Here is a 47480-nt window from a genome sequence, read left to right on the forward strand (position 1 = left end):
TGACTATACCGAAGGTCTGGAAGGTTCCCGCTTCGTTGTGACTAACCCGAATGCGAAAAGCACCTGCGGGTGTGGCTCTTCTTTCAGCATCTGATTGCTGTCTGTAATACCGATGGTCTGATGGTGTAGGCCCGGTAAGCGTAGCGCCACCGGGCAATGTGCCGGATGGCGGCGTAAACGCCTTATCCGGCCTACATGTTCTGTATCGTCACATCAACGTCCGTTATCATCCAGCGCAAACGTCGGCAATTTCAAATGCCAGCGAATGGCGGCAAGCCGAATCAGCAGGGTAACGATCATCCCCATCATACTGGCGTTTTCCAGCGATACATTAAAGGTATAAAACGCTGTCGCATGCACGATGCCGCCGATAATACACGCCGTGGCGTAGATTTCGGTGCGCAGAATCATTGGGACTTCACGCGCTAACACGTCGCGAATGATCCCGCCGCCAACGCCGGTAATCACCCCCATACAAATCGCCACTAGCGGTCCCGTCCCTGCAAGAAATGCTTTATTGACGCCAATCCCTACGAACACCGCCAGGCCCACGGCATCCAGCACCGGAAGGATCCACTTCGGTAAGCGTCGTGGCTGACGTACCAGCAGGATTGTCAGCATGCTGGTGATCATCGCCACAACCAGATCGGTCGGATCCTTAACCCAAAAAACCGGTCCGTGATCCAATGCCATATCGCGGATCGTACCGCCGCCAACCGCGGTAACCACGCCGAGGACCAGAACGCCAAACGGATCCATACGTAATTTTCCGGCCAGTAAGACGCCAGAGATAGCAAATACCGCGGTGCCGACAATATCCAGCCAATAGACGAGCATTTTTAAATCCTCACAACAGACCTGGTGGGGGCAGGCGCTAATTTATCTGTGAAAGCGCATTACAGAGTTGTTTTGCGGCGAGGATAATACGCGGGCTCGCGCGTTCGAACCAGTCACTATTAAGTGTAATAATGGGTATTTTTAGCTGGTTTCCCCAGTATTGCTCAATTTTCAGAGTTTCGCCCGGGCCTCCGGTTGCAACAATCGCCTGGGGCGCTCGTGCCAGGACCTGCTCACGGCTAACCTGCGGCCAGGGAACTCGACTGCCGGCAAAGATGTTTTCTCCGCCGCATACCTCAAGAACCTCGTGCTGAATGGAGCCTTTTCCACTGGTAAACAGAGGATTAGCGCCAAACTGGAGAAACACGCGTTTTTTCGGTTTGTTGGCATATCGAGATTTAAGTAAAGCATAGTCATCAAGCAGGGTTTGCGCCGCCTGTTTGGCTTGCTCAGGCTTAGGGCTCCATGCCGCCAACTGGCGGAGCGCATCGGCAACCTGCTCGATGGTAACGGCGTCTACCCAGATGACCTTAATTCCCAGGGCGGTCAGTTGATTCACCTGCCGCTCTGCATTTCCCCCGCGCCAGGCGATGACTAAATCCGGTTTGAGCGCCACAATGCGTTCCAGATTCATGCCTTGCCAGGTGGAGACCTCCTCGATATTTTTGGCCTCTGGCGGGTAATTTGAATAGCTACTGACGCCTACGGGGGTAATGCCAGCGGCAAAAGCGAGTTCAGTATTGGCAGGAGAAAGCGTCACAACGCGCGGTGCGGCGTAAAGGAACGCCGGGAGAGTGAAAAGCAGGGCGACCAGCGCCCTGGAGAGTAATTTAGCCATGCGCCAGTTTCTGTACCAGCGTTTCAACCATCAGGCTTGACTGTTTCGCGGCAACGACCAGGAACTCGTCAAAGCTGAGATGGGACTGCTGATCGGCGACGTCAGAGATGGCGCGAACCACGACGAACGGCACATTAAAGTTGTGGCAAACGTGCGCAATTGCGGTCGCTTCCATCTCAACGGCGATCGCCTGCGGGAAGTTATGCTTGATTTTAGCCAGGCCCACAGAGCCATTAATAAAGGCATCGCCGCTGACGATAAGACCGCGAACGGCGTTCAGATTAAGTTCTGCAATGCAGGATTCTGCTGCAGCAATCAGCGCCGGGTCGGCTTTAAAACCAGCCGGGCAGCCCGGGAGTTGGCCAAATTCATAGCCAAAGGCGGTAACGTCAGCATCGTGATAGCGCGCTTCGTCAGAAACCACGATATCGCCGACTTTCAGCGTTGAGGCCAGGCCGCCCGCTGAACCGGTGTTAATAATGGCGTCCGGCTTGCAGCGTTCAAGCAGCAGCGTAGCGCCCAGCGCTGCAGCCACTTTACCGATACCTGATTTCAGTAGCGCAACCTCTGTACCGTTCAGTTGGCCGGTGTAAATTTCACAACCGCCGAGAGTGATGGTCTGACGGTTTTCGATTTTGTCACGCAGCAGCGTAACTTCTTCTTCCATTGCACCAATGATGCCGATTTTCATAGATTTACTCGCGATAAGCCAGATTTGAGGGCATAGTCTATCATGCGCTTAAGGGGTAGCGCATTTCTCAGGCGGGAGAGGATATGGTACAGATCGATTTCCGAAAAAAAATAAACTGGCATCGCCGTTACCGTTCGCCGCAGGGCGTGAAGACGGAGCATGAGATCCTGCGAATTTTTGAAAGCGATCGTGGACGTATTATCAATTCTCCGGCAATTCGCCGACTGCAACAAAAAACCCAGGTCTTTCCGCTGGAGCGTAACGCGGCGGTGCGTACGCGCCTGACGCACTCGATGGAAGTGCAGCAGGTTGGGCGCTATATCGCGAAAGAGATCCTCAGCCGGCTGAAAGAGCTAAAGCTGCTGGAGCTGTATGGTCTGGATGAACTGACGGGACCGTTTGAGAGTATTGTCGAAATGTCGTGTCTGATGCATGACATCGGTAATCCGCCGTTTGGTCATTTTGGCGAAGCGGCGATTAATGACTGGTTCCGCCAGCGACTGTATCCGGCCGACGCGGAAAGTCAGCCGCTTAGCGATGACCGCTGCCTGGTAGCGGCGTTGCGTTTGCGCGAAGGTGAAGAGTCGCTGAATGATATTCGCCGTAAGGTGCGCCAGGACCTGTGCCATTTTGAAGGCAATGCGCAGGGTATTCGTCTGGTGCATACTTTGATGCGTATGAATCTTACCTGGGCGCAGGTCGGCGGTATTTTAAAATATACCCGTCCGGCGTGGTGGCGAGGCGATACGCCCGCGACGCATAACTATTTAATGAAGAAGCCGGGCTATTACCTTTCCGAGGAACCGTATATTGAGCGATTACGTAAAGAATTATCATTAGCACCTTACAGTCGTTTTCCATTAACCTGGATTATGGAAGCTGCCGATGATATCTCATATTGCGTGGCCGACCTGGAAGATGCCGTTGAGAAAAGAATCTTTAGCGTCGAGCAACTTTATCACCATCTGCACGAGGCGTGGGGGCATCACGAAAAAGGCTCTCTGTTTAGTCAGGTTGTTGAGAACGCCTGGGAGAAGTCACGTTCAAATACATTAAGCCGGAGCACCGAAGATCAGTTCTTTATGTATTTACGCGTTAATACGCTGAATAAACTGGTGCCGTATGCGGCCCAGCGGTTTATTGATAACTTACCGCAGATATTTGCCGGCAGCTTTAATCACGCGCTGTTGGAAGATGCCAGTAGCTTTAGCCAGTTGCTGGGTGTCTATAAAAATGTGGCGGTAAAACATGTCTTTAGTCATCCTGACGTAGAGCAGCTGGAATTGCAGGGCTATCGGGTGATCACCGGATTGTTGGAAATCTATCAGCCTTTATTAAAAATGTCCCAGCCAGATTTTACTGAACTGGTCGACAATGAAAGAGTAAAACGTTTTCCTATCGAATCCCGATTATTTCAGAAGTTGTCAACTCGCCATCGTCTTGCTTATGTTGAGGCGGTTAGTAAAATATCAACGGGTTGCGCCGAGTTTCCTGTTCTGGAATATTATTATCGCTGTCGGCTGATTCAGGATTATATCAGCGGGATGACAGATTTGTATGCATGGGATGAATATCGTCGCTTGATGGCCGTAGAACAATAAATACTCATTTGTAAAGACGGCCAATAAAATTTTACTTTTTCCTTAAACTCAATTCTGGAACTTAGCGCTATAAAACGACTCTGACGTATACAGCAATTTTGCGTTATCTGTTAATCGAGAACGAAACACATGAAAAAAACCACATTAGCAATGAGTGCACTGGCTCTGAGTTTAGGTTTGGCGTTGTCCCCCCTGTCTGCCACAGCGGCTGAGACGTCGTCTTCAGCAATGACCGCCCAACAGATGCCAAGCCTGGCCCCGATGCTCGAAAAAGTGATGCCATCGGTGGTAAGTATTAACGTCGAGGGGAGCACGACGGTAAATACGCCGCGTATGCCGCGTAATTTCCAGCAGTTCTTTGGTGATAACTCACCGTTCTGCCAGGACGGTTCTCCGTTCCAGAGTTCACCGTTCTGTCAGGGCGGCGCGCCGGGCGCTGGTAACGGCGGCGGCCAGCAGCAGAAATTTATGGCGCTGGGTTCTGGTGTAATTATTGATGCCGCGAAAGGGTATGTCGTAACCAACAACCACGTGGTGGATAACGCTACGGTGATTAAGGTTCAACTGAGCGATGGCCGTAAATTTGACGCGAAGATCGTGGGCAAAGATCCGCGCTCCGATATCGCGCTGATCCAAATTCAGGATCCGAAAAATCTGACGGCGATTAAGCTGGCAGATTCCGACGCGCTGCGCGTGGGTGATTACACCGTAGCAATCGGTAACCCGTTTGGCCTCGGTGAGACCGTGACCTCCGGCATCGTTTCTGCGCTGGGTCGTAGCGGCCTGAACGCGGAGAACTATGAAAACTTTATTCAGACGGATGCTGCGATCAACCGTGGTAACTCCGGTGGCGCGCTGGTCAACCTGAACGGTGAGCTGATCGGCATTAACACTGCGATCCTCGCGCCGGACGGCGGTAACATCGGTATCGGTTTTGCAATCCCAAGCAACATGGTGAAAAACCTGACTTCGCAGATGGTTGAGTTTGGTCAGGTTAAACGCGGTGAGCTGGGTATTATGGGGACCGAACTGAGCTCTGAGCTGGCGAAAGCGATGAAAGTTGACGCTCAGCGCGGCGCATTCGTCAGCCAGGTAATGCCGAACTCCTCCGCAGCGAAAGCCGGTATTAAAGCCGGGGATGTGATTACCTCCCTGAATGGCAAACCTATCAGCAGCTTCGCCGCCCTGCGTGCGCAGGTGGGTACGATGCCGGTAGGCAGCAAAATTAACCTTGGCCTGCTGCGCGACGGTAAGCCGGTCACCGTGAATCTGGAACTGCAGCAGAGCAGCCAGACTCAGGTTGATTCCAGCTCTATCTTCAAAGGCATTGAAGGTGCCGATATGAGCAACAAAGGCCAGGATAAAGGGGTCGTAGTCAGCGACGTGAAACCGAATACTCCGGCTGCACAGATTGGCCTGAAGAAAGGTGACGTGATTATCGGTGCTAACCAGCAGCCGGTGAAAAACATCGCCGAACTGCGCAAAATCCTCGACAGCAAACCGGCTGTGCTGGCGCTGAACATTCAGCGTGGTGACAGCTCCATCTATCTGTTGATGCAGTAATCTCCCTCAACCCCTTCCTGCACAGGAAGGGGTTTCTTTTTGTGATATTTGCCACAACTCCATACTTCTCCCTTCTGCTTTGTGCATTTGCACAATGTCGGCGCTTATTATCTTCCCTATGCTTGAGCTCTGCTCACAGGAGGGATTTATGGCTGGCTGGCATCTTGATACCAAAATGGCGCAGGATATCGTTGCGCGCACCATGCGCATCATCGATACCAATATCAACGTAATGGATGCCCGTGGGCGGATAATCGGCAGCGGCGATCGCGAGCGTATTGGTGAATTGCACGAAGGGGCGCTGCTGGTGCTGTCGCAAGGTCGGGTGGTCGATATTGACGATGCGGTAGCCCGGCATCTGCACGGTGTGCGTCAGGGGATAAACCTGCCGCTGCGTCTGGAAGGCGAAATTGTTGGCGTTATCGGCCTTACCGGCGAACCGGAACATCTGCGCAAGTATGGCGAACTGGTGTGCATGACCGCCGAAATGATGCTGGAACAGTCGCGTCTGATGCATCTGTTAGCGCAGGATAGCCGTCTGCGTGAAGAGCTGGTGATGAACCTGATTCAGGCGGAGGAGAATACTCCGGCGCTGATGGAATGGGCCCAGCGACTGGGCATTGATTTGAACCAGCCGCGCGTGGTAGCGGTGGTGGAGGTCGACAGCGGCCAGCTTGGCGTTGACAGCGCGATGGCAGAGCTACAGCAATTGCAGAACGCGTTGACCACGCCTGAACGTAATAATCTGATTGCGATTGTTTCCCTGACCGAGATGGTAGTGTTGAAACCGGCGCTCAATCAGTTTGGTCGCTGGGACGCTGAAGATCATCGCAAGCGCGTTGAGCAGCTTATTACCCGTATGAAAGAGAATGGACAGCTGCGTTTTCGCGTGTCGCTGGGCAACTATTTTACCGGGCCTGGCAGCATTGCCCGTTCGTATCGTACGGCGCGCACCACCATGATGGTCGGCAAGCAGCGGATGCCGGAAAGCCGTAGCTATTTCTATCAGGATTTGATGCTGCCGGTACTGCTGGACAGTCTGCGCGGCGGCTGGCAGGCCAATGAGCTGGCGCGCCCGCTGGCAAGGCTGAAAGCGATGGATAACAACGGTTTGCTGCGTCGGACATTAGCGGCATGGTTTCGGCATAACGTTCAGCCGCTGGCAACCTCAAAAGCATTGTTTATTCACCGCAATACGCTGGAGTATCGTCTGAACCGTATTTCAGAACTGACCGGGCTGGATCTGGGGAATTTTGACGATCGACTGCTGTTGTATGTGGCGTTGCAGTTAGATGAGCAGCATTGATTAATTGCCTGATGGCGGCACGCTTATCAGGCAAAATGCCGGGTGGCGGCATCGCCTTACCCGGCCTACAAATACATCCACTCACGGTTATTTACGCGTTAGTTTTTCCAGATCGGCTTCAATTTCGCTGATCTTATTGGTCACAACGCTTTCCAGATGACGTAAATCATCGAGGATCTTGCGTTTAAGATCGACTTCGCTGCGATCGCGCTGGCAGATCTGATCCAGTTCGTCGATCACGTAGCGCAGGTTGGGGCTGATCTCCTGCACCTCTTTGTAACCCTGGCCGACGCCATCGGCGACAACCGTTTTACGCTGACGGGGATATTTGAACTTCACGCTCTTGGCAAAAAACTCGCCTTTATCCTTCTGGAAATAGATTTTCAGGATATCGTTGTTGGCTTCTTGCCGCAGGCTGTAACGATCGATTTCTTCAGGATTAGTAATGCCCAGACTTTTCAGATTGTCATACATAGCGGTACCCTTAAGCTCACTATAACCATTGAATAATTAACGAAAAGCCTTGTTTATGCCACTCGCAGATGTAAAAAAAGCGGGCTAAGCCCGCTTTTTCAAATCGCTGTTAGTCGATGGTGCGTAACAGTTCGTTGATTCCCACTTTGCCGCGCGTTTTGGCATCGACTTTCTTCACGATGACCGCGCAGTACAGGCTGTACTTGCCATCTTTCGACGGCAGGTTGCCGGAGACAACCACGGAGCCCGCCGGAACGCGGCCGTAGAAAACTTCGCCGGTTTCGCGGTCATAGATTTTGGTGCTCTGGCCCAGGTATACGCCCATAGAAATAACAGAGCCTTCTTCGACGATTACGCCTTCAACCACTTCAGAACGTGCGCCGATGAAGCAGTTGTCTTCGATGATGGTCGGGTTAGCCTGTAACGGCTCCAGTACGCCGCCGATGCCAACGCCGCCGGACAGGTGAACGTTTTTACCGATTTGCGCGCAGGAACCCACGGTCGCCCAGGTATCAACCATCGTGCCTTCATCCACATAAGCGCCGATGTTCACGTAAGACGGCATCAGCACGGTGTTACGGGCGATAAACGCGCCCTGACGCACGGCAGCTGGCGGAACCACGCGGAAACCTTCTTTCTGGAAGCGCGCTTCGTCGTAGTTGGCGAATTTCATCGGCACTTTATCGAAGTAACGGCTTTCCGCACCCTCGATAACCTGATTATCGTTAATACGGAAAGAGAGCAGGACCGCCTTTTTCAGCCACTGATGCGTGACCCACTGACCCTCAATCTTTTCTGCGACGCGCAGTGCACCGGAATCCAGTAAGGAAATAACCTGATTCACCGCTTCGCGGGTTACGGTATCTACATTTGCCGGAGTAATGTCGGCACGGCGCTCGAAAGCGGACTCAATAACGTTCTGTAACTGCTGCATTGTTAAACTCTTTCCATAATAAATAAAAACATTACCCTTTATCGTTTGGATTGAGGGCCTCTGTCAACCGTTGATGCACTTCCTGCTGTAGCTCATTATTAAGAGCGCGCCGGTCGGCGGTGGCGATTATGAATAAATCTTCTACTCGCTCGCCAATAGTTGTAATTCGGGCGCCATGCAGCGAAATTCCCAGATCGGCAAAAATCTGCCCGACCCGCGCCAGCAGCCCAGGCTGGTCGAGAGCGATAAGCTCAAGGAATGATTTTCGGTCGGTATGGGTCGGCAGAAAGGTGACCTCGGTATCGACGGTAAAGTGACGTAATTTTGCCGGCTGGCGACGCGGTTGCGGCGGCTGCCAGCTACGCTGGGTGATCGCCTGTTCCAGTCCAAAACGGATCGCTTCGTGTCGGTCTGACGACAGCGGACTGCCGTCCGGTTCCAGTACGATGAACGTATCCATCGCCATCCCATCGCGTGTGGTGAAGATCTGCGCGTCGTGGACGCTAAGATTACGCCGGTCCAGTTCGGCGCAAACGGCGGCAAACAGGTAAGGGCGGTCAGGGCTCCAGATGAAAATCTCCGTCCCGCCGCGGGTGGCCTGCGGGCTTAGCAGGATCAGCGGCTTGCTGAGATCGTGTTGCAGCAGATGACGCGCATGCCAGGCCAGCTGATTTGGGCTGTGACGCACGAAGTAGTTGGCGCGACAGCGTGACCAGATGTGGTGCAGCGCTTCTTCATCGATGTTGTCCATGCGCAGTAGCGCCAGCGCCTGAAGCTGATGATGGCGCACGCGCTCACGCATATCTGGCGTGTTTTGCATCCCACGACGTAACTGTTTTTCCGTGGCGAAATACAGCTCACGCAGCAGGCTTTGCTTCCAGCTATTCCACAGCGTTTCGTTGGTGGCGCAAATATCCGCGACGGTCAGGCACACCAGAAAGCGCAGACGATGTTCCGTTTGCACTTCTTCGGCGAATTGCTTGATCACTTCGGGATCCTGAATATCGCGACGCTGAGCGGTAACCGACATCAGTAAATGCTGGCGCACCAGCCATGCGATCAACTGCGTTTCGCGGGAGTTCAGACCGTGCAGTTCGGCGAATTTGAGCACGTCCTGAGCGCCGAGAACCGAGTGATCGCCGCCGCGACCTTTGGCGATATCGTGGAACAGCGCGGCAATCAGAATCAGCTCCGGCTGTCGCAGACGCGGCCACAGATCCACACACAGCGGATGGCGCTGGCGGGTTTCTTCATTGGCAAAACTTTCCAGCTTGAGCATTACGCGGATGGTGTGCTCATCCACCGTATAGGCATGAAACAGGTCAAACTGCATTTGGCCGACAATATGCGACCATTGCGGCATATAAGCCCACAACACGCTGTGGCGATGCATTGGCAGCAGGCCGCGACTCACCGCGCCTGGATGGCGCAACATACTGAGAAACAGCGAACGCGCTTCCGGGATGTAGCATAGCGGCTGGGTTAAATGACGGCGGGCATGGCGCAGATGGCGCAGCGTGGTGGAGTAAATCCCGCTGATCGCGCTGTTGCGCACCATGATGTAAAACATCCGCAGTATCGCTTCGGGTTTGCGGATAAACAGGTCGTCGTTGCGCAGATCGATCAATGTGCCGCGTAGTTGAAAGTCGTCATCAATCGGACGCGGCTTTTCGTCGGCGGGCATGGCGAGGATCGCCTCGTCGAATAGCTGCAACAGCATGTGGTTCAGCTCGCTGACCCGTCGGGTAACGCGGAAATAGTCTTTCATCATCCGCTCGATAGGCTCGTTGCCTTCGCCGCCGTAGTTCAGGCGTTGCGCCACGCTGAGCTGACGGTCAAACAGCAGACGATTGTCGTAACGACTAACGACCAGATGCAGGGCAAAACGTATGCGCCACAGGATATGCAAACATTCATTGAGCTCGGCACGTTCTGCCAGCGTCAAAAAGCCGAAACCGACCATTTCATCCAGCGAGGTGGCGCCAAAATGGCGGCGGGCCACCCACTGCAGGGTATGGATATCGCGCAGGCCGCCGGGACTGCTTTTGATATCTGGCTCCAGGTTGTAGCTGGTGCCGTGATAGCGCTGGTGGCGCTGATTTTGTTCTTCCACTTTGGCGGCGTAAAACTTATCGGAAGGCCAGAAACCTTCGCTAAAAATATGTTTTTGTAGCTCAAGAAACAGCGCCACGTCGCCAATCAGCAGGCGTGTTTCAATCAGGTTGGTGGCGACGGTTAAATCTGACAATCCTTCCAGCAGACACTCTTCCAGCGTACGCACGCTGTGCCCCACTTCCAGCCTTACGTCCCAGAGCAGCGTTAACAGTTCGCCGACTTTTTCGGCCTGCGCGTCAGGTAGCTTTTTACGACTGAGGATCAGCAGGTCGATGTCGGAAAGCGGATGCAGTTCGCCGCGCCCGTAACCGCCAACGGCAACCAGCGCCAGGTCGGCAATTTGGCCGAACCCAGCTTCTATCCATAAACGCTGTAACAGTTGGTCAATAAATTCGGTGCGGGCCTCAATGAGCTGTTCTGCAGAAATTCCACTGTCAAACGCGTCACCTAACCAGAGCTGGAACGTGTCGATATGCGCTTTAATTCCGGGGCAGTTGAGATCGTGCTGCGGCCATGTGCCGGGGTTTTGCGGTTGGCCTGGCAGGGTGGGGAGGGCCGTATTTGCGTGCTGTTCAGGAAGAGTATTCATTGTTACCACCCATTAAAAAGCCGGATGACGCTTGCGCTTATCCGGCCTACGGGAGAGTGCCATTTGTAGGCCTGATAAGCGACAGCGCCATCAGGCAATAAGTTATTTGTCGTGCGTAATAATCGCCGGGATGGTGTCATCCTTGCGCAGCGTCAGAATTTCACAGCCATTTTCCGTCACCACAATAGTATGCTCGTACTGAGCAGACAAGCTCCGGTCTTTGGTTTTCACCGTCCAGCCGTCTTTCATGGTGCGGATGCGGTAATCACCAGCATTCAGCATGGGTTCTACGGTGAAGGTCATACCCGGTTGCAGAACCACACCGCCGTCGTCTGCATCGTAGTGCAGAACCTGCGGCTCCTCATGGAAGCCGCGACCAATGCCGTGACCGCAGTATTCGCGGACCACAGAGAAACCTTCGCCTTCCGCGTATTTCTGAATCGCAGCGCCCAGCGAGCGCAGGCGAATACCCGGTTTTACCATCCGCAGCGCCAGGTACAGGCTTTCCTGCGTGACGCGGCACAGACGCTCGCCCAGAATAGTTGGTTTGCCGACGATGAACATTTTCGAGGTGTCACCGTGGTACTCATCTTTAATCACGGTAACGTCGATGTTGACGATATCGCCGTCTTTCAGGAGCTTGGCGTCGTCCGGGATCCCGTGGCACACCACCTCATTAATAGAGATGCACACGGATTTCGGATAACCGTGATAGCCAAGGCAGGCGGAAATGGCCTGCTGCTCGTTCACGATGTAGTCATTACAGATGCGATCCAGCTCGCCGGTGCTGACGCCCGGTTTAACAAACGGTTCGATCATTTCCAGAACATCAGCGGCCAGGCGGCCAGCGACGCGCATTTTTTCGATTTCTTCAGGGGTCTTGATTGAGATAGCCATGAATTCTGTCCATCAGTGTCGATTATTTCGACAATAATTGTGTAAGTGCTGTCAATGGTATCAGTCCCGCATACATGCTGCCAAATTGAGAATCATTCTGAACTTCGCCTTTCGTGCCACAGATGCGTTGGCTACATTTTTTCACCCCGGTCACTTACTGGTCGTAAGTTCCCGGGGATTCAAAAATTTGCCGCCTGTCTGTAACACGAAATTCATTGTTCAATACAGCACAGACCGCCAACAATTATTGGTGTCGGTGGCGTATTTGTGGTATAAAGCGCGCCGGACTTCCGATCCATTCGAAGACTACACACGATGGACGGGAGCGACAAATCTCACTTTGTGTAACAACACACACGTATCGGCACATATTCCGGGGTGCCCTTTGGGGTCGGTAATATGGGATGCGTGGAGGCTTAACCCCAACTTTTATATATAGAGGTTTTAATCATGGCAACTGTTTCCATGCGCGACATGCTCAAGGCTGGTGTTCACTTTGGTCACCAGACCCGTTACTGGAACCCGAAAATGAAGCCGTTCATCTTCGGTGCGCGTAACAAAGTTCACATCATCAACCTTGAGAAAACTGTACCGATGTTCAACGAAGCTCTGGCTGAACTGAACAAGATCTCTGCTCGTAAAGGTAAAATCCTTTTCGTTGGTACTAAACGCGCTGCAAGCGAAGCGGTGAAAGAAGCTGCTAACAACTGCGACCAGTTCTTCGTGAACCATCGCTGGTTGGGCGGCATGCTGACTAACTGGAAAACCGTTCGTCAGTCCATCAAACGTCTGAAAGATCTGGAAACTCAGTCTCAGGACGGTACTTTCGAAAAGCTGACCAAGAAAGAAGCGCTGATGCGTACTCGTGAGCTTGAGAAACTGGAAAACAGCCTGGGCGGTATCAAAGACATGGGCGGTCTGCCGGACGCTCTGTTCGTAATCGATGCTGACCACGAGCACATTGCTATTAAAGAAGCAAACAACCTGGGTATCCCAGTATTTGCTATCGTTGATACCAACTCTGATCCGGACGGTGTTGATTTCGTTATCCCGGGTAACGACGACGCAATCCGTGCTGTGACCCTGTACCTGGGCGCTGTAGCTACTACCGTTCGTGAAGGCCGTTCTCAGGATCTGGCTTCCCAGGCGGAAGAAAGCTTCGTAGAAGCTGAATAATAAGGCTTGATAACTTCCCTGAGATAGTTCGAGTTGCAGGAAGGCGGCAAGCTCGAGAATTCCCGGGAGCTTACATAAGTAAGTGACTGGGATGAGCGAGCGAAGGCAACGCACCTGCGGCTCGGAATATGAAGGGGAAGAGCCCTTATAAACCAGGTAGTATCATGTTTGGTTAGGGGCCCTTTAGGCCCCTTTTTCACTTTTAAATCTGTGCGGTTTCATGCCGGGCAGATCAAATCTTCCGAGGATTTTAGAATGGCTGAAATTACCGCATCCCTGGTAAAAGAGCTGCGTGAGCGTACTGGCGCAGGCATGATGGATTGCAAAAAAGCACTGACTGAAGCTAATGGCGACATCGAGCTGGCAATCGAAAACATGCGTAAGTCTGGCGCAATCAAAGCGGCGAAAAAAGCAGGCAACGTTGCTGCTGACGGCGTAATCAAAACCAAAATCGACGGCAACATCGCTTTCATTCTGGAAGTTAACTGCCAGACTGACTTCGTTGCTAAAGATGCTGGTTTCCAGGCATTTGCTGACAAAGTACTGGACGCTGCCGTTGCTGGCAAAATCACTGACGTTGAAGTTCTGAAAGCACAGTTCGAAGAAGAACGTGTTGCTCTGGTTGCTAAAATCGGTGAGAACATCAACATCCGTCGTGTTGCTTCCCTGGAAGGCGAAGTTCTGGGTAACTACCAGCACGGTGCTCGTATCGGTGTTCTGGTTGCTGCAACTGGCGCTGACGAAGAGCTGGTTAAACAGCTGGCAATGCACGTTGCTGCAAGCAAACCAGAATTCGTTAAGCCGGAAGACGTTTCTGCTGAAGTAGTAGAGAAAGAATACCAGGTTCAGCTGGACATCGCGATGCAGTCTGGTAAGCCGAAAGAAATCGCAGAGAAAATGGTTGAAGGCCGCATGAAGAAATTCACCGGCGAAGTTTCTCTGACTGGCCAGCCTTTCGTTATGGATCCGAGCAAATCTGTTGGTCAGCTGCTGAAAGAGCACAACGCTGACGTAACAGGCTTCATCCGCTTTGAAGTGGGTGAAGGTATCGAGAAAGTTGAGACTGACTTTGCAGCAGAAGTTGCTGCGATGTCCAAGCAGTCTTAATTTTTAAAGGAGCCGCCTGAGGGCGGCTTCTTTTTGTGTCTGGCTTGTAAATTCAGCGAACCGCTATAGTGGTCATGCTGAAAAGCGACATACAATGTCGCCGGAATTAACTCATCTCATTCGTTGACAGTCTCAGGAAAGAAACATGGCTACCAATGCAAAACCCGTCTACAAACGTATTCTGCTTAAGTTAAGTGGCGAAGCCCTGCAAGGTTCAGAAGGCTTCGGTATTGATGCAAGCATCCTTGACCGTATGGCTCAGGAAATCAAAGAGCTGGTTGAGCTGGGTATCCAGGTTGGCGTAGTGATTGGTGGTGGTAACCTGTTCCGTGGCGCTGGTCTGGCGAAAGCAGGGATGAACCGTGTTGTGGGCGACCACATGGGCATGTTAGCCACCGTCATGAACGGTCTGGCGATGCGCGATGCGCTTCACCGCGCCTATGTGAACGCTCGCTTGATGTCCGCAATTCCTCTGAACGGCGTGTGTGATAACTACAGCTGGGCGGAAGCGATCAGCCTGCTGCGTAACAACCGCGTTGTTATTTTGTCTGCGGGTACTGGCAATCCGTTCTTTACTACCGACTCTGCGGCCTGCCTGCGCGGTATTGAAATTGAAGCGGATGTTGTACTGAAAGCCACCAAAGTCGATGGCGTATTTACTGCTGACCCGGCTAAAGATCCAACCGCGACCATGTACGAACAGTTGACCTATGCTGAAGTACTAGATAAAGAGCTTAAAGTGATGGATCTGGCGGCGTTCACGCTGGCTCGTGACCACAAATTACCGATTCGTGTCTTTAACATGAACAAACCGGGTGCACTGCGCCGCGTTGTTATGGGTGAAAAAGAAGGCACGTTAATCACGGAATAATTCCCGTTGCGGCTAAATGCAGGTAATATTCCGCTTTAATGTCGCGGGATACGTCCCTCAAAATTAATCAAGACTATACTTGTCACATCTTACGTGGTGGGTATGGTCTGACTGAAACAAGCTTTCAAGGATTCGTAACGTGATCAACGATATCAGAAAAGATGCTGAAGTACGCATGGAAAAATGCGTCGAAGCGTTCAAAAACCAAATCAGCAAAATTCGCACGGGCCGTGCTTCTCCTAGCCTGCTGGATGGTATTGTCGTGGAATATTACGGCACGCCGACCCCGCTGCGCCAGCTGGCAAGCGTAACGGTTGAAGATTCCCGTACCCTGAAAATCAACGTGTTCGACCGTTCTATGGGTCCAGCCGTTGAGAAAGCAATTATGGCTTCCGACCTCGGTCTGAATCCAAGCTCTGCCGGTTCCGACATCCGCGTTCCGCTGCCGCCGCTGACTGAAGAACGTCGTAAAGATCTGACCAAGATCGTGCGTGGCGAAGCAGAAGGCGCGCGCGTTGCCGTACGTAACGTTCGTCGCGATGCCAACGACAAAGTGAAAGCGCTGTTGAAAGAAAAAGAGATCAGCGAAGATGACGATCGCCGTTCTCAGGACGACGTGCAGAAACTGACTGACGCAGCTATCAAGAAAGTTGATGCGGCGCTGGCAGAGAAAGAAACGGAACTGATGCAGTTCTGATTCGCCTGTACGCTAAAAACGCCGCTTAGAAGGCCTGAGAAGGCTGGATGGCGGCGTTTTGCTTTTTTCTGTCTATATACCTTAAAGGGTAAAATTCTTCTGGATGTCTCATGAAGCAATTAACCATCCTGGGATCAACCGGTTCCATTGGTTGCAGTACGCTGGATGTAGTACGCCATAACCCGGAAAAATTTCGTGTTGCTGCGTTGGTGGCGGGTAAAAATGTCGCCCGCATGGTAGAGCAGTGCCTGGAGTTTTCTCCTCGCTATGCGGTAATGGACGATGAAAAAAGCGCTGCGTTGGTAAAAGCAGCTCTGCTGGAGCAGGGCAGCCGCACTGAGGTCATGAGCGGTCAGCAGGCTGCCTGTGATATGGCTGCGCTGGATGATGTTGATCAGGTGATGGCGGCGATTGTTGGCGCGGCGGGCCTGCTGCCGACGCTGGCGGCAATTCGTGCGAGCAAAAGCATTTTACTGGCGAATAAAGAGTCTCTGGTGACCTGTGGGCGTTTGTTTATGGACGACGTGAAACGCCACAAAGCGCAGCTTTTGCCGGTAGATAGCGAACATAACGCGATTTTTCAGAGTTTACCGCAACCTATCCAACACAATCTGGGATACGCTGACCTTGAGCAAAACGGCGTTATGTCAGTTCTGCTTACCGGGTCTGGTGGCCCTTTCCGTGAAACGCCATTGTCCGATCTGGTTTCTATGACCCCCGATCAGGCATGTCGTCATCCGAATTGGTCGATGGGACGAAAAATCTCTGTCGATTCCGCCACTATGATGAATAAAGGTCTGGAATACATTGAAGCGCGTTGGCTATTTAATGCCAGCGCAAGCCAGATGGAAGTGCTGATCCACCCGCAGTCGGTTATTCATTCGATGGTTCGTTATCAGGATGGTAGCGTTCTGGCGCAGTTGGGGGAACCTGATATGCGTACACCAATTGCTCATACGATGGCATGGCCAGAACGTGTGACGTCCGGCGTTAAGCCTGTCGACTTTTGCCAACTCAGTGCGTTGACGTTTTCCGCACCTGATTACCAGCGTTATCCGTGCCTGAAACTGGCGATGGACGCGTTTGAGCAAGGGCAGGCGGCGACGACCGCGTTGAATGCTGCGAATGAAATTACCGTTGCCGCGTTCCTGGCGCAGCAGATCCGATTTACCGATATTGCTGACCTGAATTTATCCGTGCTGGATAAGATGGATTTGCAGGAACCGCAGAGCGTTGACGACGTGTTGAAGGTCGATGCCATCGCACGGGACGTCGCCAGAAAAGAAGTGATGCGACTCTCAAGCTGATGATAATCCCTCTACGGAGAATCGCGCTATTTGTTAGCGTTGGGCTTCAGTGATATAGTCTGCGCCACTCGATCGCGGGTATTTGCTTTTTTCCGGTCGGGTAAGCCGTGGTTTGACACGGCTTTTTTGTGGATGGGCTTCAGTATTCCTGAGTACCGTAAATCCTTTCAGGGACTAAAAACGCGTTATGTTGTCTGCAACTAAACCATTAAGCGAAAATTTGCCAGCACATGGTTGTCGCCATGTAGCAATTATCATGGATGGCAATGGCCGCTGGGCGAAAAAGCAAGGGAAGATTCGCGCCTTTGGGCATAAGGCCGGAGCAAAATCCGTCCGCCGGGCTGTCTCTTTTGCTGCCAATAACGGTATTGATGCGTTAACGCTGTATGCCTTTAGCAGTGAGAACTGGAACCGACCTGCGCAGGAAGTGAGCGCGTTAATGGAACTGTTTGTGTGGGCGCTTGATAGCGAAGTGAAAAACCTGCACCGCCATAACGTACGCCTGCGTATTATCGGGGATATCAGTCGATTTAACTCACGTTTGCAAGAACGGATTCGCAAATCAGAAGCGATTACCGCCCAGAATACCGGGTTGACGCTGAATATTGCAGCGAATTACGGTGGACGGTGGGATATAGTCCAGGGAGTCAGGCAACTGGCACAACAGGTGCAGGATGGTTTGCTGCGTCCAGAGCAAATCGATGAAGAGATGCTTGGGCAGCAAATTTGTATGCATGAACTGGCTCCTGTGGATTTAGTGATAAGGACTGGGGGGGAGCATCGAATTAGTAATTTTCTGTTGTGGCAAATCGCCTATGCCGAACTTTACTTTACGGATGTTCTCTGGCCCGATTTCGATGAACAAGACTTTGAAGGTGCGCTGCATGCCTTTGCTAATCGTGAGCGTCGTTTCGGCGGCACCGAGCCCGGTGATGAAAAAGCCTGATGGGGGTCGCTTTTGCTGAAGTATCGCCTGATTTCTGCTTTTGTTTTAATACCCGTTGTCATCGCGGCGCTGTTTTTGCTGCCGCCGGTGGGGTTCGCCATTGTTACGTTGGTCGTCTGTATGTTGGCCGCCTGGGAATGGGGACAGTTAAGCGGTTTTACCACGCGTACGCAGCGAGTCTGGCTGGCGGTTTTGTGCGGGCTATTGCTGGCACTGATGCTATTTTTGCTGCCAGAATATCATCGCAATATTCATCAACCGCTGGTTGAAATATCGCTGTGGGCATCGCTGGGCTGGTGGGTTGTGGCGCTGTTACTGGTGCTGTTTTATCCCGGCTCTGCGTCGGTCTGGCGTAATTCCAAAACATTACGCATAATTTTCGGCGTGTTAACCATTGTCCCATTCTTTTGGGGAATGCTGGCGCTACGCGCATGGCACTATGATGAGAATCATTATAGTGGCGCGCTATGGCTTCTGTATGTCATGATCCTCGTTTGGGGAGCGGACTCTGGTGCCTATATGTTTGGTAAGCTGTTTGGCAAACATAAGCTGGCGCCGAAGGTTTCTCCCGGTAAAACCTGGCAGGGTTTTATTGGCGGACTCGCCACTGCGGCCGTGATCTCATGGGGTTATGGCATGTGGGCGAATCTTGAGGTTGCGCCTGTCACCTTGCTCATTTGCTCCATCGTTGCAGCCCTGGCCTCCGTGCTGGGTGACCTGACCGAGAGTATGTTTAAGCGTGAAGCAGGTATTAAGGACAGTGGTCACTTAATCCCAGGACACGGCGGTATTCTGGATCGTATTGATAGCCTGACGGCTGCGGTACCGGTCTTTGCCTGCCTGTTGTTACTGGTATTCAGGACGCTCTAACGGATGGTCTTATGCTGAGTATTCTCTGGAATCTGGCTGCATTCATTGTCGCACTTGGTGTGCTTATCACCGTGCATGAATTTGGTCATTTCTGGGTTGCACGGCGCTGCGGAGTCCGCGTCGAACGCTTTTCCATTGGCTTTGGAAAAGCGCTTTGGCGGCGTACCGATAAATCGGGTACGGAATACGTCATCGCCCTGATTCCCCTCGGCGGTTACGTCAAGATGCTGGATGAGCGCGCTGAACCGGTCGCACCGGAGCTGCGCCATTACGCTTTCAACAATAAAACGGTTGGACAACGCGCAGCCATCATCGCCGCAGGTCCGATTGCAAACTTCCTTTTTGCTATTTTCGCTTACTGGCTGGTGTTTATCATCGGTGTCCCTGGCGTTCGTCCGGTTGTTGGTGAAATAACGCCCAACTCGATTGCCGCACAGGCGCAAATTCAGCCGGGTACGGAACTAAAAGCGGTTGATGGTATCGAAACCCCTGATTGGGATGCTGTGCGATTGCAACTGGTATCCAAAATCGGCGATGAGCGTACGACTCTCAGCGTGGCGCAGTTTGGCAGCGACCAGCGGCAGAACAAAACGCTGGATTTACGCCATTGGGCATTTGAGCCAGACAAAGAGGATCCCGTCTCCAGTTTAGGGATTCGTCCGCGCGGTCCGCAGATCGAATCGGTGCTGTCAGAAGTGCAGGTTAACTCCGCTGCAAGTAAGGCGGGTTTGCAAGCTGGCGACAGGATCGTTAAAGTCAATGGTCAGCCGCTTACGCAATGGATGACGTTCGTGACGCTGGTGCGCGATAATCCGGATAAGCCGTTAGCGCTAGATATTGAAAGACAAGGAAGTTCCTTGTCTTTAACGTTAACCCCAGATTCAAAACAGGTTAACGGAAAGGCAGAAGGTTTTGCGGGCGTGGTGCCTAAAGTTATTCCTCTGCCTGATGAGTATAAGACTGTACGCCAGTATGGGCCATTCAGCGCCATCCTCGAAGCCTCGGATAAAACGTGGCAGTTGATGAAGCTGACGGTCAGTATGCTGGGAAAATTGATTACCGGTGATGTAAAACTGAACAACCTCAGTGGGCCGATTTCTATCGCCCAGGGGGCTGGGATGTCAGCGGAGTTCGGGGTTATTTATTACCTGATGTTCCTTGCGCTTATCAGCGTGAACTTAGGGATAATCAACCTGTTTCCGTTGCCCGTTCTTGACGGGGGGCATCTGCTGTTCCTGGCGATTGAAAAGCTGAAGGGCGGTCCGGTATCCGAGCGGGTTCAAGACTTTAGTTATCGCATTGGCTCTATCTTGCTGGTGTTGTTAATGGGGCTTGCACTTTTCAATGATTTCTCTCGGTTGTAAGAGAGTGTTAGGAAGAACGCATAATAACGATGGCGATGAAAAAGTTGCTCATAGCGTCGCTGCTGTTTAGCAGCGCCACCGTATACGGTGCTGAAGGGTTCGTAGTGAAGGACATTCATTTCGAAGGCCTACAGCGAGTCGCCGTTGGTGCGGCTCTCCTCAGTATGCCGGTGCGCACAGGCGACACGGTTAATGATGAAGACATCAGTAATACCATTCGTGCTCTGTTCGCCACCGGTAACTTTGAGGATGTCCGCGTCCTGCGCGATGGTGATACCCTTCTGGTTCAGGTAAAAGAACGTCCGACGATTGCCAGCATCACTTTCTCCGGTAACAAATCGGTGAAAGATGACATGCTCAAGCAAAACCTCGAGGCGTCTGGCGTACGTGTTGGCGAGTCTCTGGATCGCACCACGCTTGCCGATATCGAAAAAGGGCTGGAAGATTTCTACTACAGCGTCGGTAAGTACAGCGCCAGTGTGAAAGCGGTGGTAACGCCGTTGCCGCGTAACCGCGTTGACCTCAAGCTGGTCTTCCAGGAAGGCGTTTCGGCGAAGATCCAACAGATCAACATCGTCGGCAACCATGCCTTCTCGACCGACGAACTGATCTCTCACTTCCAACTGCGTGATGAAGTGCCGTGGTGGAACGTAGTGGGCGATCGTAAATACCAGAAACAGAAACTGGCGGGCGACCTCGAAACCCTGCGCAGTTACTATCTGGATCGCGGTTATGCTCGCTTCAATATCGATTCTACCCAGGTCAGCCTGACGCCGGATAAAAAAGGTATCTATATCACCGTTAACATCACTGAAGGCGAGCAGTACAAGCTTTCTGGGGTACAGGTGAGTGGTAACCTGGCCGGGCATTCCGCCGAAATTGAGACCCTGACTAAAATCGAGCCAGGCGAACTCTATAACGGCACCAAAGTGACCAAAATGGAAGATGATATCAAGAAGCTTCTGGGTCGCTATGGTTATGCCTATCCGCGCGTACAGTCGCAGCCTGAAATCAACGATGCCGATAAAACCGTTAAATTACGTGTAAACGTAGATGCGGGTAACCGTTTCTATGTGCGTAAGATTCGTTTTGAAGGTAACGACACCTCTAAAGATTCCGTTCTGCGTCGCGAAATGCGCCAGATGGAAGGTGCCTGGTTGGGTAGCGATCTGGTCGATCAGGGTAAAGAGCGTCTGAACCGTCTGGGTTACTTTGAAACCGTTGATACCGATACTCAGCGTATACCGGGCAGCCCGGATCAGGTTGATGTGGTCTACAAGGTCAAAGAGCGTAACACCGGTAGCTTTAACTTCGGCGTCGGTTACGGTACTGAGAGCGGTGTGAGCTTCCAGGCCGGTGTCCAACAAGATAACTGGTTAGGTACCGGTTATTCTGTCGGAATTAACGGCACCAAAAACGACTACCAGACCTATACTGAGTTGTCTGTAACTAACCCGTACTTCACCGTTGATGGTGTGAGCCTCGGTGGCCGCGTCTTCTATAACGATTTTGAAGCGGATGACGCAGACCTGTCTGACTATACCAACAAAAGTTATGGTACTGACGTAACGCTTGGCTTCCCGATCAACGAATACAACACGTTGCGTGCGGGTGTCGGTTATGTACATAACTCCTTGTCTAACATGGATCCACAGGTTGCGATGCAACGTTATCTGGAATCCATGGGTGAAAATCCTGACGCTGATAGCTTCAAATCAGACGACTTCACCTTCAACTATGGTTGGACATATAACAAGCTGGACCGTGGCTACTTCCCAACGGAAGGTACGCGTGTCAACCTGAACGGTAAAGTGACCATTCCGGGTTCTGACAACGAATACTACAAAGCGACGCTGGATACCGCGACCTATGTACCGATCGATGACGATCACAAGTGGGTTGTTCTGGGTCGTACCAAGTGGGGTTACGGTGATGGAATAGGCGGCAAAGAGATGCCGTTCTACGAGAACTTCTATGCCGGTGGTTCCAGCACCGTGCGTGGCTTCCAGTCCAATACCATCGGTCCGAAGGCTGTCTATTTACCGGCTAATCGTTATCACGACGATGACAATTATGATAACGAGTGTGACGCCAGCAATACTTCACCGTGTGAATCGGATGATGCGGTGGGCGGTAACGCCATGGCTGTCGCCAGCCTGGAATTCATCACCCCGACGCCGTTTATCAGCGACAAGTATGCCAACTCGGTCCGTACCTCGTTCTTCTGGGATATGGGTACCGTTTGGGATACGAACTGGGATTCAGCTAAGTACTCTGGTTATCCGGACTACAGCGATCCAAGCAATATCCGTATGTCCGCGGGTATCGCTTTACAATGGATGTCCCCATTGGGGCCGTTGGTTTTCTCCTACGCCCAGCCGTTCAAGAAGTACGATGGAGACAAAGCGGAACAGTTCCAGTTTAACATTGGTAAAACCTGGTAATTGTTCTTCGCAAAGGAATGTAGTGGTAGTGTAGCGCTGACTTTAGGCGATCTTGCATGGGATCGCCTGGCCACGCAAAGAACTGTACCTTCGGGTGCAAATGGGATGGTAAGGAGTTAATTGTGAAAAAGTGGTTATTAGCTGCAGGTCTCGGTTTAGCGATGGCAACGTCCGCACAGGCTGCTGACAAAATTGCAATCGTCAACATGGGTAGCCTGTTCCAACAGGTTGCACAGAAGACGGGCGTTTCTGCTACGCTGGAAAACGAGTTCAAAGGCCGTGCCAGCGAACTGCAGCGTATGGAATCCGATCTGCAATCTAAAATGCAGCGTCTGCAATCCATGAAAGCGGGTAGCGATCGTACCAAGCTGGAAAAAGACGTTATGGCTCAGCGTCAGACTTTCTCTCAGAAAGCTCAGGCTTTTGAGCAGGATCGTGCGCGTCGTTCCAACGAAGAACGTGGCAAACTGGTTACTCGTATCCAGACAGCTGTGAAATCTGTTGCTAACAGCCAGAGCATCGATCTGGTTGTTGACGCAAACACCGTTGCATACAACAGCAGCGATGTAAAAGACATCACCGCTGACGTACTGAAACAGGTTAAATAAGTAATGCCTTCAATTCGACTGGCTGATTTAGCAGAGCAGTTGGATGCAGAATTACACGGTGATGGCGATATCGTCATCACCGGCGTAGCGTCCATGCAATCTGCGCAAACTGGCAATATCACGTTCATGGTGAATCCTAAGTACCGTGAACACTTAGGCGTATGCCAGGCCTCTGCCGTTGTGATGACGCAGGACGATCTTCCTTTTGCTAAGTGTGCAGCGCTGGTAGTGAAGAATCCCTACCTGACCTATGCACGCATGGCGCAAATCTTAGATACCACGCCGCAGCCCGCACAAAACATTGCACCGAGTGCAGCGATCGATGCGACGGCGAAGCTGGGTAATAATGTCTCTGTGGGCGCAAATGCGGTCATTGAGTCTGGCGTAGAACTGGGCGATAACGTCGTTATCGGCGCAGGCTGCTTCGTCGGAAAAAATACAAAAATCGGCGCAGGTTCTCGCTTGTGGGCGAATGTGACGATTTACCACGATATTCAGATCGGTGAGAATTGCCTGATCCAGTCCAGTACTGTCGTCGGATCTGATGGATTCGGTTACGCGAACGATCGCGGTAACTGGGTGAAGATCCCGCAACTTGGTCGGGTGATTATCGGCGATCGCGTCGAGATCGGCGCTTGTACCACTATTGACCGTGGTGCTCTGGACGATACTGTGATCGGCAATGGTGTTATCATTGATAACCAGTGCCAGATTGCGCATAACGTTGTGATTGGCGACAATACGGCGGTAGCCGGTGGCGTCATTATGGCGGGTAGCCTGAAGATTGGCCGTTACTGCATGATTGGCGGCGCCAGCGTGATCAATGGGCATATGGAAATATGCGATAAAGTCACGGTTACTGGCATGGGTATGGTGATGCGTCCTATCACTGAACCTGGCGTCTATTCCTCAGGCATTCCGCTACAGCCCAACAAGGTATGGCGTAAAACAGCTGCACTGGTGATGAATATTGATGATATGAGCAAGCGTCTCAAAGCGATTGAGCGCAAGGTTAATCAACAAGACTAAAACACCTTTTTTGCATGTCTGACTTTTCGGCCTGTCCCATTCATACGATTGCGACAGGCCGTGTTATTATTGCCTTTTAGTATATTTTGACAGGAAGAGTATTTTGACTACTAACACTCATACTCTGCATATTGAAGAGATTTTAGAACTTCTGCCGCACCGTTTTCCGTTTCTGCTGGTTGACCGCGTGCTGGATTTTGAAGAAGGTCGTTTTCTGCGCGCAGTGAAAAATGTATCCGTTAACGAGCCTTTCTTCCAGGGCCACTTTCCGGGTAAACCTATTTTCCCAGGCGTACTGATTCTGGAAGCGATGGCGCAGGCCACCGGTATCCTCGCGTTTAAAAGCGTAGGAAAGCTGGAACCAGGCGAACTGTACTATTTCGCGGGTATTGACGAAGCGCGCTTTAAGCGTCCTGTCGTGCCAGGCGATCAGATGATCATGGAAGTGACTTTCGAGAAAACGCGCCGTGGCCTGACCCGTTTTAAAGGGGTTGCGCTGGTCGACGGTAAAGTTGTGTGCGAAGCAACGATGATGTGTGCCCGTAGCCGGGAGGCCTGATACGTGATTGATAAATCCGCCTTTATTCACCCAACCGCCATTGTGGAAGACGGCGCCAGCATTGGCGCTAACGCTCATATTGGCCCATTTTGTATTGTTGGACCCCATGTTGAAATTGGTGAGGGTACCGTACTGAAGTCTCACGTTGTCGTGAATGGCCATACAAAAATTGGTCGCGATAACGAGATCTATCAGTTTGCCTCCATCGGCGAAGTTAACCAGGATCTGAAATATGCTGGCGAACCGACCCGCGTGGAAATTGGCGATCGCAACCGCATCCGCGAAAGCGTCACCATTCATCGTGGCACAGTGCAGGGCGGTGGAGTGACGAAGGTGGGCAGCGATAACTTACTGATGATTAATGCGCACGTCGCGCATGATTGTACGGTAGGCAACCGCTGTATTCTGGCGAATAACGCCACGCTTGCCGGACATGTTTCGCTTGATGATTTTGTTATCATCGGCGGCATGACTGCGGTGCATCAGTTCTGCATCATCGGCGCGCATGTGATGGTTGGCGGCTGTTCTGGCGTAGCCCAGGACGTGCCTCCATACGTTATCGCTCAGGGCAACCACGCGACGCCGTTTGGCGTCAATATCGAAGGTCTGAAGCGTCGTGGATTCACCCGCGAAGCGATTACCGCGATTCGTAACGCCTACAAAGCGTTGTACCGTAGTGGTAAAACGCTGGAAGAAGTGAAACCAGAAATCGCGGAACTGGCGAAACAGTATCCCGAAGTTCAGGCTTTCAGCGACTTCTTTGAGCGCTCAACGCGTGGCCTGATTCGTTAATGACTGAGCAGCGTCCTTTAACGATTGCCCTCGTCGCCGGAGAAACCTCCGGCGATATTCTTGGTGCAGGGTTAATCCGTGCGCTCAAGGCCCGCGTTCCGAATGCGCGTTTTGTTGGTGTGGCGGGTCCGCTGATGCAGGCCGAAGGCTGTGAAGCCTGGTACGAAATGGAAGAGCTGGCGGTAATGGGCATTGTTGAAGTGCTCGGACGCCTGCGCCGTTTACTGCATATTCGCGCCGATCTTACTCGCCGGTTCGCCGACTTAAAGCCGGATGTTTTTGTTGGTATTGATGCGCCTGACTTCAACATTACCCTTGAAGGGAACCTGAAAAAGCAGGGCATTAAAACCATTCATTACGTCAGCCCCTCTGTGTGGGCCTGGCGACAGAAACGCGTTTTCAAAATAGGCAGATCCACCAATATGGTGCTGGCCTTTCTGCCTTTCGAAAAAGCGTTTTATGACAAATTTAACGTCCCGTGCCGCTTTATCGGTCATACCATGGCGGATGCCATGCCGTTGGATCCGGATAAAAACGCGGCACGCGATGTTCTGGGCATTCCCCATGACGCTCACTGCCTGGCGCTATTGCCTGGAAGCCGTGGCGCAGAAGTGGAGATGCTCAGTGCCGATTTTCTGAAAACGGCGCAGCTGTTACGTCAGCATTACCCGGATCTCGAAGTGGTGGTGCCGTTGGTGAATGCCAAACGTCGCGAGCAGTTTGAGCGAATTAAAGCTGAAGTAGCACCGGAGCTTTCTGTTCATCTGCTCAACGGGATGGGACGTGAAGCAATGGTGGCCAGCGATGCTGCACTGCTGGCTTCAGGTACCGCCGCGCTGGAATGTATGCTGGCAAAATGCCCGATGGTGGTTGGCTACCGAATGAAACCTTTCACCTTCTGGCTGGCGAAGCGTCTGGTGAAGACCGACTACGTTTCGCTACCTAACCTGCTGGCGGGAAGAGAACTGGTTAAAGAGCTGTTGCAGGAGGAGTGTGAACCGCAGGCGCTGTCGCAAGCGCTGTTGCCGTTGCTGGCGAATGGTAAAACCAGCCATGCAATGCACGACACATTCCGTGAATTGCACCAGCAGATCCGTTGCAATGCTGATGAGCAGGCGGCGGATGCGGTCCTGGAGTTAGCGCAATGATTGAGTTTGTGTATCCACATACGCATTTAGTGGCGGGTGTGGATGAAGTTGGACGTGGTCCTTTGGTCGGCGCCGTTGTCACCGCCGCCGTCATTCTGGATCCGGCTCGCCCTATTATCGGTCTTAACGACTCAAAAAAACTGTCAGAAAAACGTCGCCTGGCGCTGTTTGATGAAATTAAAGAAAAAGCGTTAAGCTGGAGTCTGGGGCGTGCAGAACCGCATGAAATCGACGAGCTGAATATTTTGCATGCCACCATGCTGGCCATGCAGCGTGCGGTTGCGGGTCTGCATATTGCGCCGGAATATGTACTGATTGACGGCAATCGTTGCCCGGCATTACCGGTGCCATCGATGGCGGTGGTCAAAGGCGACAGCCGCGTGGCGGAGATTAGCGCGGCGTCGATACTGGCAAAAGTCACCCGTGACGCTGAAATGGCGGCCCTGGATACGGTGTTCCCGCAGTATGGCTTTGCACAGCACAAAGGCTATCCAACCGCTTTTCATCTGGAAAAGTTGGCAATGCATGGTGCAACCGAGCACCATCGCCGTAGTTTTGGCCCCGTCAAACGCGCACTGGGACTCACGTCCTGATTCTTGTGTCGAAGGAATCTGAAGATGTCTGAACCTCGTTTCGTCCACCTGCGGGTGCACAGCGACTACTCCATGATCGATGGGCTGGCGAAAACCGGGCCGCTGGTGAAAAAGGCGGCCGCGTTAGGCATGCCTGCGCTGGCGATCACCGATTTTACCAACCTGTGTGGTCTGGTGAAGTTTTACGGAGCGGGTCACGGTGCGGGTATCAAGCCGATAGTTGGCGCAGATTTTCATGTCCGCAGCGAGCTGTTGGGCGATGAACTCACACAGCTCACCGTGCTGGCCGCAAACAATACCGGCTATCAGAACCTGACGTTGTTGATATCGAAAGCCTATCAGCGTGGTTATGGCGCAGAAGGGCCGGTCATCGACAGGGACTGGCTGGTCGAGCTTAAAGAAGGTTTGATTTTGCTTTCCGGCGGTCGCATGGGCGACGTCGGGCGTAGCCTGCTGCGCGGTAATAGCGCACTGGTTGATGAGTGCGTGGGGTTTTACGAAGAACATTTTCCCAATTGCTACTTCCTCGAACTTATCCGCACCGGCAGGCAAGATGAAGAGAATTATCTGCATGCCGCGGTAGAACTGGCTGAAACGCGTGGTCTTCCGGTGGTGGCGACCAACGATGTTCGCTTCCTTGAAACCGGTGATTTTGACGCGCATGAAATCCGCGTGGCAATCCACGACGGGTTCACCCTTGATGACCCGAAACGCCCGCGTAACTATTCACCGCAGCAGTATATGCGCAGTGAAGACGAGATGTGTGAGCTGTTCTCGGATATTCCGGAAGCGCTGCAAAACACCGTCGAGATAGCCAAACGTTGTAATGTGACGGTGCGTCTGGGCGAGTATTTCCTGCCGCAGTTCCCGACCGGTGATATGACCACTGAGGATTTCCTCGTGGCAAAATCACGCGAAGGTCTGGAAGAACGTCTGGAATTTTTGTTCCCTGACCCAGAAGTTCGCGCGCAGAAGCGCCCGCCTTATGACGAACGTCTGGAGATTGAACTTAAAGTTATCAACCAGATGGGATTCCCAGGCTACTTCCTGATCGTTATGGAGTTTATCCAGTGGTCGAAAGATAACGGCGTACCGGTAGGCCCGGGACGTGGTTCCGGCGCCGGCTCGCTTGTCGCCTATGCACTGAAAATTACCGATCTGGATCCGCTGGAATTTGACCTGCTGTTCGAACGTTTCCTGAACCCGGAACGTGTCTCAATGCCCGACTTCGACGTTGACTTCTGTATGGAGAAACGCGACCAGGTCATCGAGCACGTGGCAGAAATGTACGGTCGTGATGCGGTTTCGCAGATTATTACCTTCGGTACTATGGCGGCTAAGGCGGTTATCCGTGACGTGGGCCGTGTGCTCGGTCACCCGTACGGCTTCGTTGACCGTATTTCGAAACTGGTGCCGCCCGATCCTGGCATGACGCTGGCCAAAGCCTTTGAAGCCGAGCCCCAACTGCCGGAAATCTATGAGGCAGATGAAGAGGTTAAAGCGCTGATTGATATGGCGCGTAAGCTGGAAGGCGTCACGCGTAACGCCGGTAAGCACGCCGGTGGCGTGGTTATCGCGCCGACCAAAATTACCGATTTTGCGCCGCTATACTGCGATGAACAGGGGCTGCACCCGGTTACTCAGTTTGATAAGAACGACGTGGAATATGCCGGTCTTGTGAAGTTCGACTTCCTTGGTCTGCGTACGCTCACCATCATCAACTGGGCGTTGGAAATGATCAACGCGCGCCGTGAAAAGAACGGCGAGCCGCCGCTGGATATCGCCGCGATCCCGCTGGATGACAAGAAAAGCTTCGATATGCTGCAACGCTCGGAGACCACGGCGGTATTCCAGCTTGAATCCCGCGGCATGAAAGATCTTATCAAACGTCTGCAGCCTGACTGCTTCGAAGATATGATCGCACTGGTGGCCCTGTTCCGTCCTGGTCCGCTGCAGTCGGGGATGGTAGATAACTTTATCGACCGTAAGCATGGTCGCGAAGAGATTTCCTACCCGGATGTACAATGGCAGCATGAGTGTCTGAAACCGGTACTGGAGCCGACCTACGGCATTATCCTGTATCAGGAACAGGTTATGCAGATTGCCCAGGAGCTGTCCGGATATACCCTTGGCGGCGCGGACATGCTGCGTCGTGCGATGGGTAAGAAAAAGCCGGAAGAGATGGCTAAGCAGCGCGGCACCTTTGAAGAAGGAGCGAAAAAGCGCGGCGTCGATGGCGAACTGGCGATGAAAATCTTTGACCTGGTGGAGAAATTCGCCGGTTACGGATTTAACAAATCGCACTCCGCTGCCTATGCGTTGGTCTCTTACCAGACGCTGTGGCTGAAGGCGCATTACCCAGCCGAGTTTATGGCGGCAGTAATGACGGCCGATATGGATAACACCGAGAAAGTGGTCGGGCTGGTGGATGAGTGCTGGCGTATGGGGCTCAAAATCCTGCCGCCGGATATCAACTCCGGGCTTTATCATTTTCACGTGAATGATGATGGTGAGATTGTCTACGGCATCGGCGCGATAAAAGGCGTGGGTGAAGGGCCAATTGAAGCTATTATTGAGGCGCGCAACGAAGGCGGTTATTTCCGCGAGCTGTTTGATCTCTGTGCCCGCACGGATATCAAAAAACTCAACCGTCGGGTGCTGGAAAAGTTAATCATGTCCGGGGCGTTCGACCGCCTTGGACCGCATCGCGCGGCGTTGATGAATTCGCTCAACGATGCGCTCAAAGCCGCCGATCAGCATGCGAAAGCCGAGGCTATTGGTCAGGCTGATATGTTTGGCGTGCTGGCGGAAGAGCCGGAACAAATTGAACAGTCTTATGCCAACTGTACTCCATGGCCGGAGCAGGCGGTATTAGAAGGGGAACGTGAAACGTTAGGGCTTTACCTGACGGGACACCCCATCAATCAGTATCTAAAAGAAATTGAGCGCTATGTTGGAGGCCACAGGCTGAAAGACATGCATCCGACAGAACGTGGTAAAGTCACCACGGCTGCGGGGCTCGTCATTGCTGCGCGGGTAATGGTCACCAAGCGCGGCAATCGTATCGGCATCTGTACCCTGGATGACCGTTCCGGGCGTCTGGAAGTTATGTTGTTTACCGATGCCCTGGATAAATACCAGCAATTGCTGGAAAAAGACCGCATACTTATCGTCAGCGGACAGGTCAGCTTTGATGACTTCAGCGGCGGGCTTAAAATGATGGCCCGTGAAGTCATGGATATTGACGAAGCCCGGGAAAAATATGCTCGCGGGCTTGCTATCTCGCTGACGGACAGGCAAATTGATGACCAGCTTTTAAACCGACTCCGTCAGTCTCTGGAACCCCACCGCTCGGGGACAATTCCAGTACATCTCTACTATCAGAGGGCGGATGCACGTGCGCGATTGCGTTTTGGCGCAACGTGGCGTGTCTCTCCGAGCGATCGTTTGCTAAACGATCTCCGTGGCCTTATTGGTTCGGAGCAGGTGGAACTGGAGTTTGACTAATACAGGAATACTATGAGTCTGAATTTCCTTGATTTTGAACAGCCGATTGCAGAGCTGGAAGCAAAAATCGATTCTCTGACTGCGGTTAGCCGTCAGGATGAGAAACTGGATATTAACATCGATGAAGAAGTGCATCGTCTGCGTGAAAAAAGCGTAGAACTGACGCGTAAAATCTTCGCCGATCTCGGCGCATGGCAGGTAGCCCAACTGGCGCGCCATCCACAGCGTCCGTACACCCTGGATTATGTCCGCCTGGCATTTGATGAATTTGATGAGCTGGCGGGCGATCGTGCCTATGCGGATGATAAAGCTATTGTCGGCGGCATCGCGCGTCTGGATGGCCGTCCGGTGATGATTATTGGTCATCAGAAAGGCCGTGAGACCAAAGAAAAAATCCGTCGCAATTTCGGCATGCCAGCGCCGGAAGGCTATCGCAAAGCGCTGCGTCTGATGGAAATGGCCGAGCGTTTCAATATGCCGATCATTACCTTCATCGATACCCCAGGGGCTTACCCGGGCGTGGGCGCGGAAGAGCGTGGTCAGTCTGAAGCGATCGCACGCAACCTGCGTGAAATGTCGCGTCTGAGCGTACCGGTAATCTGCACCGTCATCGGTGAAGGTGGTTCCGGCGGCGCGCTGGCGATCGGCGTAGGCGATAAAGTGAACATGCTGCAATACAGCACCTATTCCGTTATCTCCCCGGAAGGTTGCGCCTCCATTCTGTGGAAAAGCGCCGACAAAGCGCCGCTGGCCGCAGAAGCGATGGGGATTATCGCGCCGCGTCTGAAAGAGCTGAAGCTTATCGACTCTATCATCCCGGAACCGCTGGGCGGCGCGCACCGCAACCCGGAAGTCATGGCTGCGTCCCTGAAGGCACAGCTGCTGGCCGATCTCGCCGACCTCGACGTGTTAGGCAAAGAAGATTTGAAAAACCGTCGTTACCAGCGTCTGATGAGCTACGGTTACGCGTAAACTGCATTAATTCTGAAAAGGGCCACTATGCTGTGGCCCTTTTTTTTACCTGTGGTTTGGCCAGGCTATGATTAACTAAGGTTTTTCCAGGAGGAACGCATGAATATCATTGCCATCATGGGACCGCATGGCGTCTTTTATAAAGATGAGCCCATCAAGGAACTTGAGCGTGCGCTGCAACAGCAGGGGTTTCAGATTATCTGGCCGCAGAACAGCGTCGACCTGCTGAAGTTTATCGAACACAACCCGCGAATTTGCGGCGTCATTTTTGACTGGGATGAATACAGCCTGGAGCTGTGCAGTGATATCAACCAGCTCAACGAGTATCTCCCGCTCTACGCCTTTATTAATACCCATTCGACGATGGATGTCAGCGCGCACGACCTGCGCATGGCGCTGTGGTTTTTTGAGTATGCGCTGGGCCAGTCTGAGGACATTGCCACCCGCATTCGCCAGTACACCAGCGAATACCTCGATAACATCACGCCTCCTTTCACCAAAGCGCTGTTTACCTATGTGAAGGAAGGAAAGTATACCTTCTGCACGCCCGGACACATGGCGGGAACGGCGTATCAGAAAAGCCCGGTCGGCTGCCTGTTCTATGATTTCTTTGGCGGCAATACGCTGAAAGCCGACGTGTCAATTTCTGTGACCGAGCTGGGCTCGTTGCTGGATCATACCGGGCCGCATCTGGAAGCGGAGGAGTATATTGCGCGCACTTTTGGCGCCGAGCAGAGCTATATGGTGACCAACGGCACCTCGACGTCGAACAAGATTGTTGGCATGTACGCCGCGCCTGCAGGCAGTACGCTGCTGATCGACCGCAACTGCCATAAGTCGCTGGCGCATTTGCTGATGATGAACGATGTCGTGCCCATCTGGCTGAAGCCTACGCGTAACGCGCTGGGGATCCTGGGCGGTATACCCCGCCGGGAATTTACCCGCGTAAGTATTGAACGCAAGGTAGAAGAGACCCCTCAGGCGCAATGGCCGGTACATGCGGTGATCACCAACTCCACCTATGACGGCCTGCTGTATAACACCAACTGGATCAAGCAAACCCTGGATGTGCCCTCCATCCATTTTGATTCTGCCTGGGTGCCGTATACCCATTTTCATCCGATCTATCAGGGGAAAAGCGGGATGAGCGGTGAACGGGTACCGGGAAAGGTGATTTTTGAGACCCAGTCCACCCACAAGATGTTGGCGGCGTTGTCACAAGCTTCTCTGATCCACATTAAGGGCGATTACGACGAAGACACGTTCAACGAAGCCTTTATGATGCATACCTCCACGTCTCCGAGCTACCCGATAGTGGCGTCGATAGAAACGGCGGCGGCAATGCTGCGTGGCAATTCAGGCAAGCGGTTAATCAATCGTTCGGTGGAGCGAGCACTGCACTTCCGCAAAGAAGTGCAGCGGCTACGTGAAGAATCAGATGGCTGGTTCTTTGATATCTGGCAGCCGGAAAAGGTAGATGAAGCGGAGTGCTGGCCAGTAGCGCCTGGTGAAGACTGGCACGGATTTGTTGATGCTGACGCCGACCATATGTTCCTCGATCCGGTGAAGGTCACGATTCTGACGCCGGGGATGGATGAACAGGGAAATATGAGTGAAGAGGGGATTCCTGCCGCGCTGGTGGCGAAATTCCTTGATGAACGCGGCGTCGTTGTCGAGAAAACAGGACCGTATAATCTGTTATTCCTGTTCAGTATCGGCATTGATAAAACCCGGGCGATGGGGCTGTTGCGCGGCCTGACGGAATTTAAGCGCTCGTACGATCTGAATTTACGCGTGAAAAATATGCTGCCGGATCTGTATGCCGAGGATCCCGATTTCTATCGCAATATGCGTATTCAGGATCTGGCGCAGGGGATCCATAAGCTCATCCGTCAACACGATCTCTCCGGGCTGATGCTGCGGGCATTTGATACCTTACCGGAGATGAAAATGACGCCGCACCAGGCCTGGCAGCGGCAGATCAAAGGTGAGGTTGAAACTGTCGCGCTTGATCAACTGGTAGGGCGCATTTCCGCCAATATGATCCTGCCTTATCCTCCCGGCGTGCCGCTCCTGATGCCTGGGGAAATGATCACTGCCAATAGCCGCGCTGTACTCGATTTTCTGCTGATGTTGTGTTCAGTGGGCCAGCATTATCCTGGATTTGAAACCGATATTCATGGCGCTAAACTGGGTGAGGACGGCGTGTATCGCGTGAGAGTCCTAAAATCGGCCGAACGGCTTGCGTGAACCTATTACGTACGAGTAACGTGCTGACAGAAAAACGAAAGAGGCGATGACCCTATGCTGGGATTAAAACAGGTTCACCATATTGCTATCATTGCGACGGACTACGCGGCGAGTAAGGCATTTTACTGCGATGTGCTGGGCTTTACGCTAATCAGCGAAGCCTACCGGGAAGAACGTGACTCGTGGAAAGGCGATCTGGCATTGAACGGTCATTATGTGATTGAGCTTTTTTCTTTTCCGTTTCCACCTTGCCGCCCGAGTCGACCGGAAGCCTGCGGTTTACGCCATCTGGCGTTCAGCGTGGACGACGTGGAAAAAGCGATTGCGCATCTGGAAGCTCACCACGTGAAGTGCGAATCCGTGCGTATCGATCCGTTTACCGGCAAACGCTTTACGTTTTTTAACGATCCTGACGGATTACCGCTCGAACTGTACGAGCTGTAAGGCTTGTCATTGTGGCGTTAGCCCGGTAACGTGCCGGGCAATGCCCTTGTAAGTAACCATCATGACGACACTCACGCTGAACACTTCACTGCTGAATTTTCAATCGATTCTGGTCGCCTTTAGCGGCGGGCTGGACTCTACCGTACTGCTGCATCAACTGGTGCTGTGGCGAGCGCAAAATCCTGAGCTCGCTTTACGCGCAATCCATATTCATCACGGATTAAGCCCGCAGGCAGACAGATGGGTGCAGCACTGTGAGTCGGTATGTGCGCAGTGGCAGGTGCCGCTGGTGGTTGAACGAGTCCATCTTGAGGATGAGGGTCTGGGCATCGAAGCTCAGGCGCGACGCGCGCGCTATCAGGCATTTGCGCAGACCTTACTACCGGGCGAGGTGCTGATGACCGCCCAGCATCTCGATGACCAGTGTGAAACCTTTCTGCTGGCGCTTAAGCGCGGCAGCGGTCCTGCCGGACTTTCTGCCATGGGCGAAAACTCACCGTTCGCCGGAACCCAACTGATTCGACCGTTGCTGGCGCAAACGCGAGAGGCGCTTGAAACATGGGCGCGGCAGCATGAATTATGCTGGATCGAAGATGAAAGTAATCAGGATGATGCCTACGATCGCAATTTCCTGCGTCTGCGCGTTATCCCGCAACTGCAACAGCGCTGGCCGCACTTCGCGCAAGCCGTTGCCCGCAGCGCCGCGCTGTGCGCCGAGCAGGAAAGTTTACTGGATGAACTGCTGGCCAACGATTTAGCGCAATGTGTGACTGTCCAGGGCACACTGTTACTGACGCCGTTAATGACAATGAGCGGCGTACGGCGTGCCGCTCTGCTTCGTCGCTGGCTGGCGGGGTTAAATGCGCCGATGCCTTCCCGTGATGGACTGGAACGTATCTGGCAGGAAGTGGCGCTGGCGCGGGAAGATGCTTCTCCCTGTTTTCGACTTGGAGAATACGAGGTCCGTCGCTATCAGTCACAGCTATGGTGGGTCAAACCGGTCGATGGGCAAAGTGAAACCGTCATTCCGTGGCCATGCTGGGAAACGCCGTTGACGCTGCCAGTTGGGTTAGGCTCTGTGCAGCTCATCTCTGCTGGTGAATTGCGTATGCCACAAGCGGATGAAGCCGTCAGCATTCGTTTTAAAGCGCCAGGCGTATTGCATATTGTCGGGCGTAACGGTGGACGTAAATTAAAGAAAATCTGGCAGGAGCAGGGGATCCCACCCTGGCGTCGAGATACCACGCCGCTGTTGTTTTATGGCGAAACGCTGATAGCGGCTTCGGGTGTTTTTGTGACGCGTGAGGGTATAGCGGAAGATGGGGCTGGTGTGAGTCTGGTTTGGCATGCCTGATGGCGCTGCGCTTATCAGGCCTGGTCATTTAGGCCTGATAAGGTACAAGAAAGTTAAGATTCGCTGACCACCACGGTACCGATTTGCGGGTGGCTGAAGCTGGCAATTTTGTCGAGACGAAGCTCCCGGGTTTCACCCGCGACATCGGCGACCAGATATTCCACGTTTTTACGCGAAACCAGGTCATTCGCCTTCGCCTGCAAAACTTCGCCATCTTTTAGCGCCAGCGTCAGTAACAAATGGTGCTGGCAGGCGAGTTCAAGATTGTCGTAATCATCGCAGTTGATGGGTTGATACGTTTCATTCATTGACATAATCGCTCACCAGTAAGTTCGCGGCAGCATACGCCGCTTTTTCCCTGACCGACTCTGGAAGGGCGCTGTCTGCCGCCACTTCATTAAGCACCTTCAATACGCAACCCAGCGCATCCGGGATATACCCTAAGTCTCCGCTGGCGATTTCCGCGTACCGCTTGCGTATTAACTCACAATATTTTTCCACATGCCCTCCTGTCAGCATTCTGACTTAACCGTGGATGCAAGTCTAAGCCTACGAAGATAAACTCTGTTTAGCAAGGTGACTATACCATACTCATTCAAGCAATATCAGCGCCTTGATAGAGGAGCAGTTAGCAGCCTTTTGCCGCAGTTTTCGCTACAATGTGCGCCTGATTCGAAAGGAGTTCTCTCATGGCGCTTAAAGCGACAATTTATAAAGCCGTTGTCAACGTAGCGGATCTCGACCGCAACCAGTTCCTTGACGCGGCCTTGACGCTGGCGCGTCACCCCTCTGAAACCCAGGAGCGCATGATGCTGCGCCTGCTGGCATGGATTAAATATGCCGATGAACGGCTGCAGTTCACGCGTGGCCTGAGCGCGGAAGACGAGCCTGAAGCATGGCTGCGTAACGACCATCTGGGCATTGATCTCTGGATTGAGCTGGGTTTGCCGGATGAGCGCCGTATTAAAAAAGCCTGTACCCAGTCTGGTGAGGTTGCCCTGTTTGCTTACAACAGCCGTGCGGCCCAGATCTGGTGGCAGCAAAACCAGAACAAGTGCGCGCAGTTTAAAAATCTGACCGTGTGGTATCTGGATGATGAACAACTGGCGCAACTGAGTGATTTTGCTGGTCGTACAATGGCGCTGCAGGCGACTATCCAGGACGGCGCTATCTGGTTGTCTGACTCTCAGAACAATCTGGAAATTCATCTGACCGCGTGGCAGCCGCGTTAATGATTGTTATCTCCCGAAACGTCTCTATCCCTGACAATGAGCTGGAAATCACGGCGATTCGGGCGCAGGGCGCGGGCGGTCAGCACGTTAACAAGACCTCGACGGCTATCCATTTGCGCTTTGACATTCGGGCCTCTGGCCTGCCAGAGTATTATAAGGAACGACTGCTTGCCGCCAGCCATCATCTGATTAGCGGTGATGGCGTGATTATCATTAAGGCGCAGGAATACCGTAGCCAGGAGCTTAATCGGGAAGCGGCAATCGCCCGACTGGTCGCGGTAATAAAAGAATTAACCGCAGTGCAAAAAAGCCGACAGGCAACTCGCCCTACGCGCGCCTCGAAAGAGCGCAGGTTGTCATCGAAGGCGCAAAAGTCCACAGTGAAAGCACTGCGCGGGAGAGTTCGTCGAACACAAGACTGACGAGCAGGAATAAAAATTTATAAGGAATTCATAGTGAAAACAGCAATATTGTCCGTAGTCGCTGCATGTACGCTTTTTTCCTTGATCGGCTGTAACAACCGTACTGAAGTCGAAGTACTACAGCCGACGCGGGCGGCAGAATTAAAACCGATGCAGCAAAGCTGGCGTGGTATTTTGCCTTGCGCGGACTGCGAAGGAATTGAAACTTCTCTGTTCCTGGAAAAAGACGGCACATGGGTGATGAACGAACGCTATCAGGGCGTGCGGGATGAACCGTCCTCTTTTGCCTCTTATGGTACATGGGCGCGCACTGCCGACAAACTGGTGCTGACTGACAGCAAAGGTGAAAAGTCGTACTACCGGGCAAAAGGTGAAGCGCTGGAGATGCTCGATCGTGAAGGTAACCCGATTGAGTCACAGTTCAACTACACGCTCCAACCGGTTTCCGCCAGCTTACCGGTGACGCCAATGCCGATGCGGGGGATGTATTTCTATATGGCGGATGCCGCAATCTTTACCGACTGCACAACGGGTAAGCGTGTTTCTGTCGCGAACAATGCACAACTGGAGCGAGATTATCTGGTTGCGCGTGGCGCAACGGATAAGGCGGTGCTGCTCACAGTGGAAGGGCACTTCACGATGGAAGCAAATCCGGATACGGGCGCGCCCGTGAAAACGTTAATAGCGGATAAAGAAATTAAGTTTATCCCTGGGCAGAGTTGCGAAAATTAATCTGTCGCTTATAAAAACTGTCCGGTGATTTCCCGGACAGTTTTCCTGTTTTCGGCTGATAAGGTTTTATCGGATCAATCCAACAAAACGACTCGTTTTGATATAAATACCTAACTTCAGGTGGCCGACATACTGCAGCTTCGTTTCAGACTTAAACGCGGAAATGTCGCCTTCGCGCATATGCATCAGGTCGGAAGGGCTAATCCAACCCGACTGCGCCATCGTTAGCGGGTGCCCGGCTTTGGCAAACGCATCAGTCACGAATTCGGAGCAAAACCACGCCTTCTTTTCTCCCTCGCTGGCATTGCTCAGTTGTGCTTTCGCCAGTCCGCTGACGCACTGCTGGCGAAAATCCTCTGAGAAAGGATTTAACGAACATATTTGCCTGGTCATCATAAACGGAATAAATTCTGCGATGCCGCGATAGTTATAGCCGCTGTCCTTGATTTTATAGGCAAATATTTTGATTTCTTCGGCCTGCAGTGGAGTGAGGTCGGGGACCCTCAGGGCAAAAAGCTTATCGCTGTGCTTTTCCACCTGCTCAAGAGAAACGATTTGCACGCCCGCCCCGGTTGCTTCTGCAACTTCATTATTACCCAGATAAACGGCAACATGGCTGACAGAAGAAGTACTGAACGCGCGGATACTGAATGAGGTAACCCCAAGGCTAGAAGAAAATAACAGATCGCCAGGCTTGAGTTCGGTATCTGTAATCTCATGCAATGCCTTAGCAGTAAAGGAGCTTTGTCGCTGGAATTTTATCGCCCATTTTTTTGCCTGGGCATCGACGGCGGTTGCAGATGAATTCTGTTGACTGACGTCAAGCGTGCAGGCTGAAAGCAGAAAAAAGAAGGGGAAGAGCAGGCGATAATACGCCGCTGGTTTAGCCATTTTATACAATCCATGTAAAAAAAGGCCCTGATAATCAGGGCCTTTTGTCGGTATTAGCCTTTAATGGCTTTGACCAGGAAGTCGACGATGTCGCCGGTTTTAATCAGCTCTTTCTCGCCGTTACGACGGTATTTGTATTCGATATCGTCGTTGTCGAGGTTACGGTCGCCCAGCACGATAGTGTGTGGAATACCGATCAGTTCCATATCGGCAAACATCACGCCCGGACGCTCTTTACGATCGTCCATCAGTACTTCAATACCCTGCGCGCGCAGCTCAGCATACAGCTTCTCAGCCAGCTCCTGCACACGGTAGGACTTGTGCATGTTCATTGGCAGAATCGCCACCTGGAACGGGGCGATAGCGTCTGGCCATACAATGCCGCGATCGTCAAAGTTTTGCTCAATAGCGGCAGCCACCACGCGAGTAACCCCGATACCGTAGCAGCCCATGGTCAGCGTTTGGTTACGGCCATCTTCGCCCTGAACGGCGGCTTTCATCGCTTCAGAGTACTTGGTCCCCAGCTGGAAGATGTGGCCCACTTCGATACCGCGTTTGATCATCAGCGTACCTTTGCCATCCGGGCTTGGGTCGCCGGCGACGACGTTACGAATATCAGCAACTTCTGGCGTAGCCACGTCGCGATCCCAGTTGATACCGAAATAGTGTTTACCGTCGATGTTGGCACCGGCGGCAAAATCACTCATTACCGCAACGGTACGGTCGATAACCACAGGAATCGGCATGTTCACTGGCCCCAGCGATCCTGGACCTGCTTTTACCAGCGCACGAATTTCTTCTTCGGTGGCGAAGGTCAGCGGGCTGGCAACCTGCGGCAGTTTTTCCGCTTTGACTTCGTTCAGCTCGTGATCGCCACGAACCAGCAACGCAACCAGCGGGTAGCTGCTGCCTTCAACCGCTTTCACCAGCAGGGTTTTCACGGTTTTTTCGATAGGCAGGTTGAACTGCTCAACCAACTCGGCGATGGTTTTAGCGTTCGGCGTATCGACCAGCGTCATTTCCTGGGTTGCTGCCGCACGCGGCTCTTTCGGCGCCACGGCTTCGGCGAATTCGATGTTTGCTGCATAGTCGGAGGAGTCGGAGAAGATCACATCGTCTTCACCGCTCTGCGCCAGCACCTGGAATTCGTGAGAGGCGCTGCCGCCGATAGAACCGGTATCCGCTTGTACCGCACGGAAATCAAGACCCATACGGCTGAAGATTTTGCTGTACGCGGCGTACATCGCGTCGTAGGTTTCCTGCAGGGATTCCTGAGAGGTGTGGAAAGAGTAGGCATCTTTCATCAGGAATTCGCGGGAACGCATCACGCCGAAGCGCGGACGGACTTCGTCACGGAATTTGGTCTGGATCTGATAGAAGTTCAGCGGCAGCTGTTTGTAGGAGCTCAGCTCGTTACGGATCAGGTCGGTGATCACTTCTTCATGCGTTGGGCCGAGTACGAACGGACGATCGCCACGGTCAGCAATACGCAGCAGTTCCGGACCATATTGTTCCCAACGGCCGCTCTCTTCCCACAGTTCAGAAGGCTGAACGACCGGCATCAACACCTCGATCGCACCGGCGTTATTCATCTCTTCACGCACGATGTTTTCGACTTTTTTCAGGACGCGCACGCCGGTCGGCAGCCAGGTATATAACCCGGAGGCCAGCTTGCGGATCATCCCGGCGCGCAACATCAGCTGGTGGCTGATGACCTCGGCGTCGGCAGGTGTCTCCTTCAGAGTGGAGAGCAAATATTGGCTAGTACGCATGTTGTTACGGTTCCAGTTGAACGATCGAACAGGCTCAAAATGAGCCTGGCACAAAACAAAAGTGGTTTAGTTTACCAGCGAGAAAGGGATGTCAAAAGAGTAGGCGACGCAAATTAGCGGGCTTCCAGCGCAAAGACCTCAAATCCTGACGGCGTGACGCGCCAGCGAACGTTAAAGTCCAGCAGCCAGACGGCGTAGGTTTTGCCTTCTTCCTCGTTTTTGCGGTAGGCAGGGCGTGGATCCTGCGCCAGCACTTCGGCAATAAACTGACGAAGATGCGGGTAACGTTGTTCGAGCTTTAATAGCTGCTCAGTGAGCTCTTTACTGAACGTCACATCTACACTGGCCTGCGGCGCGTCCTGAGCATAGCTGGCGCGAGCATCAGGCAGCGATTCGGCAAACGGCAGATACGGTTTGATATCCACTACTGGCGTGCCATCAACAAGATCCAGCCCGCCAAGCTCGAGGATGACGTGCTCTTTATGGCAGCGGATGCCCCGCAGCTCAACCAATGACATGCCAACAGGGTTAGGGCGAAACGTTGAACGCGTGGCGAAAACACCCATTCTGGCGTTGCCGCCCAGACGGGGAGGGCGCACGGTTGGACGCCATCCACCTTCCATCGTCTGGTGAAAAACAAAAATCACCCACAAATGGCTGAAGGCTTCCAGGCCGCGAACGGCATCGGCCTGGTTATAAGGTGCGAGCAAATGCAGTTCACCGCTGGCGCTTTTCACCAGACCTGGCTGGCGTGGCACGGCGAACTTTTCTTTATAGGGTGAGCGGATAACGCCTATTTGCTCGAACTGAAAATGGCTCATTTCGCCGAAATGTTCAGTGCAGAACCGATGCAAACCGCCTGGCGATAGCAACCCGGCGTTCCGCTGGTCACTTCGCAACTGTGCAGCAATACCGCATTCGCTTTCATTTTAGAGGCGTTAATCTGCATGCGTTTGCGTGCGGTTGGAATGCTCGGAGGGGAATCCTGGTTGGATGCCTGGCAGGATTCGCCGCTAACTTCGCCGAGATCGCGGAACGGTTTACCCACTAAATCTTCAGCGTTAGTAATGATTCTTACCGGCGTCGCGCGCGGTGCTTTTGGTTTTTCCGGCTCCGCTTTAGGCGGGGTAGCGGTGCTTTGAACGGGTTCAACAGGGGATCTGCTTAACATAGAACAGCCGCTCAGCATGAGTGCTACTAAACAGATCGGTAAAGCACGCATAATATTTCCTCAATGAATGATCTAAACGTCAGATATTGAATCAGGTGCTTGCATAAATGACAAGACGGGCAAGCGCCCGTCCTGATGATATTACAGATTCTGTAAACAGCCTAAAATTACCAGCCCTTAACAGCACCGCCGTTGAAGACTTTGTTTGCTGCTTCGTACACTTCATCAGACTGGTATGCCTGAACGAATTTCTTCACGTTCTCAGCATCTTTATTGTCTTCACGAGTCACGATCAGGTTTACGTACGGAGAATCTTTATCTTCAACAAAGATACCGTCTTTTGCCGGGGTCAGGCCGATCTGGCTGGCGTAGGTGGTGTTGATGACCGCCAGGGCGATTTGCGCATCGTCCAGAGAACGCGGCAGCTGCGGCGCTTCCAGTTCAACCAGCTTCAGGTTTTTCGGGTTTTCAATCACGTCCAGTGCGGTCGGCAGCAGGCCAACACCGTCTTTCAGTTTGATTAAGCCCACTTTTTGCAGCAGCAGCAAGGAACGGCCAAGGTTAGTCGGGTCGTTTGGAATCGCGACCTGAGAACCTTCCTGCAGCTCATCCAATGATTTGATTTTTTTGGAGTAACCCGCAATCGGGTAAACAAAAGTATTACCTGCGGCAACCAGTTTGTAACCGCGATCTTTGATCTGCTGATCCAGGTACGGTTTGTGCTGGAAGGCGTTAGCATCGATATCGCCTTTGCTCAGCGCTTCGTTAGGCAGAACGTAATCGTTAAACGTGACCAGCTCAACGTCCAGACCGTATTTTTCTTTAGCCACTTTCTGCGCGACTTCTGCAACCTGCTGCTCTGCGCCAACAATAACGCCCACTTTGATGTGGTTAGGATCTTTTTCATCCTGACCGCAACCCACAAGTGCCAGAGAACCGATCAGGGCTCCAACTGCCGCAAAGGTTTTGAATTTGAACGCCATGCTTATTTCCTTTTCTTAATGAGTTTTTAGTGTTGTGTGCAACGTTATTTGTGCGTGACAGCCCGAACGATACGATCGCCGGATAACTGAATTAAATAAACCAGAACGACGAGCAATACCAGTACTGTATTCATTACGGTAGCGTTGTAACCAATATAGCCGTACTGATAACCAATCTGTCCAAGACCACCTGCACCGACGGCACCGCCCATCGCCGAGTAACCAACCAGCGTGATGAGGGTGATGGTGGCCGCATTTACCAGTCCTGGCAGTGCTTCTGGCAGTAATACCTTACGCACAATCTGCAGCGGAGTAGCGCCCATTGCACGCGAGGCTTCAATCAGCCCGGTCGGGATTTCGAGCAGTGCGTTTTCCACCATACGGGCGATAAAAGGCGCGGCGCCAACGGTCAGCGGGACGATAGCGGCCTGCAGCCCGATAGAGGTACCCACGATCATGCGGGTGAACGGAATCATCCACACCAGCAAGATGATAAATGGGATGGAACGGAAAATGTTCACTAGCGCAGAGAGCGTACGATAGAGCTTCGCGTTCTCAATGATTTGCCCAGGGCGGGTTACGTACAGCAACACGCCAACTGGCAGGCCAATCACAAAACCAAAAAAACCGGACACAAAGGTCATTGCCAGCGTTTCCCATACGCCGCGAACCAGCAGCCACATCATCGGCTCAGACATAACCCAGTACCTCTACTTTTACATGGTGTTCCTGCAACCAGTTAATGGCCGCTTGTGTATCTTCTTGTGTGCCGTGCATTTCAGTCAGCATGATGCCGAACTTCACGCCGCCGGCATAATCCATCTGCGCACTAATAATGTTGTTATTCACATTAAAGCGACGGGCCGTCTCAGAGAGTAATGGTGCATCGACCGAATGACCGGTGAATTCCATACGCAGCATCGGCACGCTGTCGGCTTCCGGCTCCGCTTTTAAACGTTCCAGATAATCTTCCGGAATATCCAGGTGCAGCGTGGACTGGATAAATTTCTGTGCCAGCGGCGTTTTCGGGTGTGAGAACACTTCACTGACGGTGTCCTGCTCAATCAGTTCACCATTACTGATGACCGCCACGCAGTCACAAATACGTTTTACAACGTCCATCTCGTGGGTAATCAGCAGAATGGTGAGTCCCAGGCGACGGTTAATGTCTTTCAATAATTCCAGAATCGAACGGGTTGTTGCCGGATCGAGTGCGCTGGTGGCTTCATCGCACAGCAGCACCTTGGGATTACTTGCCAACGCACGGGCGATCGCCACACGTTGTTTTTGTCCACCGGAAAGGTTGGCCGGATAGCTATCGTGCTTGTCGCCAAGACCGACTAAATCAAGCAACTCTGTTACACGGCGTTTGATCTCTTCCTTTGGCGTGTTATCCAGTTCCAGCGGCAGCGCGACGTTGCCAAACACGGTACGGGACGAGAGCAGGTTAAAGTGCTGGAAAATCATGCCGATTTGACGGCGAGCTTTAGTCAGTTCTGACTCAGAAAGCGTCGTCAGCTCCTGACCGCCAACCTGAACGCTGCCTTCGGTAGGGCGTTCAAGTAAGTTAACGCAGCGGATGAGCGTACTTTTACCGGCACCCGAGGCGCCAATGACGCCATAAATCTGCCCGGCAGGAACGTGCAGGCTAACGTTATTAAGCGCCTGAATGGTGCGAGTCCCCTGCAGGAACACTTTGGTGATATTCGAAAGTTTAATCATTGGTTATTTATTATCGTAATTAAGTTAGCCGTGGCATTTTCGTCTGTCTGGTACGGTCGAAGCCGTCAACAAGATGGATGTTAAGGCATCCAGACGTCTAAATCAATCTAGCTTTGCACGATGAGCACTTTCTTGCCCGCCGAAACATGCGATACTAGAGCCACATGCCTTATTCAGGAGCTATAAAAGGTGGCAAAATCTGTACCCGCAATTTTTCTCGACCGTGACGGCACCATTAATGTGGACCATGGTTACGTACATGAGATTGACGAGTTCGAGTTTATCGACGGCGTTATTGATGCCATGCGTGAACTTAAAAGCATGGGTTACGCACTGATCGTCGTGACCAACCAGTCTGGTATCGCTCGCGGTAAATTTACTGAGGCACAGTTTGAAACGTTGACCGAATGGATGGACTGGTCGCTGGCGGATCGCGACGTTGATCTGGATGGTATCTACTATTGCCCACATCATCCGCAAGGAACTGTAGAAGAATATCGTCAGGTCTGCGACTGCCGTAAACCGCATCCTGGAATGTTGATCTCCGCCCGAGACTTCCTGCACATCGATATGGCCGCTTCTTATATGGTAGGCGACAAAATAGAAGATATGCAGGCGGCGGCGGCTGCGAATGTTGGCACCAGGGTACTGGTGCGCACGGGTAAACCTGTTACCCCGGAAGCAGAAAATGCGGCAGATTTGGTCATAAACAGTCTGGCAGACTTGCCAATGGCAATAAAAAAGCAGCAAAAGTAAGCGTAATGGATAAAAGGTGAGCGGTTGAAACAAAAATGCATTTTTCCGCTTGTCTTCCTGAGTCGACTCCCTATAATGCGCCTCCATCGACACGGCAGATGTGAGTCACTTCACACAAACAGCCGGTTGATTGAAGAGAAAAATTCTGAGATTCAGGGTTGACTCTGAAAGAGGAAAGCGTAATATACGCCACCTCGCGACAGAGCGCTAAAGCGCGTCGCAACTGCTCTTTAACAATTTATCAGACAATCTGTGTGGGCACTCGAAGATACGGATTCTTAACGTCGCAAGACGAAAAATGAATACCAAGTCTCTGAGTGAACATACGTAATTCATTACGAAGTTTAATTCACGAGCATCAAACTTAAATTGAAGAGTTTGATCATGGCTCAGATTGAACGCTGGCGGCAGGCCTAACACATGCAAGTCGAACGGTAGCACAGAGAGCTTGCTCTCGGGTGACGAGTGGCGGACGGGTGAGTAATGTCTGGGAAACTGCCCGATGGAGGGGGATAACTACTGGAAACGGTAGCTAATACCGCATAACGTCGCAAGACCAAAGAGGGGGACCTTCGGGCCTCTTGCCATCGGATGTGCCCAGATGGGATTAGCTAGTAGGTGGGGTAACGGCTCACCTAGGCGACGATCCCTAGCTGGTCTGAGAGGATGACCAGCCACACTGGAACTGAGACACGGTCCAGACTCCTACGGGAGGCAGCAGTGGGGAATATTGCACAATGGGCGCAAGCCTGATGCAGCCATGCCGCGTGTATGAAGAAGGCCTTCGGGTTGTAAAGTACTTTCAGCGAGGAGGAAGGCATTAAGGTTAATAACCTTAGTGATTGACGTTACTCGCAGAAGAAGCACCGGCTAACTCCGTGCCAGCAGCCGCGGTAATACGGAGGGTGCAAGCGTTAATCGGAATTACTGGGCGTAAAGCGCACGCAGGCGGTCTGTCAAGTCGGATGTGAAATCCCCGGGCTCAACCTGGGAACTGCATCCGAAACTGGCAGGCTAGAGTCTTGTAGAGGGGGGTAGAATTCCAGGTGTAGCGGTGAAATGCGTAGAGATCTGGAGGAATACCGGTGGCGAAGGCGGCCCCCTGGACAAAGACTGACGCTCAGGTGCGAAAGCGTGGGGAGCAAACAGGATTAGATACCCTGGTAGTCCACGCCGTAAACGATGTCGACTTGGAGGTTGTGCCCTTGAGGCGTGGCTTCCGGAGCTAACGCGTTAAGTCGACCGCCTGGGGAGTACGGCCGCAAGGTTAAAACTCAAATGAATTGACGGGGGCCCGCACAAGCGGTGGAGCATGTGGTTTAATTCGATGCAACGCGAAGAACCTTACCTACTCTTGACATCCAGAGAACTTAGCAGAGATGCTTTGGTGCCTTCGGGAACTCTGAGACAGGTGCTGCATGGCTGTCGTCAGCTCGTGTTGTGAAATGTTGGGTTAAGTCCCGCAACGAGCGCAACCCTTATCCTTTGTTGCCAGCGGTTAGGCCGGGAACTCAAAGGAGACTGCCAGTGATAAACTGGAGGAAGGTGGGGATGACGTCAAGTCATCATGGCCCTTACGAGTAGGGCTACACACGTGCTACAATGGCATATACAAAGAGAAGCGACCTCGCGAGAGCAAGCGGACCTCATAAAGTATGTCGTAGTCCGGATTGGAGTCTGCAACTCGACTCCATGAAGTCGGAATCGCTAGTAATCGTGGATCAGAATGCCACGGTGAATACGTTCCCGGGCCTTGTACACACCGCCCGTCACACCATGGGAGTGGGTTGCAAAAGAAGTAGGTAGCTTAACCTTCGGGAGGGCGCTTACCACTTTGTGATTCATGACTGGGGTGAAGTCGTAACAAGGTAACCGTAGGGGAACCTGCGGTTGGATCACCTCCTTACCTTAAAGAA

Annotated in this window: 44 protein-coding genes and 1 rRNA gene (1 of these 45 running past the window's edge); 29 read left to right on the forward strand and 16 right to left on the reverse strand. The window is 52.6% G+C overall.

Annotated features, from left to right (window positions below; genetic code table 11):
• On the forward strand, positions 1 to 94 hold the 3' portion of the coding sequence (gene erpA / locus OGV80_RS05500) for an iron-sulfur cluster insertion protein ErpA (RefSeq protein WP_003018581.1). 251 nt of this gene lie to the left of the window's left edge; the window shows 94 of its 345 coding nt (coding positions 252–345); the start codon falls outside the window, past its left edge; it ends in the stop codon at positions 92 to 94.
• Positions 95 to 213: 119 nt separating this feature from the next.
• Here the strand turns inward: erpA and OGV80_RS05505 are convergent, their stop codons facing one another.
• Genes OGV80_RS05505 through mtnN form a run of 3 tightly spaced genes read right to left on the reverse strand, consistent with a single transcriptional unit; the run spans position 214 to position 2366 of the window.
• The gene (locus OGV80_RS05505; RefSeq protein WP_006686772.1) at positions 214 to 837 is read right to left on the reverse strand and encodes a TRIC cation channel family protein; all 624 of its coding nucleotides are present in this window, start codon (positions 835 to 837) and stop codon (positions 214 to 216) included.
• A gap of 37 nt (positions 838 to 874) precedes the next feature.
• On the reverse strand, positions 875 to 1675 hold the full coding sequence (gene btuF, locus OGV80_RS05510; protein WP_043018478.1) for a vitamin B12 ABC transporter substrate-binding protein BtuF: 801 nt from the start codon (positions 1673 to 1675) through the stop codon (positions 875 to 877).
• A complete protein-coding gene (mtnN, locus tag OGV80_RS05515) occupies positions 1668 to 2366 on the reverse strand; it encodes a 5'-methylthioadenosine/S-adenosylhomocysteine nucleosidase (protein WP_043018479.1) in 699 nt (232 codons plus the stop codon). Before mtnN ends, btuF begins: the two co-directional genes overlap by 8 nt.
• A gap of 83 nt (positions 2367 to 2449) precedes the next feature.
• On the opposite strand from mtnN, the gene dgt reads away from it, so the two are divergent.
• The 3 genes from dgt (at position 2450) to cdaR (ending at position 6836) form a co-directional block, all read left to right on the forward strand.
• A complete protein-coding gene (dgt, locus tag OGV80_RS05520; protein WP_286513978.1) occupies positions 2450 to 3967 on the forward strand; it encodes a dGTPase in 1518 nt (505 codons plus the stop codon).
• Positions 3968 to 4096: 129 nt separating this feature from the next.
• The gene (degP, locus tag OGV80_RS05525; RefSeq protein ID WP_043018481.1) at positions 4097 to 5530 is read left to right on the forward strand and encodes a serine endoprotease DegP; all 1434 of its coding nucleotides are present in this window, start codon (positions 4097 to 4099) and stop codon (positions 5528 to 5530) included.
• Positions 5531 to 5678: 148 nt separating this feature from the next.
• Positions 5679 to 6836 carry a DNA-binding transcriptional regulator CdaR gene (cdaR, locus tag OGV80_RS05530; protein WP_043018482.1) on the forward strand — a complete coding sequence of 386 codons (1158 nt, stop codon included), beginning with the start codon at positions 5679 to 5681 and terminating at the stop codon, positions 6834 to 6836.
• Positions 6837 to 6923: 87 nt separating this feature from the next.
• Here cdaR and OGV80_RS05535 read toward each other — a convergent pair whose 3' ends face one another.
• From OGV80_RS05535 to map, 4 genes are all read right to left on the reverse strand, one after another.
• A complete protein-coding gene (locus tag OGV80_RS05535; protein WP_003018562.1) occupies positions 6924 to 7310 on the reverse strand; it encodes a DUF3461 family protein in 387 nt (128 codons plus the stop codon).
• A 109-nt stretch (positions 7311 to 7419) separates the two neighbouring features.
• Complete coding sequence (gene dapD, locus OGV80_RS05540) at positions 7420 to 8244, reverse strand: 2,3,4,5-tetrahydropyridine-2,6-dicarboxylate N-succinyltransferase (protein ID WP_043018483.1); 825 nt, start codon at positions 8242 to 8244, stop codon at positions 7420 to 7422.
• 31 nt (positions 8245 to 8275) lie between these two features.
• The gene (glnD, locus tag OGV80_RS05545) at positions 8276 to 10948 is read right to left on the reverse strand and encodes a bifunctional uridylyltransferase/uridylyl-removing protein GlnD (RefSeq protein WP_047406089.1); all 2673 of its coding nucleotides are present in this window, start codon (positions 10946 to 10948) and stop codon (positions 8276 to 8278) included.
• Positions 10949 to 11050: 102 nt separating this feature from the next.
• Positions 11051 to 11845, reverse strand: coding sequence for a type I methionyl aminopeptidase (gene map / locus OGV80_RS05550; protein WP_286513981.1), 795 nt, complete (start codon positions 11843 to 11845; stop codon positions 11051 to 11053).
• Between the two features lie 450 nt (positions 11846 to 12295).
• Here map and rpsB point away from each other — a divergent pair, with 450 nt between their 5' ends.
• The 20 genes from rpsB to tilS all read left to right on the forward strand — a co-directional run bounded on the left by rpsB (position 12296) and on the right by tilS (position 35883).
• Positions 12296 to 13021 (forward strand): 30S ribosomal protein S2, encoded by a 726-nt coding sequence (gene rpsB, locus OGV80_RS05555; protein ID WP_016151758.1) that lies wholly within the window; start codon positions 12296 to 12298, stop codon positions 13019 to 13021.
• 255 nt (positions 13022 to 13276) lie between these two features.
• Positions 13277 to 14128: a translation elongation factor Ts gene (tsf, locus tag OGV80_RS05560; protein ID WP_016151759.1), complete on the forward strand. Its 852-nt coding sequence runs from the start codon at positions 13277 to 13279 to the stop codon at positions 14126 to 14128.
• Between the two features lie 145 nt (positions 14129 to 14273).
• A complete protein-coding gene (gene pyrH / locus OGV80_RS05565; protein ID WP_005132114.1) occupies positions 14274 to 14999 on the forward strand; it encodes a UMP kinase in 726 nt (241 codons plus the stop codon).
• A 139-nt stretch (positions 15000 to 15138) separates the two neighbouring features.
• Positions 15139 to 15696 (forward strand): ribosome recycling factor, encoded by a 558-nt coding sequence (gene frr, locus OGV80_RS05570; protein ID WP_043018486.1) that lies wholly within the window; start codon positions 15139 to 15141, stop codon positions 15694 to 15696.
• 110 nt (positions 15697 to 15806) lie between these two features.
• A complete protein-coding gene (gene ispC, locus OGV80_RS05575) occupies positions 15807 to 17003 on the forward strand; it encodes a 1-deoxy-D-xylulose-5-phosphate reductoisomerase (RefSeq protein WP_087051035.1) in 1197 nt (398 codons plus the stop codon).
• Positions 17004 to 17190: 187 nt separating this feature from the next.
• Positions 17191 to 17949: a (2E,6E)-farnesyl-diphosphate-specific ditrans,polycis-undecaprenyl-diphosphate synthase gene (gene ispU, locus OGV80_RS05580; RefSeq protein ID WP_003018543.1), complete on the forward strand. Its 759-nt coding sequence runs from the start codon at positions 17191 to 17193 to the stop codon at positions 17947 to 17949.
• A gap of 12 nt (positions 17950 to 17961) precedes the next feature.
• Positions 17962 to 18819 (forward strand): phosphatidate cytidylyltransferase, encoded by an 858-nt coding sequence (gene cdsA / locus OGV80_RS05585; RefSeq protein WP_080625704.1) that lies wholly within the window; start codon positions 17962 to 17964, stop codon positions 18817 to 18819.
• Positions 18820 to 18830: 11 nt separating this feature from the next.
• Positions 18831 to 20183: a sigma E protease regulator RseP gene (rseP, locus tag OGV80_RS05590; RefSeq protein ID WP_043018489.1), complete on the forward strand. Its 1353-nt coding sequence runs from the start codon at positions 18831 to 18833 to the stop codon at positions 20181 to 20183.
• 29 nt (positions 20184 to 20212) lie between these two features.
• Entirely contained in the window at positions 20213 to 22627 is a 2415-nt protein-coding gene (bamA, locus tag OGV80_RS05595) for an outer membrane protein assembly factor BamA (RefSeq protein WP_043018490.1), read from the forward strand.
• Between the two features lie 122 nt (positions 22628 to 22749).
• Positions 22750 to 23235, forward strand: coding sequence for a molecular chaperone Skp (gene skp, locus OGV80_RS05600; RefSeq protein WP_016151765.1), 486 nt, complete (start codon positions 22750 to 22752; stop codon positions 23233 to 23235).
• Positions 23236 to 23238: 3 nt separating this feature from the next.
• The gene (gene lpxD / locus OGV80_RS05605; RefSeq protein WP_043018491.1) at positions 23239 to 24264 is read left to right on the forward strand and encodes a UDP-3-O-(3-hydroxymyristoyl)glucosamine N-acyltransferase; all 1026 of its coding nucleotides are present in this window, start codon (positions 23239 to 23241) and stop codon (positions 24262 to 24264) included.
• Positions 24265 to 24367: 103 nt separating this feature from the next.
• Positions 24368 to 24823, forward strand: a complete 456-nt coding sequence (fabZ, locus tag OGV80_RS05610) for a 3-hydroxyacyl-ACP dehydratase FabZ (RefSeq protein ID WP_003018528.1) — start codon at positions 24368 to 24370, stop codon at positions 24821 to 24823.
• 3 nt (positions 24824 to 24826) lie between these two features.
• Positions 24827 to 25615 (forward strand): acyl-ACP--UDP-N-acetylglucosamine O-acyltransferase, encoded by a 789-nt coding sequence (lpxA, locus tag OGV80_RS05615; protein WP_047406073.1) that lies wholly within the window; start codon positions 24827 to 24829, stop codon positions 25613 to 25615.
• Positions 25615 to 26763 (forward strand): lipid-A-disaccharide synthase, encoded by a 1149-nt coding sequence (gene lpxB / locus OGV80_RS05620; RefSeq protein WP_286513985.1) that lies wholly within the window; start codon positions 25615 to 25617, stop codon positions 26761 to 26763. The genes lpxA and lpxB overlap by 1 nt, the downstream gene beginning before the upstream one ends.
• Positions 26760 to 27356: a ribonuclease HII gene (gene rnhB / locus OGV80_RS05625; RefSeq protein ID WP_047406069.1), complete on the forward strand. Its 597-nt coding sequence runs from the start codon at positions 26760 to 26762 to the stop codon at positions 27354 to 27356. Before lpxB ends, rnhB begins: the two co-directional genes overlap by 4 nt.
• A 24-nt stretch (positions 27357 to 27380) precedes the next feature.
• A complete protein-coding gene (gene dnaE / locus OGV80_RS05630; RefSeq protein ID WP_286513988.1) occupies positions 27381 to 30863 on the forward strand; it encodes a DNA polymerase III subunit alpha in 3483 nt (1160 codons plus the stop codon).
• 12 nt (positions 30864 to 30875) lie between these two features.
• On the forward strand, positions 30876 to 31835 hold the full coding sequence (gene accA / locus OGV80_RS05635) for an acetyl-CoA carboxylase carboxyl transferase subunit alpha (protein ID WP_043018495.1): 960 nt from the start codon (positions 30876 to 30878) through the stop codon (positions 31833 to 31835).
• A gap of 99 nt (positions 31836 to 31934) precedes the next feature.
• Complete coding sequence (ldcC, locus tag OGV80_RS05640; protein ID WP_087052151.1) at positions 31935 to 34085, forward strand: lysine decarboxylase LdcC; 2151 nt, start codon at positions 31935 to 31937, stop codon at positions 34083 to 34085.
• A 54-nt stretch (positions 34086 to 34139) separates the two neighbouring features.
• The gene (locus OGV80_RS05645) at positions 34140 to 34529 is read left to right on the forward strand and encodes a VOC family protein (RefSeq protein ID WP_043018497.1); all 390 of its coding nucleotides are present in this window, start codon (positions 34140 to 34142) and stop codon (positions 34527 to 34529) included.
• Positions 34530 to 34590: 61 nt separating this feature from the next.
• Positions 34591 to 35883 carry a tRNA lysidine(34) synthetase TilS gene (gene tilS / locus OGV80_RS05650; protein WP_286513994.1) on the forward strand — a complete coding sequence of 431 codons (1293 nt, stop codon included), beginning with the start codon at positions 34591 to 34593 and terminating at the stop codon, positions 35881 to 35883.
• Between the two features lie 53 nt (positions 35884 to 35936).
• Here the strand turns inward: tilS and rof are convergent, their stop codons facing one another.
• Positions 35937 to 36197, reverse strand: a complete 261-nt coding sequence (gene rof / locus OGV80_RS05655) for a Rho-binding antiterminator (RefSeq protein ID WP_003018503.1) — start codon at positions 36195 to 36197, stop codon at positions 35937 to 35939.
• A complete protein-coding gene (locus OGV80_RS05660; protein ID WP_003018499.1) occupies positions 36184 to 36384 on the reverse strand; it encodes a YaeP family protein in 201 nt (66 codons plus the stop codon). Before OGV80_RS05660 ends, rof begins: the two co-directional genes overlap by 14 nt.
• Positions 36385 to 36572: 188 nt before the next feature.
• Here OGV80_RS05660 and OGV80_RS05665 point away from each other — a divergent pair, with 188 nt between their 5' ends.
• The 3 genes from OGV80_RS05665 to nlpE are packed head-to-tail and all read left to right on the forward strand — an operon-like array spanning position 36573 to position 38269.
• Entirely contained in the window at positions 36573 to 37115 is a 543-nt protein-coding gene (locus OGV80_RS05665; protein ID WP_079937026.1) for a YaeQ family protein, read from the forward strand.
• On the forward strand, positions 37115 to 37537 hold the full coding sequence (gene arfB, locus OGV80_RS05670) for an alternative ribosome rescue aminoacyl-tRNA hydrolase ArfB (RefSeq protein WP_047406060.1): 423 nt from the start codon (positions 37115 to 37117) through the stop codon (positions 37535 to 37537). Before OGV80_RS05665 ends, arfB begins: the two co-directional genes overlap by 1 nt.
• A 30-nt stretch (positions 37538 to 37567) precedes the next feature.
• A complete protein-coding gene (gene nlpE, locus OGV80_RS05675; protein ID WP_087051038.1) occupies positions 37568 to 38269 on the forward strand; it encodes an envelope stress response activation lipoprotein NlpE in 702 nt (233 codons plus the stop codon).
• Between the two features lie 66 nt (positions 38270 to 38335).
• Here nlpE and OGV80_RS05680 read toward each other — a convergent pair whose 3' ends face one another.
• The 7 genes from OGV80_RS05680 to metN all read right to left on the reverse strand — a co-directional run bounded on the left by OGV80_RS05680 (position 38336) and on the right by metN (position 44808).
• Positions 38336 to 39160 (reverse strand): YaeF family permuted papain-like enzyme, encoded by an 825-nt coding sequence (locus OGV80_RS05680; RefSeq protein WP_043018501.1) that lies wholly within the window; start codon positions 39158 to 39160, stop codon positions 38336 to 38338.
• 53 nt (positions 39161 to 39213) lie between these two features.
• A complete protein-coding gene (proS, locus tag OGV80_RS05685) occupies positions 39214 to 40932 on the reverse strand; it encodes a proline--tRNA ligase (RefSeq protein ID WP_043018502.1) in 1719 nt (572 codons plus the stop codon).
• A 113-nt stretch (positions 40933 to 41045) separates the two neighbouring features.
• Complete coding sequence (gene tsaA, locus OGV80_RS05690; protein WP_043018503.1) at positions 41046 to 41753, reverse strand: tRNA (N6-threonylcarbamoyladenosine(37)-N6)-methyltransferase TrmO; 708 nt, start codon at positions 41751 to 41753, stop codon at positions 41046 to 41048.
• Positions 41750 to 42154 carry an envelope stress sensor lipoprotein RcsF gene (gene rcsF, locus OGV80_RS05695; RefSeq protein WP_043018504.1) on the reverse strand — a complete coding sequence of 135 codons (405 nt, stop codon included), beginning with the start codon at positions 42152 to 42154 and terminating at the stop codon, positions 41750 to 41752. The genes tsaA and rcsF overlap by 4 nt, the downstream gene beginning before the upstream one ends.
• 116 nt (positions 42155 to 42270) lie before the next feature.
• A complete protein-coding gene (metQ, locus tag OGV80_RS05700) occupies positions 42271 to 43086 on the reverse strand; it encodes a methionine ABC transporter substrate-binding lipoprotein MetQ (protein ID WP_006686809.1) in 816 nt (271 codons plus the stop codon).
• Positions 43087 to 43130: 44 nt separating this feature from the next.
• Positions 43131 to 43784 (reverse strand): methionine ABC transporter permease MetI, encoded by a 654-nt coding sequence (locus OGV80_RS05705; protein ID WP_003018471.1) that lies wholly within the window; start codon positions 43782 to 43784, stop codon positions 43131 to 43133.
• Entirely contained in the window at positions 43777 to 44808 is a 1032-nt protein-coding gene (gene metN / locus OGV80_RS05710; protein ID WP_043018505.1) for a methionine ABC transporter ATP-binding protein MetN, read from the reverse strand. Before metN ends, OGV80_RS05705 begins: the two co-directional genes overlap by 8 nt.
• Positions 44809 to 44997: 189 nt before the next feature.
• Here metN and gmhB point away from each other — a divergent pair, with 189 nt between their 5' ends.
• Both gmhB and OGV80_RS05720 read left to right on the forward strand, forming a co-directional pair.
• Positions 44998 to 45564, forward strand: a complete 567-nt coding sequence (gmhB, locus tag OGV80_RS05715) for a D-glycero-beta-D-manno-heptose 1,7-bisphosphate 7-phosphatase (protein ID WP_043018506.1) — start codon at positions 44998 to 45000, stop codon at positions 45562 to 45564.
• Positions 45565 to 45930: 366 nt separating this feature from the next.
• Positions 45931 to 47470 (forward strand): 16S ribosomal RNA (locus OGV80_RS05720).
• The last annotated feature ends 10 nt before the right edge of the window (positions 47471 to 47480 follow it).

This window comes from Citrobacter sp. Ce119 (assembly GCF_030334525.1).
Taxonomy (GTDB): Bacteria; Pseudomonadota; Gammaproteobacteria; order Enterobacterales; family Enterobacteriaceae; genus Citrobacter; species Citrobacter europaeus.

What these genes read in the sequence shown, in the direction of transcription:
- OGV80_RS05505 (WP_006686772.1), bottom strand. Translation starts at nt 837, where the DNA reads ATGCTCGTCTATTGGCTGGATATTGTCGGCACCGCGGTATTTGCTATC.
- btuF (WP_043018478.1), bottom strand. Translation starts at nt 1,675, where the DNA reads ATGGCTAAATTACTCTCCAGGGCGCTGGTCGCCCTGCTTTTCACTCTC.
- mtnN (WP_043018479.1), bottom strand. Translation starts at nt 2,366, where the DNA reads ATGAAAATCGGCATCATTGGTGCAATGGAAGAAGAAGTTACGCTGCTG.
- dgt (WP_286513978.1), top strand. Translation starts at nt 2,450, where the DNA reads ATGGTACAGATCGATTTCCGAAAAAAAATAAACTGGCATCGCCGTTAC.
- degP (WP_043018481.1), top strand. Translation starts at nt 4,097, where the DNA reads ATGAAAAAAACCACATTAGCAATGAGTGCACTGGCTCTGAGTTTAGGT.
- cdaR (WP_043018482.1), top strand. Translation starts at nt 5,679, where the DNA reads ATGGCTGGCTGGCATCTTGATACCAAAATGGCGCAGGATATCGTTGCG.
- OGV80_RS05535 (WP_003018562.1), bottom strand. Translation starts at nt 7,310, where the DNA reads ATGTATGACAATCTGAAAAGTCTGGGCATTACTAATCCTGAAGAAATC.
- dapD (WP_043018483.1), bottom strand. Translation starts at nt 8,244, where the DNA reads ATGCAGCAGTTACAGAACGTTATTGAGTCCGCTTTCGAGCGCCGTGCC.
- glnD (WP_047406089.1), bottom strand. Translation starts at nt 10,948, where the DNA reads ATGAATACTCTTCCTGAACAGCACGCAAATACGGCCCTCCCCACCCTG.
- map (WP_286513981.1), bottom strand. Translation starts at nt 11,845, where the DNA reads ATGGCTATCTCAATCAAGACCCCTGAAGAAATCGAAAAAATGCGCGTC.
- rpsB (WP_016151758.1), top strand. Translation starts at nt 12,296, where the DNA reads ATGGCAACTGTTTCCATGCGCGACATGCTCAAGGCTGGTGTTCACTTT.
- tsf (WP_016151759.1), top strand. Translation starts at nt 13,277, where the DNA reads ATGGCTGAAATTACCGCATCCCTGGTAAAAGAGCTGCGTGAGCGTACT.
- pyrH (WP_005132114.1), top strand. Translation starts at nt 14,274, where the DNA reads ATGGCTACCAATGCAAAACCCGTCTACAAACGTATTCTGCTTAAGTTA.
- ispC (WP_087051035.1), top strand. Translation starts at nt 15,807, where the DNA reads ATGAAGCAATTAACCATCCTGGGATCAACCGGTTCCATTGGTTGCAGT.
- ispU (WP_003018543.1), top strand. Translation starts at nt 17,191, where the DNA reads ATGTTGTCTGCAACTAAACCATTAAGCGAAAATTTGCCAGCACATGGT.
- rseP (WP_043018489.1), top strand. Translation starts at nt 18,831, where the DNA reads ATGCTGAGTATTCTCTGGAATCTGGCTGCATTCATTGTCGCACTTGGT.
- bamA (WP_043018490.1), top strand. Translation starts at nt 20,213, where the DNA reads ATGGCGATGAAAAAGTTGCTCATAGCGTCGCTGCTGTTTAGCAGCGCC.
- lpxD (WP_043018491.1), top strand. Translation starts at nt 23,239, where the DNA reads ATGCCTTCAATTCGACTGGCTGATTTAGCAGAGCAGTTGGATGCAGAA.
- lpxB (WP_286513985.1), top strand. Translation starts at nt 25,615, where the DNA reads ATGACTGAGCAGCGTCCTTTAACGATTGCCCTCGTCGCCGGAGAAACC.
- rnhB (WP_047406069.1), top strand. Translation starts at nt 26,760, where the DNA reads ATGATTGAGTTTGTGTATCCACATACGCATTTAGTGGCGGGTGTGGAT.
- dnaE (WP_286513988.1), top strand. Translation starts at nt 27,381, where the DNA reads ATGTCTGAACCTCGTTTCGTCCACCTGCGGGTGCACAGCGACTACTCC.
- accA (WP_043018495.1), top strand. Translation starts at nt 30,876, where the DNA reads ATGAGTCTGAATTTCCTTGATTTTGAACAGCCGATTGCAGAGCTGGAA.
- ldcC (WP_087052151.1), top strand. Translation starts at nt 31,935, where the DNA reads ATGAATATCATTGCCATCATGGGACCGCATGGCGTCTTTTATAAAGAT.
- OGV80_RS05645 (WP_043018497.1), top strand. Translation starts at nt 34,140, where the DNA reads ATGCTGGGATTAAAACAGGTTCACCATATTGCTATCATTGCGACGGAC.
- tilS (WP_286513994.1), top strand. Translation starts at nt 34,591, where the DNA reads ATGACGACACTCACGCTGAACACTTCACTGCTGAATTTTCAATCGATT.
- rof (WP_003018503.1), bottom strand. Translation starts at nt 36,197, where the DNA reads ATGTCAATGAATGAAACGTATCAACCCATCAACTGCGATGATTACGAC.
- OGV80_RS05665 (WP_079937026.1), top strand. Translation starts at nt 36,573, where the DNA reads ATGGCGCTTAAAGCGACAATTTATAAAGCCGTTGTCAACGTAGCGGAT.
- arfB (WP_047406060.1), top strand. Translation starts at nt 37,115, where the DNA reads ATGATTGTTATCTCCCGAAACGTCTCTATCCCTGACAATGAGCTGGAA.
- OGV80_RS05680 (WP_043018501.1), bottom strand. Translation starts at nt 39,160, where the DNA reads ATGGCTAAACCAGCGGCGTATTATCGCCTGCTCTTCCCCTTCTTTTTT.
- proS (WP_043018502.1), bottom strand. Translation starts at nt 40,932, where the DNA reads ATGCGTACTAGCCAATATTTGCTCTCCACTCTGAAGGAGACACCTGCC.
- tsaA (WP_043018503.1), bottom strand. Translation starts at nt 41,753, where the DNA reads ATGAGCCATTTTCAGTTCGAGCAAATAGGCGTTATCCGCTCACCCTAT.
- rcsF (WP_043018504.1), bottom strand. Translation starts at nt 42,154, where the DNA reads ATGCGTGCTTTACCGATCTGTTTAGTAGCACTCATGCTGAGCGGCTGT.
- metQ (WP_006686809.1), bottom strand. Translation starts at nt 43,086, where the DNA reads ATGGCGTTCAAATTCAAAACCTTTGCGGCAGTTGGAGCCCTGATCGGT.
- OGV80_RS05705 (WP_003018471.1), bottom strand. Translation starts at nt 43,784, where the DNA reads ATGTCTGAGCCGATGATGTGGCTGCTGGTTCGCGGCGTATGGGAAACG.
- metN (WP_043018505.1), bottom strand. Translation starts at nt 44,808, where the DNA reads ATGATTAAACTTTCGAATATCACCAAAGTGTTCCTGCAGGGGACTCGC.